This window comes from Haliscomenobacter sp., assembly GCF_033763495.1.
GTDB lineage: Bacteria > Bacteroidota > Bacteroidia > Chitinophagales > Saprospiraceae > Haliscomenobacter.
On the sequence record NZ_JANRKL010000029.1, the window covers coordinates 57,672 to 115,194 of the forward strand.

Here is a 57,523-nt window from a genome sequence, read left to right on the forward strand (position 1 = left end):
CTTCGGTAGGGATTTTGCTGATTCCGTTGCTGCTGGCCGGAGCTTCGCTTCAGGGGCAAAATGCATTGCGGGAAAACGACGCCATTACTTTGGCTTTAAAGAACCATCCTGCAGTTCGATCGGCCAATATCCAAGTACAGCAGCAACAGGTATTGCAGGGTACAGCCAAAATGTACGAACCAGCCAACCTGTTTCACAATGTCACCGCTGACCCTGATTTGGGAATACTGGGAACCACTACTTTTGGCATCAGCCAAAGTTTCCCCAGTCGCAAGGCTACCCGGGCAACGGCCAGTTTTTACCAGCAAAAACAAAGTCAAGCCTCCGCTGTATTGGCCCATACCCAACAAGACCTGATCCGGCAAGTGCGCGAGATTTACCAGCACCTGGGGTATTTGGATGCCAAGTCCAGATTGTATCGTTCATTGGATTCGGTGTACACCCGTTTTTCAACCATAGCTGAACAACGTTACAAAGCAGGGGATGCAGCCCTGGCGGAAAAGCTGGCCGCCCAAGACAAGGCCGCACAAGTTCGTTTGATCCTCGAGACCATTGATCATGAGTTGAATTTTGACCAAGTGGTTTTAGGTCAATTGCTGGGCTTACCCCAAGCGGTAAGTGCGATCGCGGAACCGCTTCGCAAACAAACCTTTAGCCTTGCCGATACTGCTTTGATCATTCAGGCACCCAGTGCCAAAGCGGGACTAGCCGGGGTGAGTGTGGCCAAAAGTCAGCAACAAATTGAGCAGTCGCGCTTTGCCCCCAGTTTTTCTACGGGTGTTTATGGCCAGGTCTTAGGCAACGGGGCATTTTATCCGGGCTGGCAATTGGGCGTCAACCTGCCCTTGGTCAATAAGGCTCGCCACAAAGCGGTGGAGTCTGCAGGACTGAACGTCCAAATTGCCGAAGCCAATTATCAGGAAGTTCTGCTTCAACAGCGCTCCCAAATGGCGCATTTGTTGCACGAGCAAGAGAAGTACAACACCTTGATCGAGTATTTTCAAACCCAAGGCCAGGCCTTATCCAATGAGTTGCTCCGCAATGCCAGCCTGAATTATCAGGAGGGTGAAATTGATTACACCACCTTGTCACAGCAAGTTGAGCAGGCGATTGGCATCCAGATGAATTACCTGGAAAACTTGTACGGATTGAGTCTGACCGTGGTGGAATTGAAATTTATTGCCGGACAATAGTCCAAAACCCTTTTAAATCTCTAAAAAATGAATCGCATCAAATATAACAGTATCCTCTTGTCCCTGACCTTGTTCATGCTGGCTTGTGGTAAAAAAACCGAGCCAAGCACAGAAAGTGCCGAGGTCGCTTCTACTCAGGAAATGAGTGGCAACACGGTTACACTGAGTACAGAACAAGCTGAGCAGGCCACCATCCAAACCGGAACTTTTACCCTCCGCCCATTGAGTGATTATTTGGACGTAAACGCTGAATTGGTTTTGGGCAAGGAGCATACCGCTCTAGTCAGTGCTTTTACCGAAGGAATCATCAGCGAATTGCGCATTCGCAACAACAGCAATGTCGCCAAAGGTGGGGTGCTAGCGGTGTTGCGCAAACCTGATTTATTGGACTTGCAACAACAGTACCTGGAGAACAAGGACCGCATGGTATTCCTCGAAACAGAATACCAACGTTACAAGGCCCTGAAAGAAAATGATGCTACCGCCACCAAGAATTTTCAAAAAGCCGAAGCGGATTGGCGCGCCGCTCAAACTTCAGGAAAACTCCTGGCTGCCAAATTGCGCCAGTATCAGATCGATCCGGCCAAACTTACTCCCGATAATTTGCGGACTGAGCTACTGATCACCTCACCAGTTGCAGGAGTAGTAACCCGGGTGGATGCCAGTTTGGGACAAGCGTTGAATCTGGGTGATCCCATTTGTGAGGTAAGTAACCTGGCCTATTTACACCCAGTGCTGTATGTCTTTGAAAAAAACCTGAACCAGGTTAAAGCGGGTCAAAAGGTACACTTGAAATTCCCGGGGGGCAATGAGCAAGTGTTCAACGCCCATATCGACTACCTCGAACGCAGCGTTGATGCCGAACGGAAAACCGTTCGGGTACACGCCCGTTTTGACCATACAAGTGCAGCAAGCAACCAACAAATGGCCAAGGGAGGTTTTCTCAACGCCCGGATTGCCTTAGCTGAAGCTGGTCTGCTGCCTGCTTTGCCAGAAGAAGCGGTGATCCAGGAACAAGGTGGCTATTTTATTTTTTACCAGGAAAAAAAAGAGGCCAGAAGTATCACTTTCCGTAGAGTTCCAGTTAAAAGAGGCCCAGCCAATGATGGCTATGTTGCCGTTGAACCACTCGAAACATTGCCACAAGGTGCAGCCATTGTCCTGAAAGGCGCTTATTATGTTTCCGCTAATGGAGGGGTAAGCGCAGAAGAATAGGTTACGTACGTATCGATGATGCTTGTTATGGAAAATTTCTAAACTAGTGATGGGACACCCTTTCAACTCTTGTCCCATCGCTTAACCACAAAGCCATGAAACTGCTCAAGAGGATTGGCCTTTTGCTGCTATTGCTAGCAATTGCCATTCAATTTGTTCCAGTCAACCGCAGCAATCCAGCCGTTGACCCCAATCAGGATTACCTCAAAGTAAGTGCTGCACCCGCTGAGGTTGCGCGTTTACTCAAAGCTTCCTGCTACGATTGTCACTCTAATGAAGCGAAGTACCCCTGGTATTCCTACGTCGCGCCAGTCTCTTTTTTGGTACAAAACCACATCCAGGAAGGGCGCTCCAAGGTAAATTTTTCCACTTGGGGTAACAGTTCTGCGCACGATCAGTCAGAAGCTTTGGAGGAAATCCCCGAAACCATTGCTGAAGGGGAAATGCCCTTATGGGATTACAAATTGATGCACCCTGAAGCGAAACTGAGCGAAGCGGAAAAACGGACCCTGATCGACTGGTTTAACTCAGGAAGCCAGGCCACTGGCCAAACCGGGGGTGACAAAAATCACCAGGAAGGAGAGGACCATGATGATTGATTTTTCGTTAGATACCACATCACAAAGTTGATTTTGTATTTAGTTAAAAATCTTTAACTATTTTTCGGAGGAGAAATCCATGCCTTCAGGCAACTTCCAAAGAAATTTTGCAGTATAGAAAGGAGGGATTTAGTTACATGAGTACACCACACTGAATCCCTCCTTATAATGTAAATGTAACATGACGGTGAAAAAACAATTTATTGGCTACCTCGTCCCCGGTTTATTAGGGGTCTTGTTCATTTTTAGTGCTTGTACACAGGAAAAAGTAGTAAACGTCAATCCGGTTTGTTTTGAGAAAGACGTGTTACCAATTTTTATTTCCAATTGTACCCAAAGCGGCTGCCACAATAGCCTTGATCGAGAAGAAGGAATTGAACTGACTTCTTATGCGACTATTGTGTCTAATGGAGTCAATCCAGGGGATTATAAGAGCAGTAAATTGTACAAGGTTTTGGTTTCAGTGGGCGACGAGTTGATGCCTAAGAAACCCTACAATCGGCTTACTGCTGAGCAGATTGGTACCATCGCCCTTTGGATTGAACAAGGTGCCAAAAATACCACTTGCGCTGGTACGACCTGTGATGTGAGCAAGGTAACTTTTGCTAAAACGGTAAAACCCATCCTTGATCGCTCCTGTAATGGTTGTCATGCAGGTAGTGCACCCTCTGGCAATATCGATCTTTCCACTCATACCAATGTCAAAAGGTATGTTCAGGACGGAAGTTTATTCGGAAGTATAAACCACGATGCTGGTTTTGTGCGTATGCCTGATGGAGCCGCAAAGCTCCCATCCTGCGAAATCAGCTCCATCAAGGAATGGATTCGCCTGGGCGCCCTTAACAATTAAAAACTTTAATTCTATGAACGTAACCCGCTTTTTCTATCTGCTGATGCTGCTCGCCAGTATCATTACCACTACAAATGCCCAATCTAAGTACTTCACCCGCACCGGAACTGTCGTCTTTGACGCCGAGGGCAAATTGGATGACATCGAAGAAATCAAAGCCAAGAATACCGCTGCTACCTGTGTATTGGATGCCGCTACCGGGCAAATGGAATGGGCAGTGACCATGAACAAATTTGCTTTCGCCAACTCACTAATGCAGAAACACTTCAACGAAAACTATGTTGAAAGTGAAAAATACCCCAAAGCAAATTTTAGGGGTAAAATCAATGACATCAGTAAAGTTAACTTTGACAAGGATGGAACCTATCCTGTTGGGGTAACCGGAAACATGACCCTACATGGCGTAACCAAAGAAGTAAATGTGAAAGGAGCTATCACGGTCGAAAAAGGAAAAATCCTGGTCAATTCAGGTTTTGAGATCCCACTAAAGGACTATAAAATTGATATTCCTACGGTAGTGTTTGTCAAAATTGCGGAAAGTGCCAAGGTCACGGTAAGCGCAGCTCTGGAAATCCTAAAAGGTAAATAAGCACAATGAAAAAACTCTGGCAACGATTGGCGCTATTGGCGCTTTTAATCAACATTAGTAGCAGTCTATTCGCTCAGGATGATCTGCTAGGTTTACTGGGAGAAGAAGAAACTGGTGACAAAGTAGTCAATGCCTTTAAATCACCACGAGTGATCAACGGCCACAGCATGGAAATGTTGGACGCGGGTGCACTGGATTTTCGGATCCTGCACCGTTTTGGCAAAATCAATCAAGGCTTTTACGACATGTTTGGACTGGATAATGCCTCTATGCGGATGGGATTTGACTATGGTATTACCCCTAATCTTACGGTTGGGTTTGGTCGTAGTACTTCCCGCAAGGAACTGGATGGTTTTTTGAAATACCGCCTTTTGTGGCAAAGCCGGGGAAGTAAAAGCGTTCCGGTTTCGCTGGTTTTGGTTGGAGGGCTTACCTACAATGGTTTAAAAGAACCTTTCGCCAGTCTGGAGATTGAGCCAAATTTTACACGCCGCACGGCTTATTATACCCAGGCCATCGTAGGGCGCAAGTTCAGCGAAAAGTTTTCGGCTCAATTGGTTCCCACCTGGTTGCACCGCAACATCGTGGAGAACGAATTGGAGTCCAATGACATCGTTGCCCTGGGCATGGGCCTGCGTTACAAATTTGTCAAAAGGGTCGCTTTAGTCGTAGATTATTACTATGCTTTTAATCGTTTTCCAGACGATCCAACTTACAATCCAACTTCCATTGGTTTTGACATTGATACAGGTGGCCACGTTTTCCAATTGCATTTTTCCAATGCGGTGGGCATGAACGAACGCGCCTTCCTGACTGATGCCAACGGCAGTTGGTTGAAGGGAGAAATTCAATTTGGGTTCAACCTATCACGGGTGTTCCAGTTGAAAGAGAAAAACAAGAAGTCTTAATAGAGTAATGCGTTTTATAACTAAGGGGTGGTCCTGAAGCATTGGGGTCACCTCTTTTTTATTACAAACTGATCATCTTCGCCCCCCGAATTCTCGCTCCTTCCTCTGCCAATACTTTTCCTCTCGTCCCTAAAAATCGGCGGGGAGCATCAATTCCCTCCCAACTCAACCCACAAGCATTGTGCAAAAGCGCCCCACTCCCCAATTCCAAACGGCCACCTGGTTCGATGGTAATGCGGGTATTTTCAGGTAAAGAGACCCGGGCCTGGATGCGCAATACGGCTCCGGCAGCTATCCTGAGGTTTCCATACAAGTCTTTATCACCCTTCCACACAATGGTATCTGTAATGCTTATATCGTAATTCACCTGAGGTTTGCACCAATAAGGGATAAAAAAACGCCGCTCGAAGCTACTGGTATCCGCCATCCGGGCCTGCATGGTGCCAATTTGGCAAGGCGAAAGGGCATTTTGCAGGGCGTTGTAATCCATCATGTTGTTGGAGGCAGCGGTATCACAGGGTGGATCGGGGGTCTGGTTCCAGCAGGGGTTGCCGTGGGCTGGGGTGTCGTCGCAACCATCGTTGTAAAAGGCATGGGCCAGGCCCAGAAAGTGCCCTACTTCGTGGTTTAGAATGCCTCGATGTACCCAGGCCGGCTGTTTACTTTCATACAATCCGGCTATTTTGATGGCATTGCCCAGCATGACCCCTACTCCACCGCCTTGATGCTCTGGATGATGGGGCATGATGAAAATGTTGAGCACTGAATCTCCCTGAATCTGGTATTTCTTAATCACTTCCATCCGGTCCAAGTTAGCCAAAGGGCCTTTGTGGATGTAAAAGCTCAGGGTATCGTCGTAATGAAAATAAACGCCTTGGTCTGGCGCTCCTGGTGCGGAAGGAGTTAGTTCATATTGGTACCGGGGTTGAATGACGGGAAGTTTGTTTTGATAAGGCTGCCAAAGTTTGTGGTTCTTTTGGAGATCCAGATTGGCATAATAAATCAGGTCTTTCGCCAAACGGATGGCCTCCTCCCCTTGGTAATTGTAGGCCCGGCTATGGGTGTTCATAAAATGCACATTCAGACGCAGGTAACGGATAGGGGTATGCTGGAGTTGAGCCGTATCTGGGACGTAATGCTCAGGATTACGGTAAATGATGTTGAGGCGGCGGGGACGCTGATCCGCACTTGCAGTAGCTTCCCGCCGGATGATTTTTTTGGTAGGCAACCATTTTTGGGCCAGCACAGGCAAAGGGAGGATGAAAATAAACAAACCTAAAAGTCCCTTTGTCCAATGCATATTTCACGATTTAGGTCAGAACCAGAAAACAAATATTGAAGGAATGAAAGTTTCTCAACTTCTCTCAACTTTTCTCAACTCCATTTACCAGTCTCCTCCTGCCCCTCCCCCATCAAAGCCATCGCTACCGCCAAAGCCGCCCCAGTCGTCGCCTCCTCCGTTGCCGCCCCAATCACTATTGCGATCAGAACCGCCGCCGCCAAAGCCGCCGCCGGGAAAAATAATCCATCCACCACCTGGCCCATAGCCCCGGTCGTCGTAGCGGCCACCACCATAGTAGCCACCCCCACCATTGTTGGGCCTGCGCGAAAGCACGGAGAACAGCACAATAACTCCGATAATAATGGCCAACAAGATCAAAAAAGAGATGGCGCCACCACCTGTATTTTTACCTTTTGCATCATTGGTGAATTCACCCTCAGCAACCTTGATGATGTCATTTACAGCACCGTCCAGGCCCGCATAAAAATCACCTTTTTTAAACGCTGGAGTGATGGTGTTTTCGATGATGCGTTTGGAGAGGGCGTCGGTGAGAAAACCTTGTACCCCCACATTGGTAACGATGCGGATTTTGCGTTCGGCTTGGGCCACATAAATCAGCACGCCATTGTCTTTGTCCTTTTGGCCAATGCCCCAGGCTTGAGCCAGGCGATAGGAGTATTCAAAAGCATCTTCGCCCTCCAGGGATCGGTCAATGACTATACCAATTTGAGTGGAAGTTGATTTTTCATAAGCCCGCAATTTTTGCTCCAGTGCGCTGGATTGTGCCGGGCTCAAAACACCCGCGTAATCGTTCACCATCGTTTGTGGGCGAGCGGGAATTTCTTTGGCAAAAACCCCATTCAGAACCCACAGTGAACTCAACAACAACAGCAGGGATTTCATTTTCATCACAAATGGTTTAAGAAAAAGAGATTACATGTCGTAGGAAATATCATCTGGTAGTTCGTTCGGATTATCTTCGTCACCATCCTGAGCCGGGAAATGTTTGTGGAGTTTGGCACCAATGAGGCGGACACCGGTACAGAGGCCTTCAGCAAAATCCTTGTTGCGAAAATGCTTCAACATTTCATCACGCACACCAACCCAAAAGTGGTTCATCACCCGGTCGTGGATCCCTTTGTCGCCAATAATGACCAACTGATGATCTTTAGGTACGATAAAAATCAGTACCCCATTCCGATCCTGGGTATTGGCCATTTTGAGGCGGTCAAATACACCCAATGCATCTTCCCAGGCTGTTTTGTTTACTTTGCCTTGTAGATGTACGCGAATTTCACCAGTTGTGGCCCCTTCTGCTTCTTTGATGCAGTCGATGACGCGTTTTTCTTCGTCGGAGGACAGAAATTTGGTCATAATGGCAAGTTGAAGTTGAAAAGTTAAAGAGTTGAGCAGTTGAAAAGAAGCTACCGCAGTAGCTTAGACAATCTCTTGGTCAAGACCGCTGCGGCAGCTAATTTTCAACTTTTCAACCCTAAACATTTCAGCTTTTATTCAAATTTTACATCCGGAGCATCCTGTGCACCTTGCTCTGCCTGGAATTGAGCCTTTTGTTTAAACCCAGCCATACCTGCAATTATGCTTGCCGGGAAGCGGCGGACTTTTTTATTGTAGGCCGTAGAAACATCGTTGTAGTTGTCCCGTGCAACCTTAATGCGGTTTTCGGTGCCTTCCAGTTGTGATTGCAGTTCCAAAAACGACTGATTGGCCTTAAGTTCTGGGTATTGCTCTGCAATCACCATCAGGCGTCCCAAAGACTGAGAAATACCACCTTGCGCTTGTTGAAAAGCAGCTAGTTGTTCAGGAGTAGCAGTGGCAGGATCAACGGTGATACTGGTTGCTTTCGAACGCGCTTCAATTACCGCAGTCAGAGTGCTTTTTTCAAAATTGGCCACTCCTTTTACAGTATTGACCAAGTTGGGAATCAGATCAGCCCGCCGCTGATAGGCAGATTGAACTTTGCCCCATGCGTTGTCAACATCTTCGTCTGCATTGACCATTCCGTTGTAAGTGCTACATCCACCCATAAGCGCAATCAGCCCCACCAGGATAAGTACAACTGCACTAACTAAATTCTTCATCGTATTGGTTTTTTAGAAGTTTTCAAAATTTGGAACAATATTGGACTGAAAAGAACTGTCTCCGAAAAATTTCCTCCCAATCGCTACAAATTGTCGGCGAATCGGGGCTTTTTTGGCTTGACCAAGGTACCGTTTTTTATGATAGTTGAGCAAGTGAGGAGTTGAGAAAGTTTAGGTTTCCACCATCAATGCTCAACTTCTCGATTCTAAAAACAATCGAACCAAATCTTCTGCTGCATGAAAGGGCGATTGTTTCTGTGTCAACACCTCTGCCTCTTTTTCGTTCAGCAATGCCGCCACTTGAGGATGCTGATAAAATTGTTCCCGCAAAGCCTGCTGGATGCTCTCGTGCAGCCAGTAGCGGGCCTGGGACTGGCGCTGGAGTTGAAAAAAGCCATTTGCCTCAGAAAAACGCCTGAACTCTTCTACCAACCCCCAAATCTCGGCCATCCCCATTCCACTCAATGCCGAGCAAGTCAACACCTGAACAGTCCAATTGCTGGCTTTGGGTGGAAATAGGTGTAGTGCATTGCGGTAATCCGCGGCGGCGCGTTTGGCCCTTGCCTGGTTGTCGCCATCCGCTTTATTCACTGCAATCAAGTCTGCCATTTCTACTATACCTCTTTTGATGCCCTGAAGTTCATCACCAGCACCAGGAAGTAGCAACAAAAGAAAAAAATCGACCATAGAATGTACAGCTACCTCGGATTGTCCAACTCCGACCGTTTCGATGATGAGTGTATCAAAACCGGCTGCCTCACACAAAATCAGGGTTTCCCGGGTTTTGCGGGCCACCCCGCCGAGGGAGTCACCAGCCGCCGAAGGGCGAATGTATACGCTGGGATCGAGGGCCAGTTTGGCCATTCGGGTTTTATCCCCCAGAATGCTGCCTTTGCTGATTTGGCTGCTGGGATCGATGGCCAATACCGCTAATTTTCGGCTATTCGCGCTCAAGTTTTGCCCAAAAGCTTCGATAAAAGTACTTTTGCCTACCCCCGGCACCCCAGTAATCCCGATGCGAATGGAGTTTCCGCTATGGGGCAAACAGGCTTCGATGATCTCGTGGGCCAAAGCTTGATGCTTGGCTTGTTTGCTCTCAATCAAGGTAATGGCCTGGCTTAAGCGTACACGATCACCCCCCAAAATACCAGTGATGTATTCGCCCGCCTCACTGAGTTTACGCCTGGGCTTGGGGGTCCAGTCTGGGTTCAGCGAAGCAGGTTGGGGGATGCCCTTTTGAACCGAAGGCCTAGTATGGTCTTTTGGGTCTGCCATAAAATTATTGCTACTTGCCTTTGAATTGTGGCTGCCGTTTTTCCAAAAAAGCTTGTACCCCCTCAGCGAAATCAACACTTGATCCTGCCAGGCCTTGCAAATCCATTTCGAGTTGCAACTGTTGAGTCAGTGAATGCCCATCTGAAGCCTGAATGGCTTGTTTGATCAACCCCAAGGCATAAGTAGGCATAGTAGCCAGTTTTTCTGCCAATGCCCAGGAAGCAGTTGCAAAGTCTTCATCAGGATAAACTTCGTAAATCATCCCGATATTACGCGCCTCAGTAGCGGTGATTTTTTCACCCAACATCATCATGGCAGTGGCTCGCTGTTTGCCCACCAAACGTGGTAAGGTAAAGGTACCGCCACTGTCCGGCACCAGCCCGATCTTGCTAAAAGCCTGTATAAAACTGGCCGATTGAGTGGCTACCACCAGATCACAAATCAGCGCCAAATTGGCACCTGCGCCCGCTGCAACTCCATTTACTGCAGCTACCACAGGTTTGGGAAGGTTGTTGATTTGTAAAATGATTGGGTTGTAGTATTCGCCCAATAATTCATCAAAAGTAGGCGGGTTGGGTTCCTGTAGTTCATTGAGGTCCTGCCCCGCACAAAAGGCTTTGCCCGTTCCACTGAGGTACACAGCCCGAATTTCATCGTCGCTTGCACAAGTTTTCAACACGTCCTGAAGGGCTTTACCCATCGGTCGGTTCAAACTGTTGTACACCGTTGGCCGATTGAGGATCACCCGGGCAACCTGGCCGATTTTTTCAAAAAGGATACTTTCCATTTGGTTTTATTGCCTTATAGTCAAATGTACTATGCTAAAAAGGATTTTTTGAAAAAAAGTGAATTTCTCATTTCACTTTCTGTTGCTTTATCTTGTTCTATCTGTACCTTCGAATTAGACAAAATACTTCCCATGGAGAAGCAGTTTATTCAAAAACTCTACGAGTCACATCAACAAGCCCAACAAATGCCTTCACCTTCGGCCATTTCAACCTGGCTCAACGGCATTTTGGGGCTTTTGTTTCCTGAATTTTCGGATCATCGTTATGCCAATCCCCGTGAATTTGAGCAACATTACCAAATGCTCAAATTGGAGTTGAATAAAATTCTGGATACCGCCGACGGCTCCTTGCATACCAAGGCACCAGAATTAGAAGGGGAATTCATGTCCTGCCTGCCCAGAGTTCGCGAGCTGCTGATCAAGGACGCGGAGGCCATTCTCAAGGGTGACCCCGCTGCAACCGACCTTCCAGAAGTCATCCGTACCTACCCTGGTTTTTATGCCATTGCGGTGTATCGGCTATCGCATGAGTTGTACGAAATGCGGGTTCCGCTCATTCCCCGAATTTTGACCGAATATGCACACAGTCGCACCGGAGTGGACATTCACCCTTCGGCGGAAATTGGAGAGAACTTCTGTATTGACCATGGTACGGGAATCGTCATTGGGGGTACTTCCAACATTGGCAACAATGTAAAAATCTATCAAGGCGTTACCCTCGGAGCTTTGAGTGTTAAAAAAGAATTGGCGGCCACCAAACGCCACCCTACCATTGAAGACAATGTGGTGATTTACTCCGGTGCCACCATTTTGGGTGGTGAAACCGTGATTGGCCACAGTAGCATCATCGGTGGTAACGTATGGGTCACCAAAAGTGTGCCGCCCTTCAGTCGCGTGTATTACAGCTCCAACGATAGTCACCAGCAAAAAACCAACGTTTAATTATGGCTTCAGTAGCAGACTTGATCGGGAATACGCCTTTGGTAGAGATACGCCACGTCATCCAGAAACCAGGCATCAAGGTATATGCCAAATTGGAAGGTCAAAACCCTGGGGGTAGTGTCAAAGACCGCGCCGCCTATGGCATGATCAAAGGCGCCCTGGATCGGGGCGAACTCAAACCGGGCATTCGTTTGGTGGAAGCAACCAGTGGCAACACGGGTATCGCGCTGGCCATGATTGCCCGCTTGTTTGACGTAGACATTACCCTGATCATGCCCGACAACTCCACCGCCGAGCGGGTACAAACCATGGAAGCATTCGGTGCCGAGGTCTTGCTGACCCCCGCGGAGCGCACCATCGAATACTCCCGCGAATTGGCTGAAGAAATGGTAGCTCAAGGTGGCTACCTCATGCTCAACCAGTTTGCCAACCCTGACAACTGGGGTGCGCATTACCGCAGCACTGGTCCCGAAATCTGGCGCGACACTGCGGGCGAAGTCACCCACTTCGTTTCTTCCATGGGTACCACTGGCACCATCATGGGCACTTCTCGGTATCTAAAAGAGCAAAGTGAAGCGGTGCAAATTGTAGGGGTGCAACCCACGGATGGCTCCAACATTCCCGGCATCCGTCGCTGGTCCAAAGAATTTTTACCCGAAATTTACGAAGCTGAACGGGTAGACCGCATCATTGACGTATCTCAGGATGAAGCAATCACCATGATGCGCCGACTGGCCCAGGAAGACGCCATTTTTGGTGGTGTAAGTAGTGGTGGAGCGGTGGCTGCTGCCGCAAAATTGGCCGAAGAACTGGACGAGGCCGTGATCGTGTGTATCATTTGTGATCGGGGAGATCGGTATTTGTCGTCGGGGGTATTTGGGAAGTAGTTGAAAAATTAAGGTTAAAAAGTTGAAATGAACTGCGCTTCGGCTTCGCTCAGCGACCAGTTCATTTCAACTTTTTAACCTTAATTTTTTCAACTATTACTGCAACGCAAATCTCACCACTACTCCACCCGAAGAATCCGTTCTTGGATAACCCGCCGAGGTTTTGGGTTCACTCCGACGATAATCTACAAAGAAGCGCAGCGACAGGCGCTGGTTCAGTTTGTATTCAGCCGAGGGAGAAATGCTCAAGTTGTAACTACCACGAGTTGGTTCCCGTACCCCTTGGTCGAGCAGGTGGTTGAAGGTCACGTCATCGCTGAGAGAGAAGTTGAACTGTAAGTCCAGCCCTCTGGGTGCAATGGCGGTGCTGCCTGGCGTTGAACCAGGAGCAGGTTTTGGCGCAGGTCGTTTTTTCTTTTTGGTCCCGCCAAAAAGAGAGCTAATGTCGAAATCATTGATTTTGTGCCCAAAACCAAAAACAATTTCCTTACGGCGCGTTTCTGCCAGCTGGTTGCTCACAAAACTCATGGCCAGGTTGCGGGTCAACTTGTAATCGAAGTTGAAGGTCATGCCATTTTTCATGGCTGCACTCACGGCGATCAAGGGGTTGAACCCTTCCTGTATCACCAGTTCGGGTACTTCCAAACGTGGGTAGAAGTTGTTGTTCAACTCATTGAGAAAGCCCTGATCGCGGGTACGCAAGAAGTCCAGCCCTGTGTTGAATGTGTTGATGGTCAACCCAGACTTGTAACCATGCGTCAAACTGAAACTTTGGAAATACTCCTTAAAGAAAGGCAAACGGCTCAAACCATTATAGGTAAAACGCCAATTGACCTGGGGGAGCAATTCAAACAAGTTCAGGTTGACACCCCTTGCATCTTGTCCGGTATAGGCGGCCAAAAATGCCGGAATCAATACCTCCTGCTGGGTACGCCCATAACCAAAGGTGTAGCCTTGTTTTGCCAGGGTCGTGTCCACGTGCTCACCATTGCCGAGGCGTTGCGAAATGATGACCCGATTGTCTTCAAACGTTTTGAAGAGGGTACGCAGATCAGAAGTGTCACCTTTGAACAGCGTTTTGAGGGCGGAGTAAGACATCGTCAAAGTACCCACATCCTGAGGAATGGCGTGTACAAAGCGGGTGTTGTTGTCCAACAAAGTATCCTTAAAGTACTGCGAATGGTTCTGGGTATAACTACGACTGATATCCAGGTCGAGGCGCATGTCGCGGAAGGGTTCAATGGTCACACGGGCATCCCAGTTTTGAGTAGATAGCTGGGTTACTTCGCGGTTTTGGAACACACTGCTCGACATCCAGCCCTGGTTCGCTGATTTGGCCAACCAGTCTTTTTCGGTACCGTATTGATCCTCCCGCAATTTGCTGATGCGTGGTTGAATACCTGCTACAAAATCCCAGCCCGGGGAATCGAACTGGTTCATTCCCAACAAACGAGAGGTCGGAGTATATCCTGGCACTACCGTATTGTGTTGCTCAGAGTAGTTGAAACGGGCTTTGCGCAAGGACAACAAGGGCCGCAAGATCAGCTTTAAACCTGGCGACAGCTCTGCACTTCCTTTTTTCTCTTTATCCTTATCTTCTCCCTGAGTACTCCGGCGTTCCTGGCTAGATCCTCCAGAACGGGATACTTGTTCAATTTTGCGCAGGAAAGAGATTTTATTGTACAGCTGGTCAAAGTTGAAGTCGGCGTTGGCTTGAATGTTCTGGCCGTTCTGGATTACGTTTCCGAGCGAGTCAGTGTTCAAGGCTGCTGCGGTCCAGCCGTAGTTGCCCCGGTATTGACCTTTGATACCCACCCACTCCATGTAAGGGATCAGCTTGGTTGGCATGGTATAGTTGAGTGTGAACTCGTGCTGGTAGTTTTTGGTACGTCCTAGGTTTTTGACGTTGCTCCAGATACTGTCCCGGCGATAACGGTTTTGCTCGGCTAGCGGCAGGCCACGTTCGCGCAATTCTGTTTCATCCGGTTCATCCACCACGGCATCATTGGCTGCGTTGAAATTGAATTTGAGGCCCTTGGTGAAGTCCCATTGCAAGTTGTAGTCACGCCCCCACAGGAATCGTTTGTTAAAGAAGGTACTGTACTTGGGATCCAGATCGGTAAAGCGGTATTTAGTGGTCTGGAACTGTCGATCCATCAAAGAGCTAAAGGTAAAGGAGCTGGGGAGTGGGTTAAAATTGAGTTCAGAAATCAGTTTAAGTGCATTGCCCTTGAGTTTTTTCAAGGGTTGAATGTACTTGGCCTGGGTGCTGAACTGGTAATTGATGCCTGCGTTGTATTTTTCGATTTCATCACTTTCGATAAAGGGATCGCTGCGCTCGGTGGCCGTATAGCCATAACTCAGTGAAACGTTGGAAATGTCCCAGGGCATAGGTTTGCTCTGGTTTTGACCGCCCCGTTCTTTACGTACATTGGTGAAGTTGTAACTCTTCACGGTGCTGATTTCCCGGGTAGTCCGTTCGATGGAGTCACGCACGGTGGCATTGTCCGTTTTGCGGATTTTTTCCTTCAAAATCACGTCCAGGTCGTATGGGTCAAACTCCGGTGTCTCAATGCTGCGTGAGTATTGAGCGTAAAAAGGCAGGCGCAGGTTCCAGTCTTTGGGCAAAAATTTGTTCAGTTCGAGGTTACCCGCGATATCAAAACCGGAATTGTCAAAGCGGCTACGCTGTTGTACTTTTTGATCGATGGCACCATATCCGATGGTTCCAAAATTACCAGCCACAGTTACGTTACCCAGGTCGGCCATTTGGATGTCCATGCGGGCAATACCTGCTACCCCACCCCGCTCATCGAGGCCAGTGAGGCGCATTTCATTAGCCCAGACTACGGCGCCAACGGGGTTGGGTTCTCCGCCCTGGGGGTTGCGAATCCCAATCATTACAATTTTGGCATTGCCCAGGTTGGGATTACCTCGCACTTTGACCCAACGGGTGACGGTTTGTTCGTTTTCCAGCGTTACCGATATTTGTCTGACGAATTCCTGGTCCAAGTTGGCACCACTGGTAGCATTGCGTTCCTCTTTGACTTCGCGCAGCAGAGCCAAGGGGAAATCAAATTCGTTCTCCAGTTTCCATACCTCTTCTTTGTAGGCATTGGAAATACTTGGTGTTTGTGTATCGGGCAAACGGTCAACTCGTGATAAAATCAAAGGCATTTCGTACTCGTAATAGTTGTTTTTGAAGTCGCTACCCAAGCGTACAAAAATCCGCAAACCCGATGTATCCCGTGGCATGATGGTTTGGTCGAAATCTTCGGCGTGTACAAACATTTTGAAACGTTCGTAGACCCGCATGTCCAAACCGATGTTTTTGAATACAGCCCGTTCATCACCTTCGCACAGATCTTGCAAGGTCAACGACAAAGACTGCTCGTTTTGAAGTGTATTGATGACCCCACCGATGGATTGTTCCCGTTGAATACCAATGGGCAGTACGTAACCAAATGGGCGGGCTTCACTGGGGTCGGTGTTTTCTTCGATGTTAACCGCATCTACTTCAAAGACGGTTGCAGCATCGATGCTACAAGGCGAGTTCACCTCGGGCGACAAGTCCTGAGTATACTTCCGCCACTGGTTGCGCACAAATTCCATGGTGGCAAAGCGGAAGTTGACCTGGGTTTCAAAACCATCCAGGAGAATCCGCATAAAACGAATGGAGCGGAAATCCCGAATCCCGCCAACAGCCCGATCAAACTGGCTCAGCGGCATGCGGAAACGGTACCAGATGCGGCCATCCTTTTCGATGCGGTCGGTAACCAATTTCACTCCACCGTCACGTAACCGGGCAGAATCGAGGTTGATTTCTCCATTTTTATCGTGAAAAATCGGAATCCGGTATTGGAAGTAAGCTTCCGTTTCGTTGAGCGTATTGTCGTAGTTGAGGTCTTCCGCGTCGGGGTTGTTGGTGGAAGAACTTTGACTTTGGCGGCTGGTGTTGGTCTCAGAGTTGCCTTCCGGGTTGTTGAAGTCGCGGTAACGGGTAACTACGTCCACATTGGAGGGGAAGCTGGGGTCATTCCAAAAGCGGAAGTTGTCACCAGAAGGGTCTTGTTCCAAACGTGATGCGGCATTGGTATTCACCGCCCGAATGGCGTTCAACCAAGGTGCAAATTTTGCCCGTTCACCCGAATCACTTAGTCCGTCCAAGCCCACGTCTTGCAAACGGCGCGAGGTAGTATCGTTGTCAAAAGCGGCGGTAACCTGTTGGGTGAGGGGCACTTTTGACCAGGAAGTTTCTTTGGTCCGGCGGTCTTTGTTGAAGTTACTTGGTAGACCATTTTCAAAAAAGCGCAAACCGTCTTTAAGAATGTCCTCAGAAATGTTCCCCAATTGGAATGTCAGATAACCCTGTTTTTTATCGGCATCAGGCGCTGCGCTGCCACTTCCATCTTCATTGAGGAAAGGGCTGAGCATCCAGAATTCCAGGAATTCGATGTTGGCGGTTTGAAAATCATTGGTGGTTAAGGCGCGCATCATCCCCCCCCAACGGGTCTTAGGATCGCGTAAAAAAGTCTCGCCTCCTACAAATTCCAAACCTTTGGAAAATGCACTACCATTGGGTTGTTCAAAGTTGTAAGGTCCCCGTTCCCGAGGGTTAAAGACCATATCCAAGGTTTGAATATTGGGCAATTCTGTCAACTGCAACTGGCGGTTGGGGAATACTTCGTTTTGAGGGATAACCCGGGTATATGGGTTGACGTTGTCCTGCTGACCGGTGCGGATGCCAAAGTTATCGATGCGGTACCAACTCAGTTTGGCGCGGTTGTAGCCATAAGTCACATCATCGCGGAAAAGCGCTTCCGGGCGTGCAGCGGGGTTCCCGGGGTTTTGATCCTGGGGTGCACTCGCCAGGTACCAATTGATGACGGGTTGGCGCAAGTCGAAGGTGTTGTTGGCGCCTTCAAAGTCGTCTACGTACACTACCCCACCCTTATCCTTGCGGTTTTGGTTGATCGCTTTGGCGTGGCCAGGACGGATTGCGGCCAATTCCCCTGTAAAGCTGATGCTGGAAGGTGCTTTGGTCGAAAGGCCGGGAATAGCATCAATGGCTTTCGTCAACCAGGGGGCCTCCCTTTTGAAGTTGACATCCACCCCATACACATTGTTGTTGATGGGATCTTCTCCGATGTTTACTTTTTGGGTAAAAGGGCGTTCCCAGAGTTTCATGATGGTTGCCCCGATGTTGAAGTTTTTGTCAATTTCGTAATCGGCACGCAAACCCAACATGCTCCGGTTTTGGAAACCAAAGAGGGTGTTGTCTTCGAGAGAGACGTTGATCTGGGCACCCGAAGCCAGGATGGCATCGTTGAGGATGCGCAAACGCCCCAGGTTGTAGTCGATTTCGTAGTCACGGCCTTCCACGAGTTCCTGGCCGCCGCCACTCACTTTGACCGAACCTTGGGGAATGTTAAAGGCTCCCAGAGAGATTTCGGATGAAACACTCGATTTATAGGTACCCTTGATCACGTAGCGGTTTTTCTCCTGGAATTCCTGTGCACGGAACAAGGTGGAATCGTACAATTCTTGATAGATGTACTTACTGGCAATATCCGCTGGAGTATCCTTGATTTTTTTGATAAGGGAAGACCCAAATGGCTCCAAAACCGGGAACATGATGCGTCCGGTATTGGTGTTGATGGTCAGGTCCGGCACAAAATCGAAGACCCCGTCCGGTTGTGGGTCACCCTGGATGTTCAAAACGTCCACGTTGAACACGCGCAACAGCGGCACACCTTGCAAGTTGGTTTCTGGTAAAAAACGTTTTACCCCTCTTCCTGGATCTTCATAATAAATGTCCAGGCGGAATTCCTTTTGGTCTACCTGTACGGCACCAGTAGGATAGATGTTTTTCATCATCAGGTCCCAGGTGGCTACATCGGTGCGTTGAATGGTGCTTTTGAGCAATTTGACATACAACACGTTCAGCGATGAGTCGGGGCGGATGTTTTCCGAGTTGTTGGACAATTCCCCCACTTTATAGGAGCGACCATTGTAGGTATATTGGTAGGCCACGCCCACGGTTTGGTCTGGCAGTACGTTGATGCGCAAAGAGATAAAGCCCAGTTCAGGATGAACCGTATATTCGGTTGGTTTCAACTTACGCGCGGTTACCTTTTCAAAGTCGCGGGTTGGGACCATACCGAATTGGCTTTGTAAGGTACTGATCGATTTTTCGATGGCACGCGCATCACCCTGACCGATCACCCGATCGTAGAGGTTGTTGGCGCGGTTGTCGGGCAGTGGAATCCCAGTGATGTCTTTAGGTGCTCCGGGCCGAATGTCGACGGAGTTGTTGTTGACCAGCCATTCTTCACGGCCTTCGCCCAGGTCGGCCATTGCTACGATGTCGCGTACATTATCCACCTCATTGCGGTCGTTGGTGATCCATACTTCAATGTTCTCCAACTTGAACAGGGAGCGAATTTGGGGCAAGTTCTCCAGCGAAGGTTCGAATACTTCGCGGTTGTAATGCGAAAGCAGGAAGTGGCGGTTTTCATCGTATTCGTCCGCTTTGACATCAAATTCCTGTTGTTGGCTACCGCCCTGGATCTGGATGTTTTTGCGCTCCGATTTTTGTTGAGAAACCAAACCGGTCAGGCGCAAGTGGCCAAACTGGAGCTCGGTTTTGATCCCGAAAAGGCTTTGGGCACCCTGAATCAGCGTTCCACGCAAGGGCATACTGACGTTACCCGCTTCGATTTTTTTCAGGATATCATCCTCTCCAAATTTTTGGCTGTCGTAGTTCAGTTTGATCACCTGGTCGAAGTCAAATGCTGCACCCGTATTGTAGTTGGTGTTCAGGTTGAGCTTTTCCCCAATTTTCCCCTGCACATTCATTTGAATGTTCATGTCAAAATCGAACAGGAATTGGTCGCGTTGACGCAGGTTCAGGATGGGGTTCTCCAGGCGTTGGTAGTCGTACCCAAAAGTAAGGTCAACGTTACCTTGTGGCTTGATGTCGATGGTATTGCCTCCAAACAAGCGATCAATCAAATCTTTTTTGATGTCGATCTTGCTGAAAGGATCCAAGGGGTTTTTATCGTCCTTTTTGCCCCTGGTCTTGGTTGACAATTCGCGGAAATAGGACGCCTCATCCTGCTTTTGGCGGTACCTGGTGTACTCATCAAAAGTCATGTAAGAAGGTGGACGGAAAAAATCCTCTCCAATCCTTTCTTCGATGAGGTAGTTACCCGAATTAGGATCGTACTCCACTTTTTTATCAATGGCCTTAGGGTCTTTGATGTCAAAGGGGTTCGTTTTGGGCGCATTGATGAAATTATCTTTGCGATCCTTGATCGGCACGGTGTCGGTCAAAGCAGTGCTGCTTTTCCGGCCAAGCCGGGTGCCTAAGTTGAATGTCGGATGATAGGTTACGTCTACCGCGCTCAGGGTAACGGCGATTCCTAACAACAAGCTGAATGGTAAAATTGTCTTATTCATATAACAAACTGCTGCACACGGGATAATAACGGTTCGCGGTTTCAGGGGTTCCAAAGTTCCATCGTTCTGAGACCTTGTAGTTGAACAAGTGTCATGGAACGCTGGGGCTTTAGTGCCCAGGAACCAAAAAATCGGTTTTCCGGAAATAGCTTAGGTGCGTCTTTGGGAGGCAAGGAGTGACTAGGTTGAGGTTGAAGTGTTTCGAAATTTCAGGATTACAAAGATTTTCACAAACCTCGTCCTGGAACCTTGGAACACTTGACCACGGATACCCAAACACCCTTTTTTATGCAGATAGCTCTCTGAGAGCGAGCTTGATAAGCTGCTCCACACTTTGGATGGCTTGGTCTTTCAGGAGTTGATTCAGGACTTTTTGTACCGCAATCTTCTGGAAGCCCAACGCTACCAATGCAGATAACGCCTCTTCCCGGATAGTATTGTTTTGTGAAGGAAATGTTAATGGTAAATCGCCTGAATCTTTCACCAATTTGTCTTTTAAGTCCAGAATAATCCGTTTGGCCATTTTTGGGCCGATGCCTTTCACGGCACGGAAAACCTGCTCCTGTTCGCCGATGATGGCGGCACGTAATTCGTCGGCGCTAAGCGAGGACAATACAATCTGAGCGGTATTTGGGCCTACTCCGCTCACCGAAATCAAGTGGCGAAAAAGGTTACGTTCGGTTTCATCCGCAAAACCGTACAGCGTATGGCTGTCTTCTTTGATGTGGAGATGGGTTAAAATTTTTACCTCATCTTTTTTTTCAATCTGGCTGAACGTATTCAGGCTGATGTGCACCAAATACCCTACTCCATTGACATCTACCACAACATAGGTTGGTGTTCTTTGGGTGATGTCTCCTCTCAAGTATGTAATCATGACAATGTGCTGATGTGGTAATGTGTTGATCTGCCAATAAAAGCGGCGGCAAATTTAGTATTTTTATGGATTTTGCCATTAGCAATCCTCAATCAATTAAAAAGTTGGACAAGTAAAATTTTTTAACTAATTTTGAAAACAAAAAGTTGCATTGGCTAGAGATTTTTACCACGATGCTGTAAAGGAGGCCCTCATCAAAGAGGGTTGGTTAATAACTGACGATCCTTTGACACTGCTTAGTCGAGAAGAAGGTGGACTACAAACTGATCTTGGTGCAGAGAAAATCATCACTGCAGAAAAAGGTATAACCAGGATTGCGGTGGAGGTCAAAAGTTTCACCAATCCATCCATTATCCACGATTTCTTACTTGCAACTGGTCAGTATCAAGGTTACTCAATTGTAATGCGAAAGAAAAATATCGAACGAACAATGTATCTGGCAATGCCATTTTACATTCATGAACGTCTTGATGATTTGCAATTTTTCAAGGATATTGTAGCGGAATTGAACTTGAAATTTATTTTATTTCATCCACAGCACAAAACAATTCAAGCATGGAAAGAGTAGTCTTTCTTAGATCAAAAATAGAACAAGTAATGAAGGCCTATTTGGAGGAATTAAACCAACCAAATAATGAAAATATCCGCTTTGAATCAGTAATTGATCCAAATGGTCAACATTTTCAAATTATAGCCCTTGGATGGGAAAACGAAAAAAGAGTGTTCAATCTCCTCTTTCATCTTGACATAATTGATGAAAAAATATGGGTACAAGAAGACAAAATGGAAAATAGCATCGCCGAACTATTGGTAGAACATGGAGTATCTAAAAAGGATATTGTGCTTGCCTATTTCCCTGAATATCACCGCCAGTTTACAGAATATGCTGTTGCCTAAGCAAAAGCATTAAGAAAGCAAACCATTGTTTATCTCTGGGTTTTCTCTATTTTTGCGGCCAAAATCAGAGATACCATGAAAATTCTATTGCTGGGAAGTGGAGGAAGAGAACATGCATTGGCCTGGAAATTGCGGCAAAGCCCCCTTTGTAAAGCCCTTTGGATTGCACCGGGCAATGCCGGGACAGCTGAGCTCGGCACCAATGTCAGCCTCGATCCCAATGATTTTCCGGCAGTAGCTGCCACGGTGCAGCAGGAAGGAATTGACATGCTGGTCGTTGGGCCAGAGGAGCCTCTGGTACGCGGCATTTACGATTATTTTCAAAGCCATTTTCCCAACTTGCCCGTCATTGGCCCTTCTCAGGTGGGCGCCCAATTGGAAGGTAGCAAGGCCTTTGCCAAAGAATTTATGCTCGAAATGGGCATACCCACCGCAGCTTACCGCGAATTCACCGCAGCAACCTTACAGGAAGGGCTTGATTATATTTTGACCCAAACTACCCCCATTGTACTCAAAGCCGATGGTTTGGCCGCGGGCAAAGGGGTGGTCATTCTGGATGATTTACAAGCTGCCCAGGAGGAATTGCGGGAGATGTTGAGTGGAAAGTTTGGCGCAGCCAGTGCCAAGGTGGTCATTGAGCAGTTTTTGTCCGGAATCGAATTTTCGGTTTTTGCCCTCACTGATGGCAAGGATTATGTCATTTTACCAGAGGCTAAGGATTACAAGCGGATTGGTGAAGGTGATACGGGCCTGAATACTGGTGGGATGGGTGCGGTTTCTCCAGTGCCTTTTGTGGACGAGGTATTGATGCAAAAGGTAGAATCCAAAATCATCCGCCCTACTGTTGAAGGCCTGGCCAAACGTGGTATAGTGTATAAAGGTTTTGTTTTTTTTGGCCTCATCAAAGTGGGCAATGAACCTTATGTGATCGAATACAATTGCCGCATGGGTGATCCCGAGACTGAAGTGGTCATGCCCCGCCTGCAAAATGATTTGGTCAGCCTTTTAATCGCAACGGCCGAAGGCACTTTAAATCAGCAGAAAATTGTGATGGACTCACGTTCAGCGGCTACCGTAATTTTGGTATCCGGTGGCTATCCGGGGGATTACGAAAAAGGTAAAGTCATCAAGGGCTTGGATCGGGTGGAAGGGAGTATGGTTTTCCAGGCTGGAACCAAGGAGGCTGGTTCAGAGATCGTTACCAATGGCGGCCGCGTCATTGCGCTGACTTCTTATGGCGATAATTTTGATGAAGCGCTGGTGTTTTCCAACCGCAATGCGGAGGTGATTAAGTTTGAAGGGAAGTATTATCGGCGGGATATTGGGTTTGATTTGCACTAGCATTTAGCCACAAACATGAGACATCCCGAATTTTTGGGATGACTCATGTTTGTGGCTAAAGTTTAATTAATGCACCCCGTGCATCCACTTCCGCAACAGCGGAATCAATAAAGCCAAGACCCCAGTGATTCCAACCACCACATAGATTCCCCACAAGAGATACGTATCAGTATACATCATCAAGGACTCGGTTCGGCTCAAATCGGCTCCATCACTGTGCCCTACCGCAGTCAATTTACCAATTTCACTCGCCAGGCTATTTCCAAGCGAAATGGACAAATACCAGGCCCCCATCACAAAGCCAACCATTTGAGGTGGCGACAATTTGCTGATCATGGAAAGGCCTACAGGTGAAATGCTCAATTCGCCGGAAGTATGGAAAAAATACATGAGTACGAGGAAAATCAAAGGTACCAGGCCATCATTCGCAAAAGAACGGGCACCCCATACAATCAGGCCAAAACCAATGGCAATTTGCAGCAAGGACAATACAAACTTCAAAGGTGTACTGGGCTCCAATTTCTTTTTACCCAACCAAATCCACAGCCAGGAGAAAAAAGGCGCCAAAAGAATCACAAAAAAACCATTTAGGGCACCAAATTGGGCCGCAGGAATTTCAGTTCCTGCCACCATCCGGTTGACGTTTTTGTCGGTAAACAAGGCAATGGAGCCTCCGGCCTGTTCAAACAACATCCAAAAAATCATGTGAAAAAAGAAGAGGAATACCACTACCAGGAGCCGTTGACCTTCTTTTTTGTCTGGCAATCTCAGTGCCGTCCAAATCAGATACCCTAAAATAGAGGCGCTAACGATCAGCAATACCCGATTCAATATGGCATTGGGATTGAGTAAAAACATTACCAGCGGAATCAGCAGAATCGTGCCCAGCAAAATGGTTGAATTGACGGACAAACCCACCAACAGTGGTTTTCGGCCAGCCTGTGGATCAGTAGGCAAACCCTTGTCTTCAAAATACCTCGGCCCCAACCACGCGAAGAGGATCAAGCCCAAAGTCATCCCGATCCCGGCCAATCCAAAACCGTAATGCCAGCCAACGCGCTGACCTACGTACCCACAGGTAAGCATCGCGAGTAAGGAACCCGTATTGACCCCCATGTAAAAAATAGAATAGGCACTGTCTTTACGGGGATCATCCAATTCGTAAAAAGTGCCCAAAAAGCTCGACATGTTGGGTTTAAAATAGCCATTCCCGACAATGATGATGGCCAGGGAAAGGAAAAAAATGGTCTGGCTGCTCTCAAATCCCGGAAGGCCTTGCATACCCAGGGTGATGTGTCCGATCGCCATCATTGCAGCACCTATGATCACCGAGCGCCGAAAACCAAAAAAACGGTCGGCAATCATCCCGCCCACTACCGGAAACAGATAAGCCATCGCTGTATACGCTCCATATACACCCAGTGCCTTGGTATTGGCTTGTTGCTCCCCCAAATTGGCGTACAAAACCTTGGCCATGTACAAAGTAAGCAAAGCCCGCATACCATAATACGAAAATCGTTCCCACATCTCGGTGAGAAAGATGATCACAATGGCCTTGGGGTGGATTTTTCGGTTGGCATAAATGACGATCGGTATCCAGATCAATACAAATACCCAGCCTGAGATTAGGAGCAATTGAGCGATGTCTAGCATAATTTGGTGGTCGTTGGGGCGCCCCTTGCGGGTACCCATATGGTTAAAGTTGGTCAACCGCGAGGGTTGCCCCTACTACGCGCCGATTTCTTCGCCTGCCTTCAATTTTTCAGTATTTTCATACATTTGCAGCGCCTCGATAATGCCTTCGATATCACCTTCCATCACTCGATCCAAGTTGTACAGGGTCAGGTTGATGCGGTGATCCGTGAGACGGTTTTGCGGGAAATTGTAGGTACGGATTTTGTCCGAACGGTCACCACTCCCTACCAGCGATTTGCGTTTCGCGGCCTGCTCCGATTCGTGGGCTTGCTTGCGTTGATCGTAGATCTTTTGGTACAAGCGTTGCAAAGCAATTTCTCGGTTTTGAATCTGTGAACGGCCATCAGTACTTTCTGAAACCACTCCGGTTGGAAGGTGAGTAAAACGTACCCCCGATTCCGTTTTGTTGACGTGCTGACCACCCGCACCACTGGAGCGAAAGGTGTCTACTTTGAGGTCTTCCTTGCGAATTTCCAGGTCTTCCATCTCCAATTTGGGCATCACCACAACAGTTGCCGCAGAGGTATGCACCCGGCCTTGGGATTCAGTCTTGGGAACCCGTTGTACGCGGTGAGCGCCGGACTCAAACTTGAGCGTACCGTACACATCTTCACCCTGTATCTCCAATACCAGTTTGTTGTAGCCACCTACCGTACCCTCATTGATTTCCATGGCATCCACTTTCCAGCCCTTGCTCTCAAAGTAGCGGGTATACATGCGGTAAAGGTCTCCAGCAAAAAGGCTGGCTTCGTCTCCACCTGTCCCTGAACGGATTTCAAAAATCACGTCACGGGCGTCCTCAGGATCTTTGGGGATCAGCAGGTATTTGATTTTTTCTTCCAGCTCCTCCAACTGCGGCAGAATTTGGTCCAATTCCTCCTGGGCCATTTCCCGCATTTCCGGATCCTCATCACCTAGTGCTTGTTTGGCCGAGTCGCGATTGCTCAACAAGTTTTTGTACCCAAGGTAAGCCTCTACAATAGGTTTGAGGTCTTTGTAATTTTTGCTCACCTTTTTATATCGGTCCATATCCATAATGATGTCGGGATCCGACATCTGTTCCTCCAAATTCAGGTACCGATCATAAATGGCTTCCAGCTTGTCCAACATAACCTTGATAGATTGTGAAAATCGTTTAAAAGTTCGTTTTAGACCTAAGTTCAAAAAAATGGCGAAATGCCAGTATGAACTTAAAATCTAAAAAAAACTTAATATTGTTGGCAAAATTATCATAATTTTTGCATCTTGCAGAAAATTATCCAGCCTGTACGCCTCATTGGCCCGTTTCTTTGTCATGAACATAGAAAGAAAAATAGTGTTATCAACTGGCGTGACCCCCCGAGGTTTCTTACGTCTTAGTTGTTGTCTTTTTACCATGCGACAAAAGTCACAAGCATAAGCAAGCGATAAGTAGTCGTTTATACAATAAGCTTTCTTGCATGGCGTTAATTCTTTGCATGGAAACCGCAACAGAACGGTGTTCCATTGTGGTGGCAAACGATGGCAAAATCCTTGGGCAAACTACCTCTTCCGGTAATTTTGAACACAGTGCCCAATTGACCTTATTGCTTAGTTCCGCTATGCAACAAAGCCAGTGTGAATTAGTGGATTTAGACGCAATCGCCATTAGTATTGGTCCAGGGTCTTATACATCCCTAAGAAGTGGCCTTAGTACTGCAAAAGGTTTGTGCTATGGCCTGGATTTACCATTACTGTCTATAGACTCTTTGAGTATAATCGCTGCTGGCTGCATTCAGGAACAAAAGTATTCTACGGATAGCCTTTATGTTCCCATGATTGATGCCCGTAGGATGGAAGTTTACACCGCAGTGTATTCAGCATCGGGAGAAGTTCTTGAAAAGTCTTCTGCTATGATTTTGACCAGTGAAAGTTTCAACGACTATTTTCAACGCGAGGTTCCGCTGGTTTTTGCGGGCAACGGTGCACCCAAGTTTTCCCCTGTAACCACATCACCCTTTGCCCATTTTAGTCCGGTACATTCAAACGCCATTTACATGCCAGATTTGGCAGAAAAGGCGTTTAAACAAAAGGCATTTGCTGATGTGGCTTATTTGGAGCCCCATTATCTAAAGCCTCCAAACATCACGGTTCCCAAAAAAATACAGTTGGGATCATAATTTTTAATTATTAATAAAATTTGGCATACGTTTTGTATGTTGAGCTTTATAAGAGGCAAAAATCCATTGTGTTTTTAACAAAGTGCATGAAATGAGAAAGCAAAAAAACGATGTGATTACCCTTAAAAAAGGGCTAACCGAAATCGAACTTGATTACGCAGAATTGCGTAAAGCGGTACTGGTACTGCGTGCCATCAACCACAAGCTTCGCCAAAGAATCATTGATCTGCTGGAAGAAAATGAAGCTATGACTGTGACTGAAATTTACGTCAAACTCCGTTTGGAGCAGTCAGTCGCTTCTCAACATTTGGCTATCCTGCGCCGTGCTGGCGTTGTACAAACGGACCGCAGTGGCAAATTCATCCACTATTCATTGAACAAAGATCGCATCGAGCAAATTTCCCGTCTGGTTGAAGAACTCACCGGACAACAATAATGGCGAAGACGCACTTGTTGCGTCTTTGCCATTTTACATTATTACTAGTTGTATTTTTTTATTTTACACATTCTTTTTTTTGCAAATATGCTTTCATTGCCTGGAGTTTTTGTCTGAATATCAGGCGAAAATGAATTTTTTTCTTGTAAGGAAATAAAAAAAAATGCATATTTGCTTTTGCAATTTTTAATGTAACATTACTATGAGAAACACAAAAGTAGGTATTAATCCTGAAAAGCTGGAAGCTGCTTCAGAGCTTCTGCGCGCGTTGGCGCATCCACTCCGCCTGCAAATCGTTGAGTTCATTGATCAAAACGATGCCATTAATGTGAACAAGATCTACAACACGCTGAAGTTGGAGCAGTCCATTACATCTCAGCATTTGCGGGTTTTGCGCACTACTGACCTCGTCAGCACGGAGCGTGAAGGCAAATTCATCCACTACCGCGTCGATTACGACAAAATCGATCAGACGGTGAAAGCCATTCGGAATTTTCTGAAGAAATAAGGTCGGTGATTTCGGGTTTCAAGACTTCGGATTGTGGTAACATTACTGCAATCCGAAATCCTGAAATCTGAAATTATTGGAAAGTCGCTTTTGCTCCTACCTTAATGTTTACCTTTTGATTGGCCAGCACCCTTACCGACTTACCAGGGTTGCTGTTTTGCGTAGAGATATAAGCCTGCAAGCGGAGTTTCTTGCTTGTACGAATCCGTGCAAATCGAATTTCCTCAAATTTTACGGTAGTTGTTAGGTTGCCAGGGGTAGTACTGATGCCTAATGCATTGGTTTTTGCTCCAGGAATAATCTGGGCTGCTCCCTGAAACAGGGAATCCAACACCTGCCCACTGCTGCTCAAAAAGTAGCCCTGTATGGCAATATCCAGGGGCATTTCATTGTCTGCCACCAACTTGAATTCCAATTCTTTGATCTTTTTGTATTGTTCCAGATCGATGTCGTATAAGTCTTGTGCTATAAAATTGGATACACTTCCATACAAAGGGAGTTCCACTTCCACTTGTACACGGTAAAAACTTTTGTCCGTAATAAAACCCTTCTGGCCGGTATTCCCCTCTGGATTGGTAAAGGCGTCGACATCATAAGCGACAGCAGTTGGCCCCGAACCAAACAGTACATCCAGGTTAGAATTGGTTTTATCAAAAGTAAAGGTGTCACGTTTGGCCTGTCCTACTTCATTGATTCTGGGATAAGGGAAATCGATTCCATTGCGTAGGAAAACACTTTCAAGCCCCAATTGGCGGCCATCTACGGTAAACACCTTGAAGTCGCGGACGATTGAACGGGAAGGTATTCCAAAGGCATTTTCCAGAAAAAAAGACACCTTAGGGTCCGCAAAATAGATGTCACCTTTGATGTAATTTTGAAAAAAATCAATCTTTACGGTATCCCGTCCACCCTCATACAGGAGGCTGCCAAAAAAACCTTCGGCGTAAGAAAACTGTAAATTGGTAATGCGCACCAAAAATAATCCGGCATTGACTGAGGCTCCAGCTGGTGTTTTAGCCTCATACTCAATATAAACCGTATCGTTTTGGGGTATAAAAGTGTATCCGATTAAAGACGCTGGATCCAATTGATTGCTTGCCGAAGGGCGGGCACCAGAGCCACTGTAACCCGCAATATCGGTGCTAAAGGTAAATGGTTTGCCATCTTTGAGCAACTGAGGCATGGTCAGCTTGATGGAAATGGGCTCTGCATTGGGATTTTCGACGTAATAAGAAAAGTCTCCCCGTTTTAAATCTACCCGATCAATTTTGACTCCATTGGGTAAATTAAATGGCAGGGGCATTTTTTTGCTAAGTACTGGCACCAGAGGAGGAAGTGCACTGGTCAGGGTTCCAAAAATTTCATCACTGGTCCGGGTGATAATGTCTCCAATGTACCGAAACCGGATTTCACCACCGGGGTCAACTACAATGGAGGAAAGGTCTTCCACACTACTCAGGATTTCTTGTAAAGTAGTACTGGAATTGACTATTGGGAAAGCCAACTCCGGCTGAAAATTGGAGGCTTCCCAGTCTTCAAGGTTATTGAGCTTGCTACAAGCTGTGCCTATCAGGAGTAGTAGACAGAATAAAAGGAAGTGCTTCATGGTTTTTGGGTTTGAGAAACTATCATCCCTTATTTAGGGCTATTCCTGAACGCCGATTCCAGGCGTTGCAAGTATTGGGAGAAGGTTTGTTTGGTAAACAAACGAAAAGTAAGGGCTGCTTCGTCTAGCAGATTGAGGTTAAAAAGCGCGTAGTCAAAATGATGCTCTATTCCTGAGCTCAGGTATTCCCGGTTTTTGGCAATCAGAGCCTGTTCCGCGCCGGAGATATTGTTGTCGCCCCCTGCATCGATGTATTTTTTGAGGCGGGCTTCACAAACTTCCATTGCTTTGCCGAGAATGCTTAAATCCCGGGCCGCATTCCCCAATAACTTGCGCTGAAAGAGTAAACCTTCCATTGCAATCGCTCGATCTGATTTGATTTCCCGGTCGGTTTTTTCTACCGAGTAATAATGTTCATCAATGTCCTGATTGAACTGATTGGCTACATCGCAGTGCAAACGTGCCAATTCAATCATCGGCCCAATGATCGCTCGAAACTTGTTCTCCAAAATTTGGTGGTAGGCCTTTTCACCACGCATACTGCCTTGATCGTGTGGGTCGTGGATATCGACGAGGTATTGCACCAAGGTATTGCCCGCAAAAGCCACTGGCTCATGGTCCACTGCACGGGTTTGACTCAATAATTTAGAAAAGCCAGTGGCAAGCCGCTCAAATTCCCGGTTTTTTTCCAAAATCTCATCCAGCGATTCCTTTCCACCTTCTGGAAAAATCGTATCGTCCTCGATTGGAGGATAAATTTCTTTCCGTTCCACTTGCTGGTCTTTTTTTTCGCCCGTTCCACCCGGCGGCTCAAAAAAAACATCAAAGGGATTGCTCGGCATTGGCGCAAGATTTTGCGCTAAGTTAAGGAAAAAGGTTGAGAAAGTTGCGGAAGGTTGAGGTTACCACACCCTGCACTTCGACTCCGCTCAGTGACCGGGTGTGGTTCCCTCAACCTTCCGCAACTTTTTTTCCCATTTCTACAAATTATGCGTACCTTGATCACTATGCGGAGACTTGTGAATGCTTTTTTCAACCGCCTGCACCATTATCGCTACCGTTTAATTCGGAGCTACATGGACAAACCCCACCGGATCCAGCAAGCGCAACTACAAGAGCTTTTGCTTTTTGCGGCGGATACCGAGTGGGGCAAATCGCATTTTTTCCAAGACGTGCATACTGCTGAAGATTTTCGTCAGGCTACTGCCCTAACGGATTATGAGGACCTCAAACCCTTCATCAATCGAATGATGCTGGGCGAACGCGATGTGTTGTGGCCAGGGCGAGTCAACTGGTTTTCCAAATCATCGGGCACCACCAACGATAAAAGTAAGTTCATCCCGGTTTCTCCACAGAATCTTTACAAATGCCATATTCGGGGCTCCTGGGATACCATGAGTTTGTACTACCACAATCGCCCCCAGGCTACCCAGTTTGCGGATAAAAGTATGCTGATGGGAGGCAGCCTCAGTCGTTTTGAGTCCCATCCATCAACTATAGTAGGTGATGTAAGTGCCATCATGATCCAGCACATGCCCTGGGTGGCCCGGCCTTTTTTTATCCCCGATTTTGAAACAGCACTCTTACCCAATTGGGAAGAAAAACTGGAAAAACTGGCCCTTGAAGGGGCCCGGACATCCAATGTGGTGATGATTGGTGGGGTGCCGACCTGGACCGTGGTGCTTTTTCGTCGCATTTTGGAGCTTACCGGCAAAAGCAATATGCTGGAGGTATGGCCAAAGTTCCAGGTTTACACTCATGGTGGAGTCAGTTTCACCCCCTACCGTCAACAGTTCCAAAGTTTCTTCCCCTCCCCCACCGTCGACTATCAGGAAATTTACAATGCCTCGGAGGGTTTCTTTGCTGTTCAAGATACTTTAGGCGAAGAAGGTATGTTGCTGTTGCTCAACAATGGTATTTATTATGAATTCATCCCCATGAGTGAGTGGGAAAAAAACAATCCACAGGCCATCTCTTTGACGGAAGTAGAAGTGGGAAAAAATTACGCCTTGGTCATCAGCACCAATTCTGGGCTTTGGCGTTACCTGCCAGGTGATACCGTTATTTTTACGTCCGTGAATCCCTACCGAATTAAGGTGAGTGGCCGCACCAAACAATTCGTCAATGCCTTTGGAGAAGAAGTAATGGTAGATAATACCGATAAAGCCCTGGCCGAAGCCTGTCTGCTCACTGGTGCCGAGGTCCAGGAGTACACCGTAGCTCCCGTATATTTTGAAGGGTCTGCACGAGGCGGCCACCAATGGATCATTGAATTCGTAAAAGAGCCTCTTGATTTGACGGCCTTCGCCCAATTGCTGGACCTTAAACTTCAACACATCAACTCAGATTACGAAGCCAAGCGTTACCGCAATATGGCTATGCTTCCGCTGAGCATTAAAGTGGTTCCCAAAGGTACTTTTCACAATTGGTTGCGCGCCAAAGGCAAAATGGGAGGCCAACATAAGGTGCCTCGTTTGGCCAATCATCGGAATTACATCGACGAAATCCTGGGGCATGTAGGGGCTTGATTTCTTTTATATGCCAAAATGGCATTTTGTTTTTTATCTTTCAGCCAAAATGGCACCCTTTATTTTATTTCTTGCCAATTTGTACACTCTTATGGCATTGGAATGTGCTTTGCTTACCAGAAAGCAGAAAACATTTAAAAACAAAAAATCCAACTACCATGAAAGTTGTAGCTGTTAAACCACAAATTCCATCTGTATTCGTCGACAAATCCTTCGACCAATTGATCAATCGTTTCTTTGGCCCAGAAGTATCTTTTGGTCCTTTCCGCGACTGGGTTGAAAACCGCCCAGCTGTGAACATCGTGGAAACGGAAACCAATTTCCGCATCGAATTGGCCGCTCCAGGTTTGAACAAGGAAGATTTCGACATCAAAGTTGAAAAGGACACCCTGAGCATTTCCGCCAAAAAAGAAAGCACTACTGTGGAAGGTGAAAAAGTAAAAGTGCGTGAGTTTGCTTACACGAGCTTCCAACGCAATTTCACTTTACCCAAAACTGTAGACGCTGAAGCCATCGAGGCGCGTTATGACAATGGTGTGCTGGTTTTGGCGCTGCCTAAGAAAGAAGAGGCGCTGCCAAAGTCTCGCCAGATCACGATTGGTTAACTTAGTTATAAATGATGAATGATAAGTGATGAATTTTTCCAAAGCGACGCTGTTGCCAGTTCATCACTTATCATTCATCACTCATAACTATTGAAAAAAAATACCGTTTCCGCCAACTTTTTTACTCTAGATATTGTCTTGTTAGAATAAAATGCATATATTCAAGGCAGATTGTGATGAACTTTTTCCCTTGGGTTCTGTTCAAAACGATACATTCATCAAAGTTGATTTCTGTCGCCCTTGTGACGCAGAAAAAAGCAAAATGCGAAACTTTTTGCTTGAAAATATAGTTTATAAGGTATCAGTAAGTTGCTAAGCTTGCTGCACTTATCAACGAAAAGTTTATAGGTTAGTTAATAGGGTTTTAGGTGTTTTTTGGGGCCGACACGCTTTGTAGTCGGCCTTTTTTGTTTTTGGGTGTTGGTTCAATCCAAAGGTCGGCAAAATAGTCTTGAATGATGCGGTGGCGAAAGCGCCAGGTAGCACCGTCGGACTCCATAAGCTTACTAGTCACCATTTCATTCAAGAAATCAACAAGTTTTAGTGGTAGTGCTCCTTTCCAAAAGAGCAGTAGCCTAAGGTGCCAATGTCTTAAAATTGAAAAATGTAAGGCTTTCATCGAAGCATAGAATCGCTGGTATGGTTTGCTAATTTTAATGAACTCAGAAGATTCTTTTTTACTTAAACTTTCAAGGCCAAAAAAACGCCAATAAATAAGTCCAATTACCACACCAAAGAACAATGCAATATACAACAGCGTTGTAAGGGTATCAGCAGCTAAACCTATCATCTGAGGTAGAATAGATGAAAATAACAAAACAAAAATAAGTGTAGCAGCTATTGTCAAGATTAAGACAATAAAGAAGCTCTTGAGGTAGTGCCAATACACCCTAAATGAGCGATGTACAATCTCAATTGTATCAATTTTCGGTATCGATTTACTACTAAGGGTCAACATTAGCCAAATAACTATTCCTGAAACTAACCCAATGATTAAACCCACTATGGGACCTAAAGCTAGCATTATTCCTAATCCGTTAAAATTAGCTTCACTAGTTATCACCAAAATCAATGTTAAAAACACCATAAATAAAACGCCGAAAACCAGGCCAAAATCCAAGCCCAAAACTACTCCGAAACAAAAATACGCTACTCCTCTTGTCATCCACATCCAAGAAAACCACCAATCGTATTGCAGATCTTTTAACTCGAAGTCTACTTTTTTATGCTGGTTACTTCTATTTGCCAGAAATGCTAACCAGCGTTGGCTTTCTTCAACTGAATACAATTCTGAGATTTTAGCCAATTGATAATCAGTGAATATTGTCATTATTTCAGAATGAATGCCAGTTACATCATTAGATCTGAAAGTTGGGATTTTTCCAGCAAAAAGAAGTTGCAATGTGTTGAAATAAAAAGGGATTTTCACTATTTCCTTTAATGCTGGATTGTTCTGGATTGCTAAAAACAAAGGTCTTGCTTCAGGTTCTGTATAACTCATTCTTTCCAATTCTTTTTCTAGTTGCTCACTTGACAAAGGCCCTACTTCTATTTGCAAATTTACCCTGGCATCTTCTTGAGCTTGTTTGTATTCTTCAATGCGGGAGGTAATTACAAACCGCCGTCCTGCTACTGCGCCATATTCTGCAATTGCCGCCAAACAGGAAGACATAGCTTCTATCTCTTTCAATTCATCTAAGCCATCCAATAATAAGATTAACCCTGTTTGATTGACAATCCTTTTCGCGCTGGCCATGTTAATGCTTAATTCAGCAGTAACAATTTCTTCTAACCAAGTTTCTAATTTTGTGTAGGAGCTTTCCCAAGTAGCTAAATTCAATATGAGAGGGAGAGCATCCTCTTCTAATTCCATCAAGCGTTGAGCTAACTGTAGCAAAAGTGTGATTTTTCCAGCACCTGGCTGCCCGATGATCAACAAACGCCCATGCGCATCCTGAAAAGTTTCACCTATTTCATCTCTGATTTCTAAGTGATTAAACGGCACAAAAGTTGAAGCAATTAAATCACTAGTCCCCTCACTAGAGACGAAACGCCGCAGGTTTACAGGTTGATGTGAGGCTAATTTTTGTTCTAACCTGTTTCCATATCTTTCCAATAAATAGTCTCTCAATTCTCGGTGTGCCTTACTAAGCTCATTATTCCCTTGTTCGATGGTTTTTATCAAGCCCAAAATATCACGGGAAATACGATTGAAGCCAATAATATTTTCTTCATTCGTCAATGTACCTAAACGATTTTCTTGATCGTGTTTGTTCAAACGTATCAAAAGCATTGAAATTTGCTCTTCAAATGAAGCGTCATTCAAGTGTTGTAACTCTTTGAGCGCTTCCTCTAAGTATGCATTTCTAATAGCCACTTTAGCTGCATTAAGATGCCGCTTTGTTTTAAGCAATTGCTTATGCGTTAACTTTTGCTGATTTGTAATTTTGAAAAACATAGCATATGATTTAATTTTTTTTCGATTTTTTCTTCGACTCTCCTCCAAACATCGGTGCCGTATACTGTTCATACAACCCAAACAAAAATTCTATTCTGCTCAACTCCGTCCCAAAAGCCTGCGCCCGATAGCACAAATCCACCGCCTTATCCAAAGCCTGATGGGCTTTGACTAGATCGGGCGGCATCGTGATGGGATCGTATAAGTCCGCCAGGCTGCTGTTTGGGTATTTGGCACGGGTGTCCAATACAAGTTGGGCTGCTTCTTCGACTTTTTTCTTTTGGGATTCGGTGGGATTTAGGGGAAAGGGGTAGTTGTTGTAGACGATAGAGTTGGAGTATCTAAAATCGCTTTTTAATCTACCACAAACATACCTTACCCAAGTCATGTGCATTTCTGAAGTCAACAAACCAAACAAGAATGAATCAGCATTTGGAATGATTTGAAGAGTATTGCTTGCAATAATTTCAGGCTCTAAAAATGCAACTGGTATATATTTTCTTCGCTCCGAGGAAACTTCTGGAATTGCTAGGTAATTAGAATTTGGTTGTGCTATTTGAGCAAATAAAGTTGGGGTTATCGCTTTATTTCGGGTAGCCGATGCTACACTTGCCAATCTGAATTCTTTTACTTTTTCTAACCGCTTAATAATTTCTTTCAAATTTCGTAAATCGTTGGGGTCAGCATCTTTAAGCCACAAACACCACCTCATTCTTCCATTGATGAAATCACCCCCGCTTAAAAATGGTCTAATGTATTTCAAAGCATTGGGTTCATTAGCAAGGAAATCATTTTTCTCCTCATTTGATGTAAAAATCAGATAACCTCCATCTGATGGTTTATTACCCCACACCATTTTAGGTACATTGCACAACGGAATTGAGCGGTTTGGTATAACGATATCCGGCCCTTCTACGAGATATGGGTTGATACGTTTTACGGAAATTTGATGCGGCTCTCCTTTACTGTTTTGATACTCATATAATGCCTTGTATGGAGTATCATAATTGGCGAACCCAATTATCACACAATGTACGGCAGCATTACCTTTAGCTTCGTTGTTCCAACGAAATGTACGATGAGCGAAATGAATTTTTACTTTAAACTCAACTAAAAGAGACATCCAAAGCAGCCCAACTTGTTCTCCTTGTGAAATTGAATTGGTCGACACAAAACCAACCTTGGTTGATGTGTTTTGGATAAAATCAGCAGCTTTGTAATACCAAGCCGAAACATAATCCAGTACCCCATAGCCTTTTACTTTTCGAAATATGAAGGCCATATCCGCTTTTTGTCCTGGCGTTTGATAATGATGTCCAATAAAAGGTGGGTTCCCCAAAATATAATCAAAAAATACATCTTCACTGCCAGTTACTGTAGTCATTGAAGTGCCCGAAAACAAGTTGACCTTTTTGGTGTACACATTCACTGTTTGATACTCAGCAGTTGGTTCTCTGACTTCAATTATGTTCACATTCTCAGCACGAATATCATAAGAGCTACCCTTCAATAGGTCTCTCCAGTCAATGCGCAAGGCATTCCCATGTACAATTTTCGCCGACTTATTCAGCGGCAAGCGCAGGAAGTACTGCCCAAACTCCTCCGATACCCGCAAATTCATCTGGTGATCCATCAGCCACATGGCCACTTCCGCTACCCGCGCCGGGAACTCATCGTACTCAATCCCCGCAAACTGGTCAACGTCGACCAACATAATGTCGCGGACATTGAGGAAGCCTTGCCCGGTTTTGTTCAACTCACGCAGGATCAGCAACTCCAATTCACGCAACTCCCGGTAGGAAATGATGAGAAAATTGCCGCAACCACAGGCTGGATCCAAAAAACGAAGTTTGGCTATTTTTCGGTGGAGCTCGTTGAGCTTGTTGCGGTTGTTTTTGGCCTTTTCAAATTCGGCGTATAGGTCATCCAAAAACAATGGTTTGATGACCTTTTGGATGTTTTTTTCAGAGGTATAATGTGCTCCCAAGTTGCGGCGTTCCTTGGGGTTCATCACCGCCTGGAACATACTCCCAAAAATAGCAGGTGAAATTTTACTCCAATCCAAAGCACAACAATGCAGGAGCATTTCCCGCATTTTGCTATCAAAAGCCGCCAGTGGCAGCATTTCTTCAAAAAGTTTGCCGTTGACGTAAGGGAATGAAGTCAGGGTTTCATCCAAAGTTGTCAGACGTTTTTCAGGTGGCGTATTGAGCACCTGAAACAAGTTGGCTAGATGCAAAGCCAGGTCGCTCCCATCTGGCTTGGTATAGTTGTCGACAAAATCCTGGAACTGCGTGCGTTCAAAAATACCAGTATCCTCCGCAAAAAGGCAAAAAAGCAAACGCACCAAATATACTTCTAGCGCATGTCCTTTGTATCCAGCCTCCTCTAGGCGGTCGTGCAAGCGCCCCATGCGCTCGGCAGCTTCAATGTTTACAGGGTCCTCCTCTTTGTAAATTCGTTTTTGGTACCCCGCAATAAATCCAAAAAGGTGAACCTGAGCAGGCAATTCGCGCAGTTCGAACTCGTTTTGAGTGCCTGTATCCAAGTCATAAAGACGAAATCGTTGAAAATCGGAGACGAGAATGTATTTGGGTAATTCGTGTTCTTTGAGGCCAGGGAAGTAGTCTTTTGCTTGTTGAGCGGCTTTATCGAGGTCTTTTCCTCGTGATTTGTGTTCGACCAAAATCACCCCTTTCCACAACAAATCGATGAAGCCCTGTTTTGCGTCTGCTTTTTTAACGGGCGTTTCAAAAGTCGCTACGCGCCGCCGTGAAATGCCGAAAACATCGAAGAAGCTGTCCCAAAATGACTTGGCCTCGGCATCTTCGCTACTTTCTTTTTCCCATTCTTTGGCAAAGGTTATCGCTCTTGATTTTATTTCATTCCAACTCAGGGGCATATAGGTCTTTTTGACAAATGTATCCTTTTTCTTTTACATAATACACCCACAAAACCCAAGTAATTCACTCCCCCCTCAACGCATCCACCGGATTCTCCAGCGCCGCCCTTACACTCTGCGCCCCTACTGCCAGCAGCGCCACCCCAATTACCAAGGCACCCGCTGAAGGCACAAAGTACCACTGAAAAGGAATGCGCTGGGCAAAACCCTCCAACCAATGTTCCATCACGTACCAGGCAATGGGCGAGCCGATCAAAATGGCGATAAAAATCAGCCTTAAAAAACTACCACTGAGCAAGGCCACAATTTGCCCTACTCCAGCCCCGAGCACTTTGCGTACCCCTATTTCTTTGCGCCGTTGTACCACCAGATAGGCCGCCAAACCAAACAAACCCAAACAAGCTATACCTACCGCCAGTGCGGCAAATAGGCTGAACACTCCCGCCAGGCGTTGTTCCGACTGGTATTGCTGCAAAAACTGTTGATCAAGAAACCAATAATCCAGGTGGTGTTCCGGGAAAACTTTTTTCCAGGCTTGACTAAGCGCGGGCAAAAGGCTAGCCGTTTGGGCAGCATCAAATTTGAGGGACAGGTAGCCATTGTCCACTGAAGGTAAACACTGATAAAGCGTGGGCCGGGCGGGTTCCTTAAGGCTTTCAATGTGGAAATCGGCCACCACCCCCCGGATAGTCATGCGGAAACCATCGGTATTGCCCTGATAAGCGATTTGTTCTCCAATAGCCGCCTGAGGATTGGGAAAACCCAGGGCCCGCATGGCCGATTCATTGATGACCAGGTTCTCGTAAGCATGGCGGCGGTCCAGGCTTTGAAAAAAGGAGCCCGCCAGGAATTGTACATCAAAAGTGGAAAAAAAAGCAGCGTCAGTACCTAAGGTATAAATGGTAGACTGGGCCACTGCATTTGGTTTTTTCAACCAATACATGCCGCTACTCGTACCCGAAATGGTGGAAATTCCCAGTCCTGGCACAATTTCCGAACTTGCCACCGCACGCACACCGGGTATCTGCTCAATTTCATTTTTCAACACCGCCATTTTGTTGCGCTGAATAGAGTCTTGCTGCCAATTGAAGGCAGGTGTTTTGAGGGAAACAATCTGTTCAAGGGACAAACCCAAATCTGCTTTTTGCATAAACTGCAATTGCCCTTGTACCACAAACACACTGATAATCAAGCCAACCGAACAAGCAAACTGAACCACGACGAGGGCTTTCCGCAGATTCCCTCCCTGCCCATTGCCCATCCAGCGACTGCGCAACACTTCGCCTGGCGCATAAGCAGAAAGGATGAAGGCCGGATACAATCCTGCCAGCACCAAACCAGCCAATAATGTCCCAAAACACAAAGCAATAAAAGGGCCATCGTACCCGGGAATTTGCAAAATATCCCGCCCTGTCAACCGGGCAAAGGCTGGAGCGAAATAATGCAGCAAGACCAGCGCCACCAACAAGGCAGCCGCATTGATCAAAAAGCCTTCCAGTAAAAATTGGGCAATCAACTGCCAACGTTTGGCACCGATCACCTTGCGCAGGCTTACCTCTTTGGCGCGCTCCATGGCACGGGCAGTGCTGAGGTTGACATAATTGACGAAGGCAATCCCCAGAATGAACAAGGCAATCAGCAACAACATTTGTAAATTGCTGGGATCGACATTTGCTTCAATTTCGTACATCAGGTTGGAGCCACGGTGGATGTCCTTTAAGGCCTGCATGTTCAGCCGGATGCCTTCCGCCTTGAGGTGAGTATCCGAATAACGGTCCAATTGGGTTTTTACCTTGGCAGGATCGGCGGCAGCACTCAACTGGAAATAATTGTAATCCCAGTAGCCGCTCCAGTTGTCTTCAAACCCGGCAGCATAACGCGTTTGTATACTGAACAATACATTGAATTTAAGGTGGGTATTTTGAGGTGGGTCCACTACTATTCCTTGCACCGTGTACTTGCCTTCAAATGTCCCCCCATTCACTTGCAGTACTTTACCCATAGCTTTTTGCCCGGGAAACAGGATTTGAGCTGCCGACTGGGTCAAAATAACCTGAAAAGGCTCAGCTAGGCAGGTTTGAGCGTTGCCGTGTACAAACTTTTGCGGAAACATGCGTAAAAAACCGGGATCAACCATCCAGGCACCTTCTAGTTTGATGGGGCGCTCCGGCATGATGAAGGTGACGGTATTTTCATTGCGGTTGTACAAACGAGTATAATCCAATACCTCTGGCAGGTCCTGCTTTAAGGCTGGGCCCAAGGCTGAATGGGTATTGGCATCGCGAGTGAGGACTGTGCCATCGGCAATCGTTTCGTTAAATGCGCGCCAAATCTGGCCTGCATAGGGCGATTGTTGGTCGTAGCTCCATTCATGGCGCAGGTATTGCACCAGGGCCAAAAAGGCAGCCATTCCCAAAGACAAGCCCAATACATTGATCAGGCTAAAAGACTTTTGTTGCCAGAGGCGACGTAGGGCGATTTGGAGTACATTTTTAAACATGGCGCAGGTATTTTAATCCAACTCAATCTTGACAAAGGCAATGCCAAATATACAAGCAACAGATTATCAGAGTAAAATACAAAACAATCAATCAAACCTGTTCGTTTTCGGACAGTCCTCATCCTGAATTCGGACATTCGCGTCCAGCAATTTCTATCATTAAATGACCTCTATCTTACACTCTTGATCAGCTTTAGTGTAACCTTTTTTGTATTTTTGAGTTTAAGTAAAGGGCAGGATTACAGCTTGGCAACAAGGTGCATTAGATTTAACTGCTTAGTTACCTGTATTAAATACCAGCCTGAAATGATTAAAGTGACCATCGTTGATGACCATGTAATATTTGCAGAAGGATTGGAGTCCATATTTTCTGATGCGCACGACATTCAGATTCTGGCGCGATGTCACAATGCGGAAGCCTTTTGGACAGTTATGGACAGCAATAACATCGACGTGGTTTTGCTCGACATTTCGCTGCCCGATGTAAGTGGTTTAAATTTATGCGAGCAAATCGTGCGCAAATACCCCAACACCAGGGTAATCGCGTTGACGATGCACGATGAACCCAGTTTGGTGAAAAAAATGATCAAAAAAGGGGCGATGGCCTACTTGTTGAAAAATACGACCAAAAGCGAGCTCTTGGCAGCGATTCGCACGGTATACAGCGGCAAAAAATACTACAATGAAAACCTCATGCAGTTGCTGCTGGAAAGTGAAGACAAACCCAAAAAGAATCCGGCGATGGGTGGGCGGCCCCATCTGACCCGTCGGGAAAAAGAGGTTCTGGAGTTGATAGCGGAAGGCCTGACAACCCAACAAATTGCCGATAAACTTTTCGTAACCATCAAGGCCGTAGAGTTTCACCGGAGTAGTTTGTTGACCAAGTTTGGCACCCAAAACACTCCTTCCATGATTAAGGAAGCCATTGAATATGAATTTATTTCGTAAAATTTTATCCTCTCTATTTTGCACTCTGCTCTTTTGCGCAGCTTGGGCCCAAAAACAATATCCTGATCTTAAAGACCGTTACTCCCCTCCTCAAATCGACAGTTTAATCAAAATTTACAAGGCAAATAATGATGCCAGGGGCTTGGGTATTGCCTATGAGTTGAAGGGCATTTTTTTCCAAAACATCTATTTCTACAGCACAGCTACGGTCAATAATTTTTTCATCAGCTCGCAGTATTACTTCAAAAATGATGACTTTGAATCCTATTACCGGGTAAAAAAACGGATCGCTGACCTGTTTTCGATCGATGATGCCATGTATACCCGGGCAGTGGACTATTACCGAGAGGCCCTGGGGTATTTTCAGGAAAGAGGTGATGTCAGTGAAATCGCTGGCTACAAGCTGGACCTGCTCAACATTGCCATCAACAAAGATAGCTTACGCGAAGGCCCCAATGGCAGCATTTTTCCCGATGTAGTACAAACCTTAAAAACCACCATTGAACAATGCAAAAAGCTACAGGATAAAAGTTACCTCACTTATGCCTACAACCTGTATGCCTCCTATCTGTTGCAAAAACGAGAATTAGACGAGGCGGAGAACTACATCGATATGAGTCTGAAAATGAGCGAGCCCAAAACCCAATTGGAGTTGCTCAATTTTTTCCACAAAGGTTTAATCAAAAAACTCAAAAACAATCTCCCCGAGGCAGTGGTGTTGTTGCGCAAAAGTGAACTAATCGCCGAAATCCGCAACAACAAATACCTGATGCAACTCATTTGCCAAAACCTGGCCGAATGTTACACTGCCCTTAACAACCAGGCTGAAGCCATCAACTATTGGAAAAAGACCGCGGCTGCCTTCAATCGCTTTTACAATTCCGGCGAAACCCAGCTGACCAGGAATGAATTCACCAGCAATGAGCTCCGGGTGATAACGATGGAGCAACAACTCGCCGAACAAAAGCAACGCTATTGGAATGCCATTCTTTATTCCATTTTTGTCGCCTTGGTCCTCTCGGGAATCATTGCCTATTTGATCTTCAAGTCGAGGATGCGGGAAAAAGACCTCATCAACCAACGCAAGATCAGTGCCTTGGAACTAAAATCCATGAAATCCCTGATCGAAGGCCAGGAAAAAGAGCGCAACCGGGTAGCCAAAGATTTGCACGATGGTTTAGGCGCCAATTTATCGAGTATCAAGTTGTTTATTGAAAGCCAACGCGACAAGTACGATGCGACCATTCAGACTCAATTCTTAAATCCACTGGCCAAAAATATCGATGATGCCTGTCTAGAAACCCGCAGCATCTCTCATGATTTGCGGCCCTTTTCTCTCAAATACGGCTTCAATTCTGCGCTGGGTGATTTGGTTAAAAAAGTACAAACTGCGCTTCCACAAACGGAAGTTATTTTTCATAGCTATGGGGAAGAACCCCAGATCGGTGAAGAAATTGCACTCATGGTTTATCGGATCGTACAAGAACTGCTCAACAATGCGGCCAAGTACGCCAAGGCCACTCAGATCACCCTGCAAATTTTTTATGAACCCGAGCAGCTCTCCGTACATGTAGAAGATGACGGACAAGGCTTTGACCTCCAAAAAGTTAAAGAAGGAAATGGCCTCGGCAATATTCGCTCGCGGGTAGATTACCTCGGGGGCCAGGTCATTTGGCAGGCTGCTCCTCAACAGGGGACCGCCGTAATCTTATCCATTCCATTACAAAATCCTTTCAAAAACCTGGGGTAAACCCTAGGTTTCTAAAGCTGCGGGTTTACCCTATTGGCTACCAACGTGAACAGTCCTAACTTTGTATCATCAAGAAGAACGAAATGATTGTTCTCCTCCCCCACAAATTTCCAGTATGGAATCTCTTTCTGACTTCGGAGTATAGAGACACGAAATCAGAAAGTTGATTACCAAATCAACAGGCTGGAAATAATACTTGGAAAGGCTGCTTCCGCGGAGGAAGCAGCCACTCTTTTTGCCAATGATTCATAATCACACACCCCACACTTCCTATTCAAATTGTTTGCTGAAGTAATTCTTATACTTCGTTTTAAGTCACAATACGCGCTTATTGAAGCAAACTACGCGACAGCACCAAACTTCCTGTTTTAGTATTTAGTAGATCTCGAAATCCATTCAGGCTGTTCCTCTTACTAATATGTTGGCCTGAGCTTGTAACAGGTCGACTATTGGATGATTCCCCCCTAGAGGCATCTTCTTTCCGGGCTAGATGCCGCTGAGGAATTATCAGGGCTACCTTCCCAAAAAGGTAGCCCAACTTTTTTTTAAAAATACAACTCTACCATTGCTCCATTCAGCACAAAGTGTACAAAAGTGCGGATGTTTTCCTCCTGAAAAATCTGCTGTACCCCTGCTTTGCTAAAATAAAGGAAAGGCGCCATTTCAGCGGCTTTGGCACGGTACCGCTTCATCTCTCCGGCATAACTCGAAAATTGAATGAGGGCAATGCCATCTTCACTTTCCATCAACAAGTCAATTTCGCGTTCAAAAATGCGCACCCCATGAAAATGACGCAAAGGGTAACGTTGGTGGTAAAAAGGGGCATGAAAGTATTGATCCAGAAAGCCTCGAAAAGCCTGCCCTGCTGGAAGCAACTGTTCAGCACTGAGCCATTCCTCTACTTCAAAACGTTGCAACAAACCCTCGGTGATTGCCTTCAATTCATTTGCATCATAATCTGGCTGCCAGGCATGAAAAAAGGCTTTAACCGCCCGCGAAATTTGATTAAAGTCGGCCAATAACGATTCAATGTGAAAAGCGGAGGCGTAGGTCATCAATTCCCCCGTGTTGAAAGAAGGGATTTGATCCTGGAGGTTTTCCTTCCAGGTATCGATGTATAGGGGAATGTGTTTTTGTTTCCCTGCCCGAGGTTCCAAAAACAGGATTTCCGATTCTTCAATGTCAAAAACTTCAAAATCACGGGAAAAAATAAAGGTTTCGGTTTCTTTGTTCAGGATGACACCCTCCCATTCCCAGGGAGTGTCGCTTGCACTGGCATCCAAAGTCGGGTAATCGTCCTTGCCCTCGTGCCAGGCGCGGTTGAGCCATTTTGTGGGCGTATTGGTAGTGGGAAAAATCAGGTAATCGCGCGCGCGGGTAAGCCCCACGTACAGGAGGCGATTTTCTTCCTGGGTAGCCTGAGCAATTTTTTTGGCCTGGACCTCACTTTGCGCCAGTCTTTCGGCCAATGGAGTTCCCTTGAATTGTTTATCGTACGGATTTACCCAGTAGCGCAACCAGCGATTGCCTAGGATGTTGTTCAAATCCACCTGAGTACCTTCTTCCTGCTCAATGTTCAAGCCCCACAATTCGGTACGGATATCCTTTTCCAAATTGTAACAGACCACTATAGGCCATTCCAAGCCTTTGCTGCGGTGGTAAGTCATCACGTTGATGGCCTCCGGGCTTTCGCCAGCGGCCTGGAAGTCACGCTCTTCCGACTCCAATTCGTTGAGCCACAACAGCAAGCCCCCCAGTGAAGCCGCCGATTGCAAGCGGTTGCAGGCCTCTTCGTACTGCAAAGCCAGTTTGCGCAATACATCCAGGTTGTCCAGGCGTTGGTTGGCTTTGCCCCAACTGACGATGCGGCGACGCAAATCCAGGTCTTCGACCAACAAGTCCAGAATTTCGGCACTCGACAACTCGATGGTTTCGGTACGCAATTCATCCAGGCGGCGAATCAAAAAATCGTTGGTTGCCCAGCGATTGGTGATTTCGCCGGCATCATAATTTTTGAGGTAATCCAGGCGGTCTTCTACGATGGTTTCGATGTCTTTACCTGCACCAAGCAGCAAAATTTCGGCAACAGAAAGAGAGTCGTGGTAGTTGAGCAGGTATTTCAGGCAAGCTAAAACCAGTTTAGCTTCTGCAGTATTCAACAACCCCGCCCGGGCAATCGCCACTTTGAATCCCGCCCGGTTGAGGGCTTCAGCCATATTCTGGCAATCGCTGTTGGAGCGGCAAAGGATGGCCACGTCGCCTGGTTGGGCGGGTCGATGTTTTTTTTCACCTTTGGGTAATACATAGACCTTGCGCTGGAGCCATTCACGCAGGGCGAAGGCAGTACAGTTTTCAGGCCAGGGTTTGCCGGGTGTACGTCCGCTGCGCTTTTTGCCTTCTTCTTCTTCTTCTTCAAAATGCCAGTGCACCAGTGCATCCGATGCTTCGATGGCTTCATCAGCTTTGATACGTTTGGGAATCAGTGCCACTTGCTCGGGTGGCATGTCAGCAAAAGCTTTGACAAAAATGGCATTGCTGGCGTAGACCAGGTCTTGGCGAGAGCGCCAGGAGTTTTCCTGGATATCTTCGGGTTTTACGCCTCCGCTCTGCTCGATGATGGCCTGCATCAATTCAGGTGCTGCGCCCCGAAAGCCATAGATGGATTGTTTGGGGTCCCCTACCCAAATGCTGTGCCGCGCCAGTTGGGAGAGTTTTAGAAAAATCTCCAACTGCATGGGGCTGGTGTCCTGAAATTCATCCACCAAGAGCAGGTCCAATTCATTGCGCAGCACCGTTTGCACTTGCTCATCGCGTAACAAATCCATGATCAAGGCCTCCATATCAGTGTAATCGATCAGGCCACGTTGTTTTTTGTAGGCTGCAAATTCGTCCAGAGCCGCCAGCGCCAATTCAAAAACCTGATCGATAAAGGCTTGAATGTCTTGTTGAAACTGGGGGTGTTGTTCGTGGACTTTGGCAAATTCGAGCAATTCGACGACGTCGTCCTTACTTTTGGCACCGGGTTTGAGTTTGCTGATTTTAGCCCAGTTGCGCCAACTGAGTTCCCCGCGCAGGCGCAGGTCGCGCTCCAGTTCTACGAGGTCTTTGACCACGTTTTTGGTGACCTGGGTTTCGTCGGCATTGCTTTCGAGGCGTTCAATGCTGCTTTTGAGCATCTCGCTCAGTTCAGCGTTGAAGGCTTCGGCGCTTTTTTTTGCGGGTTCACCTAGGAAAACCCGAAAACTTTCAAAGGAGCGCTCACGGCTGCGCTCGAGCACCTCACGCGAAAAATCATTGGCGCGAGCTACCTCGGTGATTTGGCGAACTTCGCGCCGCCAATCAAAATATTCGTTGCTGCTCAGGCCCAGACGGTCGCAAAGCAGGGTCATTTTTTCTACCCTTTCGTCGGTGAGCACCGTGGCGAGGGATTGGTTGAAGAGGATTTGTTGGTCTTCTTCGGCAATAATGGCTACTTCGGGTGAAATGCCTGCTTCGTAGGCAAAGCGTTGGAGGAGTTTAACGCCAAGGCTGTGTACAGTGCCAACGAGGGCATTGGTGAGGTCTTCGGCTTGTTCATTGAGTCCTTCGGACAACAATTTGACCCGCACCCGCTCCTGCAATTCCGCTGCTGCTTTTTTGGTAAAAGTGGTGGCGATGATGCCACTGGCGCGTACGCCCTCGCGCATGAGGCGCACCATTTCCTGGGTAAGGCGGTAGGTTTTGCCGGAGCCGGCACCAGCAGAGATGATTTTGATGTTCATTCTATTTTTTGCCTATCATAAAAATGAAATTACTCCGCCAACTGATAAATCTCCTTCAACTCCCGCCCTGCTTGATTGTAATCCAGGCCATACCCAATCACAAACTTGGAGGGAATCGAAAAGCCTACAAAATCAGCCTCCAAAGGAAATTGTAACGCATCTGGCTTGAGCAGCAAGGTGGCAATCGCCACCGAAGCAGGCCCTTGTTCGCGCATGTTTTTGGTCAATTCATATAAGGTACGCCCCGAGTCGATGATGTCTTCCACGAGGATGACGTGGCGGTCTTTGATTTCGATATCCAGGCCCATATTGGTGGTTACCTGCCCGGTGGATTGTAGCCCTGCGTAAGAAGACAAACGCATAAAGGTCACTTCACATTCCAGCCCGGCAGCACGGACCAGGTCGGCAGTAACAATGAAGGCTCCATTTAAAATGCCGATAAAAAGGGGCCGTTGGCCAGCATATCTTTCGCGCAAAGCCGCACCTAATTCCTCAATCCGCTGTTGAATGGTTTCAGCCGCAATAAATGGTTTAAATTGAAGGTTATTAACAGTAATCATCTTTGCGTATTTAGCAGTGGGGCAAAATGAATCCTTATTTTTTATCGCCCCTTATTCAATCGCAATGATAGCAACAATAGGCCAGTATAACCTAAATTTAGGCCGGCAAATGCATCAATTTTTTTATTTCAAACCAATGAAAACAATGTTATTGACCCTTGCTATGAGCTTCCTCGTCTGGGCTTGTCAGCCTACGCCAAAACCGGTGGATAGTTTAAACGCTACCGAGGTTTTCCCTAAGTCTGCATTCCCGTACAACCTGAATGAGCCAGACCGCAGTATGCCTATGCCTAAATTGCTCAACGAAATTTCGGGTTTAAGCATGAGCTATAGTGACAAATACCTGCTTGCAGTGCAAGATGAATCAGGGATTCTGTTTGTCATCGATCAGGCGACGGGCAGTGTAAAACGGGAGATCCCTTTTGGCAAACTTGGGGATTATGAAGGTGTTGAAATTGTGGGCAAGGACGTGTACATCCTCAAAAATACAGGAACCTTAAACCTGATTAAAAATGTAGATCAACGCGACGAACAAACTACCGAACCTTTTAATACAGAACTCGGCAAGGAGAATGATGTAGAAGGATTGGGCTATGACAAAAACAACAACCGCCTTTTGCTGGCTTGCAAAGGTAAAGCTGGCAATTCCCTTGAACTGCAAAATCGCAAGGCCGTTTATGCCTTTGATTTGAACAAAAAGGCGCTAGACCCCACACCCATCCTCACCATTGGCCAACCTGAAGTACAAAAATACCTTCAGGCTCACGCCAAAGAGGAGCGGCTGGAAAAAGTCATTGAGTTTTTCTCCAAACCCGATGAATTTGAATTCAGTCCTTCTTCCATTGCTGTACACCCGCTGAATGGTAATTTGTACCTCTTGTCCGCGATAGGAAATATTTTTATGGTGATCAATTTCCAAGGTGAAGTTGTTTATCTGGAGAAGCTGAAAGGGAAGGTGCACCAACAACCCGAAGGCCTTTGTTTTGACTCTAAAGGGGGAATGTTCATCTCCAACGAAGCAGGTGATGATATGCCAGGTATGATTTATTACTTTAAACCTTTAGGAGCGGAATAAACCCGGCCTTTTGTTTGTTTGTTTAACACAATTGCCAGAACTTCGCAGCGCCAAAGAGCGGTGCTTAAACGCTCTGCTATTCCGACAACATTTGACCTCGAAACCACTATGAGTGTAGTAGAATTGAGGGTTCCCGCGATCGGTGAATCCATAAACGAAGTAACCTTGTCCCGTTGGTTGAAAGAAGACGGAGCCTTTGTCAAAATTGACGAATCCCTTTGTGAATTCGAGTCTGATAAAGCGACCCTGGAATTTCCATCGGAAGCTACGGGCAAACTGATTCACGTCGCCAAAGAGGGAGATGATCTGGAAATTGGTGCCCTGGTGGCCAAAATCGACACCAGTGTAAGTGCCGGTGCCGACGTACCCAGCACACCACCAGCTGACAAACCCGCAGCAGCTAGCACACCTGTGGCCGCGAAAGTTGCCGAGCCTGCTCCTGCGGCCACCAGCAATTACGCTACTGGCCACCCCTCTCCTTCCGCTGGTAAAATTTTGAAAGAAAACGATATTCCTGCTGGCAATGTAGCCGGTACTGGCCGTGATGGCCGCATCACCAAAGAGGATGCGATCAAGGCAGTGGATGCCAAAGCCAGCACACCTGCACCAAAAGTGGAGACGCCTGCTGCTACTCCTGCGCCTAAAGCCAGTGCACCAGCAGTTGCTTTTTCCCGGGAGGTCGAGCGCAAAAAAATGACGCGCATGCGCCGTACCATCGCCAAACGTTTGGTAAGTGCCAAAAATGAAACGGCGATGCTGACCACCTTCAATGAGGTTGACCTGACCGAATTGATGGCACTGCGTGAAAAATACCAGGATAAATTTGTAGCCAAATACGGCATCAAACTGGGCTTCATGTCCTTGTTTGCCAAGGCTTGCGCCAAGGTGTTGCTGCAAATGCCCGAGGTTAACGCCATGATCGACGGCGAAGAATTTGTGTACCACAACTACGCTGATATCTCCTTTGCCATTTCTACTCCAGCAGGTTTGGTGGTGCCACCGATCCGCAACGTGGAATCTTTGAGCTTTGCCGAAATTGAAATCGAACTGAAAAACCTGGCTGGCAAAGCGCGCAATGGCAGCCTCACCCTCGAAGAAATGAGTGGCGGCACCTTTACCATTACCAACGGTGGGGTGTTCGGTTCACTGCTCAGCACGCCCATCATCAACGAACCACAATCGGCCATCCTCGGCATGCACGGCATCAAAAACCGGCCAGTGGCAGTGGGAGATAAAATTGAGATTCGCCCGATGATGTACCTGGCCTTGTCGTATGACCACCGGGTGATTGATGGCAGTTCTTCGGTGACCTTTTTGGTGAAGGTGAAGGAGTTGCTGGAAGATCCGATCGCAATGTTGTTGGATATCTGATACCTTCTTAGGTGATTCTTAAGTGCCTGAGGTTTCTTAGGTGGTGAAATTATCCTGCTTCGCAGGCTTTGTTTTTTACCACCTAAGAAACCTCAGACACTTAAGAGACACCTAAGTCAAGCATAATTTATTGCCTGGTGTACGTCGAGTAATCCGAAGCAAAAGGCTCCAGACCCGCCTGCCGAAAATCAGACATAATTTGCCCCCGATGGTAAGTGGTATGATTGACCACATGAAACAGAATCTCCTCAATCAGGTTGGAAAAATCCTCCCCCTGCGAGTTCCGGTAATAGAATCGCTGGCTCAAGTCGCACTCCTCTAAAATCCGTAAGGAATTTTTGTGGTTGTCTTCCACAATTTGGCGCATGGCGGCTACCGGATGCACGTCAAAAACCTTGAATGGCTCCAGTCCTAAAATCCGGGCATTCCAGATTTGGTGAGCATTGAGTACATGACTGAACAAGGGAATGTCGCGTTCGGGAACAGAAGCCCCGTACAATTCAAAATGTTCCACCATTTGCAGGTTGTAATGGCGCTGGAAGGTGTAGAGCTTTTCAAACAATGCTTTCATGGATTTAAGTGTATTTTATCCAAATACACCTCGTCTTTCTGCTTTGTTCCAAATCAAACCCTACTTTTCAAAAAAACAAGCTGTTCAGGAACAACTCCCAAACAGCTCGATGAAACAAACTTATAGCGAAAAGACCAATTACGATTGTTTAACCGGACAAGTAGAAAGTCCGACCATTGCATAAAGTGGACAAAAACTGATGAAGCTGGTCACAACAAAAATGGCACCCAATGCCACCAATACGTAGCCCAATACGCCTACGACCGTACCAGAAAAAAACAGATAACCAAATACTGCCGCCAGGATCAGGCGTACAATTTTGTCCACATTGCCCATGTTCTTTTTCATGTTGATAAAGTTTTAAGGTGAATAGAATCTTGTTGTGCGAACAGGAGACCATCAAGTTGTCCACCAATACCATACTCCTCCGATTAGCCCTGCCAAAGCCAGGCAAAGGATACAAACCAGGATTAATTTTGCGGCAGGATGCCAATTTTTGATGCTCATATGCGCTGTATGTATTTCAAAATTAAGGCACTAGCACTCCCTGTTTGGTGATCAAGATCACCCAGCCAAACATTTTCCCCTCCTTAACATAGCTTTTGGTAATATTGAGCAAATTTCCCACGTAAAATTCAGCTAGCTTCCTTATCTTTCTACCATTAAACTTTATCCATGTTGCACAAAATCCGACTTGTTTCTATCCTCTGGATCGCAAGTATTGCCTTGGCTTTACCTAGTTGCCAAGGCCAGGTGATCAAAGAGGCTGGCCCCGCATTTTATTATTGGAAAACTACCCTGCAGTTCGACACAACTGATGCCGGACTGGCTGATCAAATGCGCAGTCAACACTTTTATTTGCGCTATTTTGACGTAGATTGGAGCGCGGGATATACCAGCGCTGTTCCCACTGGAGTGCTTGAAATCAGGAGCGCCCAGGGGTGGGATAAAAAAACGGTAACTCCAACCGTCTACATCACCAACCGCACTTTTACCCAGATCAAGGAACAGGACATTCCCGTACTGGCCTCCAAGGTGGCTCGTAAAATTGCACAAATCAACGAAGACCTGGAGGGCACCGTATTCAATTACTCTTTTTATGATCATTTTCCCGAGCGCCTGACCTGGGAAGAACGCAGCGACATCATTGATTCTTTGAAGCGGAATTGGAGCAAAAAAATTGTTGAAATCCAGATTGATTGCGACTGGACCCTCAGCACCAGAGATAAATATTTCAGTTTTTTAAAATTCTTGCAAGAATCTGCCCCTGATTTTGCCATTTCCAGCACCCTGCGCTTGCACCAATACCGCGACCGTGCAACGATGGGTGTCCCGCCTGTAAAAAAGGTGATGCTGATGTGTTACAATACCGGTGATCCTAAAAAGGCAAGTGAAACAAATGCCATTTTGGATGCCAGTGTGGTCAAACAGTACCTCAAAGGCAAAAAATACCCGCTGGAAATGGAAGTAGCCCTACCTCAGTTCAATTGGGGGGCCTGGTATCGCGCCGGAGTGTTTCAGGGTTTATTGCGCGACTTATCGCCTGAGACCCCAGGGACGGAAACTTATTTGCAAAAAGAGCAAGACAATCAATACCGGGTGAAACAAGACACCGTAATTCGACAGGACTACCTACGCGAAGGCGACCTGATTCGGATGGATGGCAGTACACCAGAACAGATGCAGGAAACTTTGAAGGTAATCAAGGAAAAATTGCGCGGACGAATCTCTAAAGTGGCGTTTTTTGATTGGGAATACCGTAAGATAAAGGAGAATCAGGCGAGCTTACAGGCTTATTTTAATGGGTTGAAAAAAAATTGAGGCATGCACAAGCTGCGCAATTCCATGGTCTGGGGGGGTATTTTGCTGCTGGCTTTGCTGCCCATTGGTCGGACCAATGGGTGTGGGGTGTATTATGTATTGGATGAATACCGTATTGCCTGGTTTAATCCAAATTTAGTTGAAGATCCCGCAGTATATTCCTTTCATTTGTTTGAGAATATTCCTTTTTATTATTATCAACCTGATCCTGAAAAAAAAGATTATTGGCGGAATTGTCAGGAATGGGCGAATTATTTAGGTAGCCCTGTAAAAGCTCATGAAGTTTTTAAAGTATTGTACCAGACCTCCCCTGATGTTTTTCTTACCGCCGAGTTAGATCACCAACTTGGCAATCTGTTTCCCGGTAATAATTTCATAAAAAAACTTTTGCAAGCCAGGCATGCTGAAGCCTTAGCCTACCTAAAGCTGGCAATGAAGGCAGAATTCGCTCATTTTTCAAGCGAAGACCCTTGGGGCTTCAATGAGCCTTTATTCGATTTTCATAGAAAAATCACCCCATTGATTCGTATAGCCAAAGAAAAAATTAAAAAGCTTAATGACTCCTTTCTGATTCGGCGTTATGCCTACCAATTGGTGGTGCAATACCATTATACAGGTAAGGGTAAGCAATGCTTGTACTACTGCAACAAATACTTTGACCTAAATCAAACAGCGTCCATTTTGGTACCCTGGGCACAATTGTATAAAGCGGGTGTCATGACTGGGTTGGGACCCCAAAATGAAGCCAATTACCTGCTGTCACGAATTTTTGACCTCTGTGAATCCAAAAAAAATCGAGTTTACTACTTATTTAATCAAGCAGACCTAGAAGCTACCCTTAAGTTTTCTAAAAACGCGCATGAACAGGCTATCATTTATACCATTGCTGGCTTAAAAAACCCTGGTCGCAACCTCAATAACCTAAAAAAAATAGTTACGCTTGACCCTGGTTCTCGTTATTTGCCTCAGCTATTGACCCGAGAAATCAACAAGCTTGAGAATTGGATTTTAACTCCACAGGTTACTTTTTTTGGCGGCGACAACCCCTATGGAGGCACTGCAAAGCCTTTGATAGATTATATGCCTGGTGAGAACTATGCTTTGCTCAACAAAGACATTTCTTATTTGAAAAAAAACCAAGCTAAAGATCGATCCTACCTTCGTGAGGTACGTAATCTGATAGCATCTTTAATGCGTGACCCAAAATTTACCACTCAAGATTTCGGGCACCTTGCGCTTGCTCATCTTTTTTACTTAGATCAACAACCCGTTCAGGCTAAATTCCAATTGCAAAAAATCACAAAGGAGCAAAACCCTACAGTTCAGCTACAGAAAAACATTATTAACCTGCTGATTTTACCCGAAATAGCCGATATTACTTCCCCACAAACCAAAGCAGAAATTGCTCATTCATTTAAAAAAATCCGTGCCCATGCCCATTTGTTGGATGCCAAATTGAGAGCTTATCCCAAGTTGATGTTGCATTTTTCCAGGTTGTATCAACAAAAAGGAGATGTGGTCACCGCTGGTTTGTTCTATAACCGTAGTCAGGCTGTGCCAGTTAATGGATTTACTTGGGTGAGCAGTTATTATGGCAACATCCACTATTTTGATCGCTTCGCTTCATTGTCTGACCTGGATAGGTTAATCGAATTAGCGAAAAAAAAGAACCGGACAAGTTTCGAAACACTATTAACCGACTCTTTATCCATTGCAGAAAGAACAAAATATTTATCTTATCTAGCTGACGACGAAAGGTTTTATTACGATGAAGGAGATATGCCTAGCGCTTTACCCAGCCTTGAGCAATTGTATGATCTAAAAGGAACCATTGCTTTTCGTCAAAATCGACTTTTAGAAGCATTGTCCAGTTTTGAAAAATTGCCTAAAACCTATTGGAGAGATACTTATGAATTCAATGATTACTTGCAGCAAGATATTTTTGCAGATGCGCAGCATTTTTCTTGGGAAGGGGCACAATTGAAGATTTTTAACAAAGCCGATATGGTTAGGCGGATGATCCAGTTGCAGCGGCAAGCCCGTCAACCAGGGTCAAAACAGGCTGAAGCTTGTTATTTGCTCGCCAACGCCTATTACAACACATCTTACTGGGGCAAGGCTTGGATGATGTTCAGTTATGGAAAATCCATCTTTGACTATAGCGATGGTTCAACTGGTGTGTCCCATCTTCATTTCGCTTTTTATCCCAATGCAAAAACTTATTTCAATGTCTACTACAAAATGAGCCGGGCGATTGGTTATTACCAGAAAGCCCTCAGTTGCAAGCCTAATTCAGAACTTGCTGCTCGCACAACCTATATGTTAGGCCACTGTATTTCCTATGCAAACGTTGCTGATGTTGGGACAGAAGATGGTTTTTATGTCGATCAAAAGGGCGATGTTTCTTCATTTTTCAGCACTTTCCGTACCAAATACAGCCATACCCTAGCCTACCAAGAATGCCTCAAAACTTGCCCGGAACTAGCCGATTATTTCAAAAGCAGGTAAAAACCCATAGCCATGATGATTCGTTTCACTCCAATTTTTCTGCTCCTCTTCCTGCTGCCCACCATCCGCACCAACGGCTGCGGCGCTTATTTCCACCACGAGCAATACCGCATTGCCTGGTTCAACCCCCTGCTGATCAACGATGCAGCACTGCGGGCTTTTCACTACAACACCTATTTTGAGTTTGAATACCCGGCTGATCCCGAGCAGCTCGATTATCGGCGCAACTGTCAGGAATGGATGAGCTATCTGGGGCCAGAGGTAAAGGAAGCCGATGTATTGCAAATTTTGTACAAAATCGGCCCCGAGCGATTCCTCAACATCCTGGATGAGGGTCAACTCGCCATGCGGTTCAAGAACAACACCTTTATCCAACAACTCCTCCAGCCCAATCGGGCCGAAGCACTGGCTTACCTGACTTTGGCCATGCGCGCCGAGTTTGCCCATTTTTCCAGCACGGACCCCTGGGGACTCGAAGAGGAAGATTTTGATTTTTTTAAACAAATCACCCCAATCATTCAGGAAGCCAAGCAGAAAGTAAAGAGCCTCAATGATCCCTTTTTGCAGCGCCGCTACGCCTATCAATTGGTGGTACAATACCGCTATGCCGAAAATGCTGATGAGTGCAGCAGCTACTGCGATGAGTATTTTGCCTGGGACAGCAGCCCGAGTATCCTGGTTCCCTGGGCCCAGTACCACAAGGCTGAGTGTTTGGCCACCCAAAGCAACATTGCCGAAGCGAATTACCTCTTGTCGAAGGTGTTTGACCAATGTGAATCCAAAAAATTGCGGGTATTCCAACTTTTTGACCTGGAAAAACTGGACGAAACCTGGCGCTATGCCAAAACTGCCCCGGAAAAAGCCATGCTCCATACCCTGGTTGCGCTGATGACTTCGGGTAGGGCCTTGGATCAAATCCAACAAGTGATCCAATTGGACCCAGGTTCTCGTTACCTGCCGCAGTTGATCACCCGCGAAATCAACAAACTCGAAGACTGGATGCTGACACCCCAACTCACCTTTTTTGAAGGAGGCGACCATACTTTTTCCTTTGAACAAGAGGAGGATCCCGACAATTTTATGCCCGGAGAAAGTGTGGCATTGCTGGAAAAAGATATTCCTTACCTCCGCAAAAACCTGGCTAAAGACCGCGTTTACCTCAAAGAACTGATCCAGGTGCTGGACAATTGGAGCAAAAACCCAGCGTCAAAAAAGCCGGATTTTGCCCACCTGGCCCAGGCACAACTGTATTACCTGGATCTGCAACCCACTCAAGTCGAGGCGCAGCTCAATCAAATCCCAAATCGCGGGGATGCGCGCATTCAATTGCAAAAGCAACTCATCCAGTTGTTAATCATGCCCCAACAAATGAACATCCTCAGTAATGAAGCCAAAGACGAAATTGCACGCGGGCTCAGTCGGGTCAAGGATTTACTGCCTCAAAGTGATGAAAGCAGCCGCCTTTACCCCAAACTTATGCTTTATTTTTCCCGCATGTACCAGCAAAAAAATGACGGGCTTACGGCGGGCCTCTTTTACAATCGCAGCATGAGGGTTCCCAAAAACAACTACGAAAGTTTGAACCCATATTATCAAAGAATCAGTTACTTCGAACGCTTTGCCACTTTAGCTGACCTTGATGCATTGATTGCCCTGCACCAAAAAAAGGAACAATCGGCTTTGGAAAAAATGCTCTTGGAGCCACTCGCCCCTTCGGAACAACTGTCTTTCTATTATGATGAAGATAGTAAGGAATACCAACCGAAAGTCGCTGAATCAGCCCCTTCCCTGGATCAAGCCTATGAACTGAAGGGAACCGTTGCTTTCCGGCAGAATCGCCTCGAAGAGGCCTTGGCTGCTTTCGAGCAACTGCCTGATGATTATTGGGGGAAAAATTACTCCTTTAAATACTACCTCAACCAAAATCCCTTCGCCAGCTCCAAAACTTATCCCTGGGAAGGTGAAAGCATGGAGCCTTACAACAAAAAAGTCATCCTGCGGCGCATGCTTGAGCTGCAAAAACAAGCCGAGCAGCCCGGCCCACAACAAGCCGAGGCTTGCTATCTGTTGGGCAATGCCTATTACAATTTTACTTATTGGGGCAAAAACTGGATGATGTTCGCCTATGGCCAATCCGTGGGTGAGTTGCACCATTCATCATACGTTTCCTTGGAGAATTATTCCTTTGCACCCAATTCCAAGACTTACTTCAAGGAGTACTTCCAGCTCAGCCGCGCCACGACCTATTACCACAAAGCCTTCAAAGCCAAACCCACAGAAGATTTGGCGGCACGCATCATCTTTATGTTGGGCACCTGCGATAAGTATGCCCATCACGACTTTGACCGCCCATATTGGGAAGAAGATGAAACAGAGCCTTACATTTCCCCAATTTTCAATACCTTTCGCGATCAATTCGGGCATACCGAGGTTTTTCAAGAATGCCTCAATACTTGTCCGGAATTGGCAGATTACTTTAAAAAATAGGTTGAGGGAAGTTTAGGAAGGTTGAGGGAGGTTGAGAAGGTTGAGGCTACCGCAGCGACTTAGACGTAATCGCATCTAAGTCGCTGCGGTAGC

At 46.4% G+C, this 57,523-nt stretch carries 42 protein-coding genes (1 of these 42 running past the window's edge); 23 read left to right on the top strand and 19 right to left on the bottom strand.

Features of this window, described 5'->3' with window-relative positions:
• The 6 genes from SFV55_RS02540 to SFV55_RS02565 all read left to right on the top strand — a co-directional run.
• On the top strand, positions 1-1,193 hold the final stretch of the coding sequence (locus tag SFV55_RS02540) for a CusA/CzcA family heavy metal efflux RND transporter (RefSeq protein ID WP_320027882.1). 3,157 nt of this gene lie to the left of the window's left edge; 1,193 of the gene's 4,350 nt are visible here — the last part of the coding sequence; the start codon falls outside the window, past its left edge; the stop codon is at positions 1,191-1,193.
• Between the two features lie 27 nt (positions 1,194-1,220).
• A complete protein-coding gene (locus tag SFV55_RS02545) occupies positions 1,221-2,408 on the top strand; it encodes an efflux RND transporter periplasmic adaptor subunit (RefSeq protein ID WP_320027883.1) in 1,188 nt (395 codons plus the stop codon).
• A gap of 95 nt (positions 2,409-2,503) precedes the next feature.
• Positions 2,504-3,007 carry a heme-binding domain-containing protein gene (locus SFV55_RS02550; RefSeq protein WP_320027884.1) on the top strand — a complete coding sequence of 168 codons (504 nt, stop codon included), beginning with the start codon at positions 2,504-2,506 and terminating at the stop codon, positions 3,005-3,007.
• Between the two features lie 187 nt (positions 3,008-3,194).
• Positions 3,195-3,857, top strand: coding sequence for a hypothetical protein (locus SFV55_RS02555; protein ID WP_320027885.1), 663 nt, complete (start codon positions 3,195-3,197; stop codon positions 3,855-3,857).
• A 13-nt stretch (positions 3,858-3,870) separates the two neighbouring features.
• A complete protein-coding gene (locus SFV55_RS02560) occupies positions 3,871-4,446 on the top strand; it encodes a YceI family protein (protein ID WP_320027886.1) in 576 nt (191 codons plus the stop codon).
• A 5-nt stretch (positions 4,447-4,451) separates the two neighbouring features.
• Positions 4,452-5,354: a DUF5777 family beta-barrel protein gene (locus SFV55_RS02565; protein WP_320027887.1), complete on the top strand. Its 903-nt coding sequence runs from the start codon at positions 4,452-4,454 to the stop codon at positions 5,352-5,354.
• A 61-nt stretch (positions 5,355-5,415) separates the two neighbouring features.
• Here the strand turns inward: SFV55_RS02565 and SFV55_RS02570 are convergent, their stop codons facing one another.
• The 6 genes from SFV55_RS02570 to SFV55_RS02595 all read right to left on the bottom strand — a co-directional run bounded on the left by SFV55_RS02570 (position 5,416) and on the right by SFV55_RS02595 (position 10,797).
• Positions 5,416-6,654 carry a M43 family zinc metalloprotease gene (locus SFV55_RS02570; protein ID WP_320027888.1) on the bottom strand — a complete coding sequence of 413 codons (1,239 nt, stop codon included), beginning with the start codon at positions 6,652-6,654 and terminating at the stop codon, positions 5,416-5,418.
• Between the two features lie 84 nt (positions 6,655-6,738).
• Positions 6,739-7,545: a TPM domain-containing protein gene (locus tag SFV55_RS02575; protein ID WP_320027889.1), complete on the bottom strand. Its 807-nt coding sequence runs from the start codon at positions 7,543-7,545 to the stop codon at positions 6,739-6,741.
• A 24-nt stretch (positions 7,546-7,569) separates the two neighbouring features.
• Positions 7,570-8,010: a TPM domain-containing protein gene (locus SFV55_RS02580; RefSeq protein WP_320027890.1), complete on the bottom strand. Its 441-nt coding sequence runs from the start codon at positions 8,008-8,010 to the stop codon at positions 7,570-7,572.
• A 134-nt stretch (positions 8,011-8,144) separates the two neighbouring features.
• Positions 8,145-8,735, bottom strand: a complete 591-nt coding sequence (locus tag SFV55_RS02585; protein WP_320027891.1) for a LemA family protein — start codon at positions 8,733-8,735, stop codon at positions 8,145-8,147.
• 192 nt (positions 8,736-8,927) lie between these two features.
• On the bottom strand, positions 8,928-10,010 hold the full coding sequence (meaB, locus tag SFV55_RS02590) for a methylmalonyl Co-A mutase-associated GTPase MeaB (protein ID WP_320027892.1): 1,083 nt from the start codon (positions 10,008-10,010) through the stop codon (positions 8,928-8,930).
• A gap of 10 nt (positions 10,011-10,020) precedes the next feature.
• A complete protein-coding gene (locus tag SFV55_RS02595; protein WP_320027893.1) occupies positions 10,021-10,797 on the bottom strand; it encodes an enoyl-CoA hydratase-related protein in 777 nt (258 codons plus the stop codon).
• 132 nt (positions 10,798-10,929) lie between these two features.
• Here SFV55_RS02595 and epsC point away from each other — a divergent pair, with 132 nt between their 5' ends.
• Together epsC and cysM are read left to right on the top strand one after the other, a co-directional pair.
• On the top strand, positions 10,930-11,739 hold the full coding sequence (gene epsC / locus SFV55_RS02600) for a serine O-acetyltransferase EpsC (protein ID WP_320027894.1): 810 nt from the start codon (positions 10,930-10,932) through the stop codon (positions 11,737-11,739).
• A gap of 2 nt (positions 11,740-11,741) precedes the next feature.
• Entirely contained in the window at positions 11,742-12,626 is an 885-nt protein-coding gene (gene cysM / locus SFV55_RS02605) for a cysteine synthase CysM (RefSeq protein ID WP_320027895.1), read from the top strand.
• Between the two features lie 96 nt (positions 12,627-12,722).
• On the opposite strand, the gene sprA is transcribed toward cysM, so the two are convergent.
• Complete coding sequence (gene sprA, locus SFV55_RS02610) at positions 12,723-20,087, bottom strand: cell surface protein SprA (protein ID WP_320027896.1); 7,365 nt, start codon at positions 20,085-20,087, stop codon at positions 12,723-12,725.
• Positions 20,088-20,373: 286 nt separating this feature from the next.
• Positions 20,374-20,964 carry a Holliday junction branch migration protein RuvA gene (ruvA, locus tag SFV55_RS02615; protein WP_320027897.1) on the bottom strand — a complete coding sequence of 197 codons (591 nt, stop codon included), beginning with the start codon at positions 20,962-20,964 and terminating at the stop codon, positions 20,374-20,376.
• 151 nt (positions 20,965-21,115) lie between these two features.
• Here ruvA and SFV55_RS02620 point away from each other — a divergent pair, with 151 nt between their 5' ends.
• The 3 genes from SFV55_RS02620 (at position 21,116) to purD (ending at position 23,202) form a co-directional block, all read left to right on the top strand.
• Entirely contained in the window at positions 21,116-21,532 is a 417-nt protein-coding gene (locus SFV55_RS02620) for an element excision factor XisH family protein (protein WP_320027898.1), read from the top strand.
• Positions 21,520-21,861: a XisI protein gene (locus SFV55_RS02625; protein WP_320027899.1), complete on the top strand. Its 342-nt coding sequence runs from the start codon at positions 21,520-21,522 to the stop codon at positions 21,859-21,861. The genes SFV55_RS02620 and SFV55_RS02625 overlap by 13 nt, the downstream gene beginning before the upstream one ends.
• Positions 21,862-21,936: 75 nt before the next feature.
• Entirely contained in the window at positions 21,937-23,202 is a 1,266-nt protein-coding gene (gene purD / locus SFV55_RS02630) for a phosphoribosylamine--glycine ligase (RefSeq protein ID WP_320027900.1), read from the top strand.
• A gap of 66 nt (positions 23,203-23,268) precedes the next feature.
• Here purD and SFV55_RS02635 read toward each other — a convergent pair whose 3' ends face one another.
• The gene (locus SFV55_RS02635) at positions 23,269-24,894 is read right to left on the bottom strand and encodes an oligopeptide:H+ symporter (RefSeq protein WP_320027901.1); all 1,626 of its coding nucleotides are present in this window, start codon (positions 24,892-24,894) and stop codon (positions 23,269-23,271) included.
• 36 nt (positions 24,895-24,930) lie between these two features.
• Positions 24,931-26,007 (bottom strand): peptide chain release factor 1, encoded by a 1,077-nt coding sequence (gene prfA, locus SFV55_RS02640; protein WP_320027902.1) that lies wholly within the window; start codon positions 26,005-26,007, stop codon positions 24,931-24,933.
• A 347-nt stretch (positions 26,008-26,354) separates the two neighbouring features.
• Between prfA and tsaB the strand changes: the two genes are divergently transcribed.
• The 3 genes from tsaB to SFV55_RS02655 all read left to right on the top strand — a co-directional run bounded on the left by tsaB (position 26,355) and on the right by SFV55_RS02655 (position 27,979).
• Positions 26,355-27,035, top strand: a complete 681-nt coding sequence (gene tsaB, locus SFV55_RS02645; RefSeq protein ID WP_320027903.1) for a tRNA (adenosine(37)-N6)-threonylcarbamoyltransferase complex dimerization subunit type 1 TsaB — start codon at positions 26,355-26,357, stop codon at positions 27,033-27,035.
• A gap of 91 nt (positions 27,036-27,126) precedes the next feature.
• Positions 27,127-27,471 (top strand): metalloregulator ArsR/SmtB family transcription factor, encoded by a 345-nt coding sequence (locus tag SFV55_RS02650; protein WP_320027904.1) that lies wholly within the window; start codon positions 27,127-27,129, stop codon positions 27,469-27,471.
• Positions 27,472-27,673: 202 nt separating this feature from the next.
• Entirely contained in the window at positions 27,674-27,979 is a 306-nt protein-coding gene (locus tag SFV55_RS02655) for a metalloregulator ArsR/SmtB family transcription factor (protein ID WP_320027905.1), read from the top strand.
• A 73-nt stretch (positions 27,980-28,052) separates the two neighbouring features.
• Here the strand turns inward: SFV55_RS02655 and SFV55_RS02660 are convergent, their stop codons facing one another.
• Positions 28,053-29,585: a hypothetical protein gene (locus tag SFV55_RS02660; RefSeq protein WP_320027906.1), complete on the bottom strand. Its 1,533-nt coding sequence runs from the start codon at positions 29,583-29,585 to the stop codon at positions 28,053-28,055.
• Between the two features lie 29 nt (positions 29,586-29,614).
• The gene (locus SFV55_RS02665; RefSeq protein ID WP_320027907.1) at positions 29,615-30,427 is read right to left on the bottom strand and encodes a hypothetical protein; all 813 of its coding nucleotides are present in this window, start codon (positions 30,425-30,427) and stop codon (positions 29,615-29,617) included.
• A gap of 147 nt (positions 30,428-30,574) precedes the next feature.
• On the opposite strand from SFV55_RS02665, the gene SFV55_RS02670 reads away from it, so the two are divergent.
• Both SFV55_RS02670 and SFV55_RS02675 read left to right on the top strand, forming a co-directional pair.
• Complete coding sequence (locus SFV55_RS02670) at positions 30,575-32,113, top strand: GH3 auxin-responsive promoter family protein (protein WP_320027908.1); 1,539 nt, start codon at positions 30,575-30,577, stop codon at positions 32,111-32,113.
• Positions 32,114-32,271: 158 nt separating this feature from the next.
• On the top strand, positions 32,272-32,718 hold the full coding sequence (locus SFV55_RS02675; RefSeq protein WP_320027909.1) for an Hsp20/alpha crystallin family protein: 447 nt from the start codon (positions 32,272-32,274) through the stop codon (positions 32,716-32,718).
• Positions 32,719-33,082: 364 nt separating this feature from the next.
• Here SFV55_RS02675 and SFV55_RS02680 read toward each other — a convergent pair whose 3' ends face one another.
• The 3 genes from SFV55_RS02680 to SFV55_RS02690 all read right to left on the bottom strand — a co-directional run bounded on the left by SFV55_RS02680 (position 33,083) and on the right by SFV55_RS02690 (position 40,578).
• On the bottom strand, positions 33,083-35,176 hold the full coding sequence (locus tag SFV55_RS02680) for an NACHT domain-containing protein (RefSeq protein ID WP_320027910.1): 2,094 nt from the start codon (positions 35,174-35,176) through the stop codon (positions 33,083-33,085).
• A gap of 10 nt (positions 35,177-35,186) precedes the next feature.
• Positions 35,187-38,078, bottom strand: coding sequence for a class I SAM-dependent DNA methyltransferase (locus SFV55_RS02685; protein ID WP_320027911.1), 2,892 nt, complete (start codon positions 38,076-38,078; stop codon positions 35,187-35,189).
• Positions 38,079-38,142: 64 nt separating this feature from the next.
• Positions 38,143-40,578, bottom strand: coding sequence for an ABC transporter permease (locus tag SFV55_RS02690; protein WP_320027912.1), 2,436 nt, complete (start codon positions 40,576-40,578; stop codon positions 38,143-38,145).
• Positions 40,579-40,884: 306 nt separating this feature from the next.
• On the opposite strand from SFV55_RS02690, the gene SFV55_RS02695 reads away from it, so the two are divergent.
• Together SFV55_RS02695 and SFV55_RS02700 are read left to right on the top strand one after the other, a co-directional pair.
• Positions 40,885-41,526: a response regulator transcription factor gene (locus SFV55_RS02695; protein WP_320027913.1), complete on the top strand. Its 642-nt coding sequence runs from the start codon at positions 40,885-40,887 to the stop codon at positions 41,524-41,526.
• Positions 41,510-43,276, top strand: coding sequence for a sensor histidine kinase (locus SFV55_RS02700; protein WP_320027914.1), 1,767 nt, complete (start codon positions 41,510-41,512; stop codon positions 43,274-43,276). Before SFV55_RS02695 ends, SFV55_RS02700 begins: the two co-directional genes overlap by 17 nt.
• A 545-nt stretch (positions 43,277-43,821) precedes the next feature.
• On the opposite strand, the gene SFV55_RS02705 is transcribed toward SFV55_RS02700, so the two are convergent.
• Together SFV55_RS02705 and hpt are read right to left on the bottom strand one after the other, a co-directional pair.
• Positions 43,822-47,037 carry a UvrD-helicase domain-containing protein gene (locus tag SFV55_RS02705; RefSeq protein ID WP_320027915.1) on the bottom strand — a complete coding sequence of 1,072 codons (3,216 nt, stop codon included), beginning with the start codon at positions 47,035-47,037 and terminating at the stop codon, positions 43,822-43,824.
• Positions 47,038-47,066: 29 nt separating this feature from the next.
• Positions 47,067-47,597 (bottom strand): hypoxanthine phosphoribosyltransferase, encoded by a 531-nt coding sequence (hpt, locus tag SFV55_RS02710; RefSeq protein WP_320027916.1) that lies wholly within the window; start codon positions 47,595-47,597, stop codon positions 47,067-47,069.
• 136 nt (positions 47,598-47,733) lie between these two features.
• On the opposite strand from hpt, the gene SFV55_RS02715 reads away from it, so the two are divergent.
• Both SFV55_RS02715 and odhB read left to right on the top strand, forming a co-directional pair.
• The gene (locus SFV55_RS02715) at positions 47,734-48,672 is read left to right on the top strand and encodes an SdiA-regulated domain-containing protein (protein WP_320027917.1); all 939 of its coding nucleotides are present in this window, start codon (positions 47,734-47,736) and stop codon (positions 48,670-48,672) included.
• 108 nt (positions 48,673-48,780) lie between these two features.
• Entirely contained in the window at positions 48,781-50,043 is a 1,263-nt protein-coding gene (odhB, locus tag SFV55_RS02720; RefSeq protein ID WP_320027918.1) for a 2-oxoglutarate dehydrogenase complex dihydrolipoyllysine-residue succinyltransferase, read from the top strand.
• 127 nt (positions 50,044-50,170) lie between these two features.
• Here odhB and SFV55_RS02725 read toward each other — a convergent pair whose 3' ends face one another.
• Complete coding sequence (locus SFV55_RS02725; protein ID WP_320027919.1) at positions 50,171-50,614, bottom strand: DinB family protein; 444 nt, start codon at positions 50,612-50,614, stop codon at positions 50,171-50,173.
• A gap of 138 nt (positions 50,615-50,752) precedes the next feature.
• Entirely contained in the window at positions 50,753-50,962 is a 210-nt protein-coding gene (locus SFV55_RS02730; protein WP_320027920.1) for a DUF2892 domain-containing protein, read from the bottom strand.
• A gap of 327 nt (positions 50,963-51,289) precedes the next feature.
• Here SFV55_RS02730 and SFV55_RS02735 point away from each other — a divergent pair, with 327 nt between their 5' ends.
• The 3 genes from SFV55_RS02735 to SFV55_RS02745 all read left to right on the top strand — a co-directional run bounded on the left by SFV55_RS02735 (position 51,290) and on the right by SFV55_RS02745 (position 57,430).
• Positions 51,290-52,435, top strand: coding sequence for a hypothetical protein (locus tag SFV55_RS02735; RefSeq protein ID WP_320027921.1), 1,146 nt, complete (start codon positions 51,290-51,292; stop codon positions 52,433-52,435).
• Positions 52,436-52,522: 87 nt separating this feature from the next.
• Positions 52,523-54,943: a hypothetical protein gene (locus tag SFV55_RS02740; protein WP_320027922.1), complete on the top strand. Its 2,421-nt coding sequence runs from the start codon at positions 52,523-52,525 to the stop codon at positions 54,941-54,943.
• A gap of 12 nt (positions 54,944-54,955) precedes the next feature.
• Positions 54,956-57,430, top strand: coding sequence for a hypothetical protein (locus SFV55_RS02745; RefSeq protein ID WP_320027923.1), 2,475 nt, complete (start codon positions 54,956-54,958; stop codon positions 57,428-57,430).
• The last annotated feature ends 93 nt before the right edge of the window (positions 57,431-57,523 follow it).

Bases quoted from the DNA above. Each gene is read 5' to 3' on its own strand.
- SFV55_RS02685 (WP_320027911.1), bottom strand. From the start codon at position 38,078: ATGCCCCTGAGTTGGAATGAAATAAAATCAAGAGCGATAACCTTTGCC.
- meaB (WP_320027892.1), bottom strand. From the start codon at position 10,010: ATGGCAGACCCAAAAGACCATACTAGGCCTTCGGTTCAAAAGGGCATC.
- SFV55_RS02545 (WP_320027883.1), top strand. From the start codon at position 1,221: ATGAATCGCATCAAATATAACAGTATCCTCTTGTCCCTGACCTTGTTC.
- SFV55_RS02650 (WP_320027904.1), top strand. From the start codon at position 27,127: ATGAGAAAGCAAAAAAACGATGTGATTACCCTTAAAAAAGGGCTAACC.
- SFV55_RS02675 (WP_320027909.1), top strand. From the start codon at position 32,272: ATGAAAGTTGTAGCTGTTAAACCACAAATTCCATCTGTATTCGTCGAC.
- hpt (WP_320027916.1), bottom strand. From the start codon at position 47,597: ATGATTACTGTTAATAACCTTCAATTTAAACCATTTATTGCGGCTGAA.
- SFV55_RS02565 (WP_320027887.1), top strand. From the start codon at position 4,452: ATGAAAAAACTCTGGCAACGATTGGCGCTATTGGCGCTTTTAATCAAC.
- odhB (WP_320027918.1), top strand. From the start codon at position 48,781: ATGAGTGTAGTAGAATTGAGGGTTCCCGCGATCGGTGAATCCATAAAC.
- prfA (WP_320027902.1), bottom strand. From the start codon at position 26,007: ATGTTGGACAAGCTGGAAGCCATTTATGATCGGTACCTGAATTTGGAG.
- sprA (WP_320027896.1), bottom strand. From the start codon at position 20,087: ATGAATAAGACAATTTTACCATTCAGCTTGTTGTTAGGAATCGCCGTT.
- SFV55_RS02665 (WP_320027907.1), bottom strand. From the start codon at position 30,427: ATGCCGAGCAATCCCTTTGATGTTTTTTTTGAGCCGCCGGGTGGAACG.
- SFV55_RS02560 (WP_320027886.1), top strand. From the start codon at position 3,871: ATGAACGTAACCCGCTTTTTCTATCTGCTGATGCTGCTCGCCAGTATC.
- SFV55_RS02700 (WP_320027914.1), top strand. From the start codon at position 41,510: ATGAATTTATTTCGTAAAATTTTATCCTCTCTATTTTGCACTCTGCTC.
- cysM (WP_320027895.1), top strand. From the start codon at position 11,742: ATGGCTTCAGTAGCAGACTTGATCGGGAATACGCCTTTGGTAGAGATA.
- SFV55_RS02635 (WP_320027901.1), bottom strand. From the start codon at position 24,894: ATGGGTACCCGCAAGGGGCGCCCCAACGACCACCAAATTATGCTAGAC.
- SFV55_RS02595 (WP_320027893.1), bottom strand. From the start codon at position 10,797: ATGGAAAGTATCCTTTTTGAAAAAATCGGCCAGGTTGCCCGGGTGATC.
- tsaB (WP_320027903.1), top strand. From the start codon at position 26,355: ATGGAAACCGCAACAGAACGGTGTTCCATTGTGGTGGCAAACGATGGC.
- SFV55_RS02715 (WP_320027917.1), top strand. From the start codon at position 47,734: ATGAAAACAATGTTATTGACCCTTGCTATGAGCTTCCTCGTCTGGGCT.
- SFV55_RS02725 (WP_320027919.1), bottom strand. From the start codon at position 50,614: ATGAAAGCATTGTTTGAAAAGCTCTACACCTTCCAGCGCCATTACAAC.
- SFV55_RS02680 (WP_320027910.1), bottom strand. From the start codon at position 35,176: ATGTTTTTCAAAATTACAAATCAGCAAAAGTTAACGCATAAGCAATTG.
- SFV55_RS02690 (WP_320027912.1), bottom strand. From the start codon at position 40,578: ATGTTTAAAAATGTACTCCAAATCGCCCTACGTCGCCTCTGGCAACAA.
- SFV55_RS02580 (WP_320027890.1), bottom strand. From the start codon at position 8,010: ATGACCAAATTTCTGTCCTCCGACGAAGAAAAACGCGTCATCGACTGC.
- epsC (WP_320027894.1), top strand. From the start codon at position 10,930: ATGGAGAAGCAGTTTATTCAAAAACTCTACGAGTCACATCAACAAGCC.
- SFV55_RS02550 (WP_320027884.1), top strand. From the start codon at position 2,504: ATGAAACTGCTCAAGAGGATTGGCCTTTTGCTGCTATTGCTAGCAATT.
- SFV55_RS02585 (WP_320027891.1), bottom strand. From the start codon at position 8,735: ATGAAGAATTTAGTTAGTGCAGTTGTACTTATCCTGGTGGGGCTGATT.
- ruvA (WP_320027897.1), bottom strand. From the start codon at position 20,964: ATGATTACATACTTGAGAGGAGACATCACCCAAAGAACACCAACCTAT.
- SFV55_RS02575 (WP_320027889.1), bottom strand. From the start codon at position 7,545: ATGAAAATGAAATCCCTGCTGTTGTTGTTGAGTTCACTGTGGGTTCTG.
- SFV55_RS02625 (WP_320027899.1), top strand. From the start codon at position 21,520: ATGGAAAGAGTAGTCTTTCTTAGATCAAAAATAGAACAAGTAATGAAG.
- SFV55_RS02570 (WP_320027888.1), bottom strand. From the start codon at position 6,654: ATGCATTGGACAAAGGGACTTTTAGGTTTGTTTATTTTCATCCTCCCT.
- SFV55_RS02730 (WP_320027920.1), bottom strand. From the start codon at position 50,962: ATGAAAAAGAACATGGGCAATGTGGACAAAATTGTACGCCTGATCCTG.
- SFV55_RS02660 (WP_320027906.1), bottom strand. From the start codon at position 29,585: ATGAAGCACTTCCTTTTATTCTGTCTACTACTCCTGATAGGCACAGCT.
- SFV55_RS02695 (WP_320027913.1), top strand. From the start codon at position 40,885: ATGATTAAAGTGACCATCGTTGATGACCATGTAATATTTGCAGAAGGA.
- SFV55_RS02670 (WP_320027908.1), top strand. From the start codon at position 30,575: ATGCGTACCTTGATCACTATGCGGAGACTTGTGAATGCTTTTTTCAAC.
- purD (WP_320027900.1), top strand. From the start codon at position 21,937: ATGAAAATTCTATTGCTGGGAAGTGGAGGAAGAGAACATGCATTGGCC.
- SFV55_RS02705 (WP_320027915.1), bottom strand. From the start codon at position 47,037: ATGAACATCAAAATCATCTCTGCTGGTGCCGGCTCCGGCAAAACCTAC.
- SFV55_RS02735 (WP_320027921.1), top strand. From the start codon at position 51,290: ATGTTGCACAAAATCCGACTTGTTTCTATCCTCTGGATCGCAAGTATT.
- SFV55_RS02745 (WP_320027923.1), top strand. From the start codon at position 54,956: ATGATGATTCGTTTCACTCCAATTTTTCTGCTCCTCTTCCTGCTGCCC.
- SFV55_RS02655 (WP_320027905.1), top strand. From the start codon at position 27,674: ATGAGAAACACAAAAGTAGGTATTAATCCTGAAAAGCTGGAAGCTGCT.